This is a genomic window from Cycloclasticus sp. (genome assembly GCF_019090545.1).
Classification (GTDB): Bacteria; Pseudomonadota; Gammaproteobacteria; order Methylococcales; family Cycloclasticaceae; genus Cycloclasticus; species Cycloclasticus pugetii.
Genome location: NZ_JAHRVT010000041.1, coordinates 1 through 57,671 on the forward strand (window position 1 = coordinate 1; position 57,671 = coordinate 57,671).

At 42.5% G+C, this 57,671-nt stretch carries 54 protein-coding genes (1 of these 54 running past the window's edge); 38 read left to right on the plus strand and 16 right to left on the minus strand.

The genetic code is table 11. The features are described 5' to 3' along the window. Positions 1–116: 116 nt before the first annotated feature. Positions 117–875, plus strand: coding sequence for an NUDIX hydrolase (locus KUG63_RS10195; RefSeq protein ID WP_277642474.1), 759 nt, complete (start codon positions 117–119; stop codon positions 873–875). 427 nt (positions 876–1,302) lie between these two features. Beyond that, a complete protein-coding gene (locus KUG63_RS10200; protein WP_162789637.1) occupies positions 1,303–2,013 on the plus strand; it encodes a fatty acid desaturase in 711 nt (236 codons plus the stop codon). Positions 2,014–2,095: 82 nt separating this feature from the next. Here the strand turns inward: KUG63_RS10200 and KUG63_RS10205 are convergent, their stop codons facing one another. From KUG63_RS10205 to KUG63_RS10235, 7 genes are read right to left on the minus strand one after another with little or no spacing between them, the layout of a single operon-like run. Next, positions 2,096–2,752 carry a 3-oxoacid CoA-transferase subunit B gene (locus KUG63_RS10205; protein WP_277642476.1) on the minus strand — a complete coding sequence of 219 codons (657 nt, stop codon included), beginning with the start codon at positions 2,750–2,752 and terminating at the stop codon, positions 2,096–2,098. Positions 2,753–2,762: 10 nt separating this feature from the next. Next, positions 2,763–3,464, minus strand: coding sequence for a CoA transferase subunit A (locus tag KUG63_RS10210; protein ID WP_277642477.1), 702 nt, complete (start codon positions 3,462–3,464; stop codon positions 2,763–2,765). Between the two features lie 36 nt (positions 3,465–3,500). Further along, complete coding sequence (locus KUG63_RS10215) at positions 3,501–4,400, minus strand: hydroxymethylglutaryl-CoA lyase (RefSeq protein ID WP_287555187.1); 900 nt, start codon at positions 4,398–4,400, stop codon at positions 3,501–3,503. Positions 4,401–4,403: 3 nt separating this feature from the next. Beyond that, positions 4,404–6,407: an acetyl/propionyl/methylcrotonyl-CoA carboxylase subunit alpha gene (locus KUG63_RS10220; protein ID WP_287555189.1), complete on the minus strand. Its 2,004-nt coding sequence runs from the start codon at positions 6,405–6,407 to the stop codon at positions 4,404–4,406. A 12-nt stretch (positions 6,408–6,419) separates the two neighbouring features. Then, positions 6,420–8,027 carry a carboxyl transferase domain-containing protein gene (locus KUG63_RS10225; RefSeq protein ID WP_287555192.1) on the minus strand — a complete coding sequence of 536 codons (1,608 nt, stop codon included), beginning with the start codon at positions 8,025–8,027 and terminating at the stop codon, positions 6,420–6,422. A gap of 32 nt (positions 8,028–8,059) precedes the next feature. Further along, complete coding sequence (locus KUG63_RS10230) at positions 8,060–9,241, minus strand: thiolase family protein (RefSeq protein WP_287555195.1); 1,182 nt, start codon at positions 9,239–9,241, stop codon at positions 8,060–8,062. A 2-nt stretch (positions 9,242–9,243) separates the two neighbouring features. Further along, positions 9,244–10,404, minus strand: coding sequence for an isovaleryl-CoA dehydrogenase (locus tag KUG63_RS10235; RefSeq protein ID WP_016390185.1), 1,161 nt, complete (start codon positions 10,402–10,404; stop codon positions 9,244–9,246). 133 nt (positions 10,405–10,537) lie between these two features. Between KUG63_RS10235 and KUG63_RS10240 the strand changes: the two genes are divergently transcribed. From KUG63_RS10240 to KUG63_RS10275, 8 genes are all read left to right on the plus strand, one after another. Beyond that, positions 10,538–11,155, plus strand: coding sequence for a TetR/AcrR family transcriptional regulator (locus KUG63_RS10240; protein ID WP_020932404.1), 618 nt, complete (start codon positions 10,538–10,540; stop codon positions 11,153–11,155). Then, complete coding sequence (locus KUG63_RS10245; protein ID WP_287555199.1) at positions 11,145–11,927, plus strand: crotonase/enoyl-CoA hydratase family protein; 783 nt, start codon at positions 11,145–11,147, stop codon at positions 11,925–11,927. Before KUG63_RS10240 ends, KUG63_RS10245 begins: the two co-directional genes overlap by 11 nt. Positions 11,928–11,953: 26 nt before the next feature. Then, complete coding sequence (locus KUG63_RS10250) at positions 11,954–13,102, plus strand: acyl-CoA dehydrogenase family protein (RefSeq protein WP_287555201.1); 1,149 nt, start codon at positions 11,954–11,956, stop codon at positions 13,100–13,102. A gap of 15 nt (positions 13,103–13,117) precedes the next feature. After that, complete coding sequence (locus KUG63_RS10255; RefSeq protein WP_020162220.1) at positions 13,118–13,531, plus strand: MaoC family dehydratase; 414 nt, start codon at positions 13,118–13,120, stop codon at positions 13,529–13,531. 73 nt (positions 13,532–13,604) lie between these two features. Further along, the gene (locus KUG63_RS10260; RefSeq protein ID WP_016390189.1) at positions 13,605–14,936 is read left to right on the plus strand and encodes an acetyl-CoA hydrolase/transferase family protein; all 1,332 of its coding nucleotides are present in this window, start codon (positions 13,605–13,607) and stop codon (positions 14,934–14,936) included. Positions 14,937–14,962: 26 nt separating this feature from the next. Further along, positions 14,963–15,754, plus strand: a complete 792-nt coding sequence (locus KUG63_RS10265; RefSeq protein ID WP_287555205.1) for an enoyl-CoA hydratase-related protein — start codon at positions 14,963–14,965, stop codon at positions 15,752–15,754. 140 nt (positions 15,755–15,894) lie between these two features. Next, on the plus strand, positions 15,895–17,991 hold the full coding sequence (locus KUG63_RS10270; protein WP_287555207.1) for an acetate--CoA ligase family protein: 2,097 nt from the start codon (positions 15,895–15,897) through the stop codon (positions 17,989–17,991). Between the two features lie 38 nt (positions 17,992–18,029). After that, positions 18,030–19,472: an NAD-dependent succinate-semialdehyde dehydrogenase gene (locus KUG63_RS10275; protein WP_015006031.1), complete on the plus strand. Its 1,443-nt coding sequence runs from the start codon at positions 18,030–18,032 to the stop codon at positions 19,470–19,472. 10 nt (positions 19,473–19,482) lie between these two features. Here the strand turns inward: KUG63_RS10275 and KUG63_RS10280 are convergent, their stop codons facing one another. Continuing rightward, positions 19,483–19,677: a hypothetical protein gene (locus KUG63_RS10280; protein ID WP_015006030.1), complete on the minus strand. Its 195-nt coding sequence runs from the start codon at positions 19,675–19,677 to the stop codon at positions 19,483–19,485. A gap of 163 nt (positions 19,678–19,840) precedes the next feature. Between KUG63_RS10280 and KUG63_RS10285 the strand changes: the two genes are divergently transcribed. The 5 genes from KUG63_RS10285 to KUG63_RS10305 are packed head-to-tail and all read left to right on the plus strand — an operon-like array spanning position 19,841 to position 27,204. Continuing rightward, the gene (locus KUG63_RS10285) at positions 19,841–21,001 is read left to right on the plus strand and encodes an acyl-CoA dehydrogenase family protein (RefSeq protein WP_287555213.1); all 1,161 of its coding nucleotides are present in this window, start codon (positions 19,841–19,843) and stop codon (positions 20,999–21,001) included. 9 nt (positions 21,002–21,010) lie between these two features. Continuing rightward, positions 21,011–22,630: an acyl-CoA carboxylase subunit beta gene (locus tag KUG63_RS10290; protein ID WP_015006028.1), complete on the plus strand. Its 1,620-nt coding sequence runs from the start codon at positions 21,011–21,013 to the stop codon at positions 22,628–22,630. A gap of 1 nt (position 22,631) precedes the next feature. Then, a complete protein-coding gene (locus KUG63_RS10295; protein ID WP_287555216.1) occupies positions 22,632–23,438 on the plus strand; it encodes an enoyl-CoA hydratase/isomerase family protein in 807 nt (268 codons plus the stop codon). 3 nt (positions 23,439–23,441) lie between these two features. Next, positions 23,442–25,412 (plus strand): acetyl/propionyl/methylcrotonyl-CoA carboxylase subunit alpha, encoded by a 1,971-nt coding sequence (locus KUG63_RS10300; RefSeq protein ID WP_287555218.1) that lies wholly within the window; start codon positions 23,442–23,444, stop codon positions 25,410–25,412. Continuing rightward, positions 25,405–27,204, plus strand: a complete 1,800-nt coding sequence (locus tag KUG63_RS10305) for an acyclic terpene utilization AtuA family protein (RefSeq protein ID WP_287555221.1) — start codon at positions 25,405–25,407, stop codon at positions 27,202–27,204. Before KUG63_RS10300 ends, KUG63_RS10305 begins: the two co-directional genes overlap by 8 nt. Before the next feature lie 118 nt (positions 27,205–27,322). Here the strand turns inward: KUG63_RS10305 and KUG63_RS10310 are convergent, their stop codons facing one another. Both KUG63_RS10310 and KUG63_RS10315 read right to left on the minus strand, forming a co-directional pair. After that, positions 27,323–28,525 (minus strand): acetyl-CoA C-acyltransferase, encoded by a 1,203-nt coding sequence (locus KUG63_RS10310; protein WP_015006024.1) that lies wholly within the window; start codon positions 28,523–28,525, stop codon positions 27,323–27,325. A gap of 37 nt (positions 28,526–28,562) precedes the next feature. After that, on the minus strand, positions 28,563–30,590 hold the full coding sequence (locus KUG63_RS10315; protein ID WP_287555224.1) for an FAD-dependent oxidoreductase: 2,028 nt from the start codon (positions 30,588–30,590) through the stop codon (positions 28,563–28,565). A gap of 452 nt (positions 30,591–31,042) precedes the next feature. Here KUG63_RS10315 and KUG63_RS10320 point away from each other — a divergent pair, with 452 nt between their 5' ends. The 5 genes from KUG63_RS10320 to KUG63_RS10340 all read left to right on the plus strand — a co-directional run bounded on the left by KUG63_RS10320 (position 31,043) and on the right by KUG63_RS10340 (position 34,897). Then, positions 31,043–31,897, plus strand: a complete 855-nt coding sequence (locus KUG63_RS10320; RefSeq protein WP_287555227.1) for an HpcH/HpaI aldolase/citrate lyase family protein — start codon at positions 31,043–31,045, stop codon at positions 31,895–31,897. Between the two features lie 16 nt (positions 31,898–31,913). Next, positions 31,914–32,939 carry a MaoC family dehydratase gene (locus KUG63_RS10325; RefSeq protein ID WP_020162206.1) on the plus strand — a complete coding sequence of 342 codons (1,026 nt, stop codon included), beginning with the start codon at positions 31,914–31,916 and terminating at the stop codon, positions 32,937–32,939. A gap of 178 nt (positions 32,940–33,117) precedes the next feature. Continuing rightward, on the plus strand, positions 33,118–33,639 hold the full coding sequence (locus tag KUG63_RS10330) for a hypothetical protein (protein ID WP_287555232.1): 522 nt from the start codon (positions 33,118–33,120) through the stop codon (positions 33,637–33,639). Positions 33,640–33,710: 71 nt separating this feature from the next. Beyond that, positions 33,711–34,238 (plus strand): hypothetical protein, encoded by a 528-nt coding sequence (locus KUG63_RS10335; RefSeq protein ID WP_287555234.1) that lies wholly within the window; start codon positions 33,711–33,713, stop codon positions 34,236–34,238. Positions 34,239–34,408: 170 nt separating this feature from the next. Continuing rightward, positions 34,409–34,897, plus strand: a complete 489-nt coding sequence (locus tag KUG63_RS10340) for a hypothetical protein (protein WP_287555237.1) — start codon at positions 34,409–34,411, stop codon at positions 34,895–34,897. A gap of 61 nt (positions 34,898–34,958) precedes the next feature. Here the strand turns inward: KUG63_RS10340 and KUG63_RS10345 are convergent, their stop codons facing one another. Then, positions 34,959–35,519, minus strand: coding sequence for a DUF2889 domain-containing protein (locus KUG63_RS10345; protein ID WP_020932425.1), 561 nt, complete (start codon positions 35,517–35,519; stop codon positions 34,959–34,961). A gap of 296 nt (positions 35,520–35,815) precedes the next feature. On the opposite strand from KUG63_RS10345, the gene KUG63_RS10350 reads away from it, so the two are divergent. The 8 genes from KUG63_RS10350 to KUG63_RS10385 all read left to right on the plus strand — a co-directional run bounded on the left by KUG63_RS10350 (position 35,816) and on the right by KUG63_RS10385 (position 43,754). Continuing rightward, positions 35,816–37,441, plus strand: coding sequence for a long-chain fatty acid--CoA ligase (locus KUG63_RS10350; RefSeq protein WP_287555240.1), 1,626 nt, complete (start codon positions 35,816–35,818; stop codon positions 37,439–37,441). A gap of 39 nt (positions 37,442–37,480) precedes the next feature. After that, positions 37,481–38,653 (plus strand): thiolase family protein, encoded by a 1,173-nt coding sequence (locus KUG63_RS10355; RefSeq protein ID WP_015006012.1) that lies wholly within the window; start codon positions 37,481–37,483, stop codon positions 38,651–38,653. An 11-nt stretch (positions 38,654–38,664) separates the two neighbouring features. Beyond that, the gene (locus KUG63_RS10360; protein WP_277642332.1) at positions 38,665–39,435 is read left to right on the plus strand and encodes a 3-hydroxyacyl-CoA dehydrogenase; all 771 of its coding nucleotides are present in this window, start codon (positions 38,665–38,667) and stop codon (positions 39,433–39,435) included. 5 nt (positions 39,436–39,440) lie between these two features. Then, positions 39,441–40,205: an enoyl-CoA hydratase-related protein gene (locus KUG63_RS10365; protein ID WP_236610524.1), complete on the plus strand. Its 765-nt coding sequence runs from the start codon at positions 39,441–39,443 to the stop codon at positions 40,203–40,205. A 29-nt stretch (positions 40,206–40,234) separates the two neighbouring features. Then, positions 40,235–41,098 carry an SDR family oxidoreductase gene (locus tag KUG63_RS10370; protein ID WP_016390211.1) on the plus strand — a complete coding sequence of 288 codons (864 nt, stop codon included), beginning with the start codon at positions 40,235–40,237 and terminating at the stop codon, positions 41,096–41,098. A gap of 15 nt (positions 41,099–41,113) precedes the next feature. After that, entirely contained in the window at positions 41,114–41,950 is an 837-nt protein-coding gene (locus KUG63_RS10375; protein WP_020932429.1) for a CoA transferase, read from the plus strand. An 85-nt stretch (positions 41,951–42,035) separates the two neighbouring features. Further along, positions 42,036–42,437 carry an MAPEG family protein gene (locus KUG63_RS10380; protein WP_016390213.1) on the plus strand — a complete coding sequence of 134 codons (402 nt, stop codon included), beginning with the start codon at positions 42,036–42,038 and terminating at the stop codon, positions 42,435–42,437. Between the two features lie 114 nt (positions 42,438–42,551). Continuing rightward, positions 42,552–43,754: an NnrS family protein gene (locus tag KUG63_RS10385; RefSeq protein ID WP_277642331.1), complete on the plus strand. Its 1,203-nt coding sequence runs from the start codon at positions 42,552–42,554 to the stop codon at positions 43,752–43,754. Between the two features lie 61 nt (positions 43,755–43,815). On the opposite strand, the gene KUG63_RS10390 is transcribed toward KUG63_RS10385, so the two are convergent. Further along, positions 43,816–44,481: a nitroreductase gene (locus KUG63_RS10390; protein WP_287555247.1), complete on the minus strand. Its 666-nt coding sequence runs from the start codon at positions 44,479–44,481 to the stop codon at positions 43,816–43,818. A 249-nt stretch (positions 44,482–44,730) separates the two neighbouring features. Between KUG63_RS10390 and KUG63_RS10395 the strand changes: the two genes are divergently transcribed. The 4 genes from KUG63_RS10395 to KUG63_RS10410 all read left to right on the plus strand — a co-directional run bounded on the left by KUG63_RS10395 (position 44,731) and on the right by KUG63_RS10410 (position 48,805). Then, positions 44,731–45,477, plus strand: a complete 747-nt coding sequence (locus KUG63_RS10395; protein ID WP_020162191.1) for an electron transfer flavoprotein subunit beta/FixA family protein — start codon at positions 44,731–44,733, stop codon at positions 45,475–45,477. Further along, positions 45,477–46,415, plus strand: coding sequence for an electron transfer flavoprotein subunit alpha/FixB family protein (locus KUG63_RS10400; RefSeq protein WP_015006003.1), 939 nt, complete (start codon positions 45,477–45,479; stop codon positions 46,413–46,415). The genes KUG63_RS10395 and KUG63_RS10400 overlap by 1 nt, the downstream gene beginning before the upstream one ends. Positions 46,416–46,495: 80 nt before the next feature. Beyond that, complete coding sequence (locus tag KUG63_RS10405) at positions 46,496–48,148, plus strand: electron transfer flavoprotein-ubiquinone oxidoreductase (RefSeq protein WP_353885269.1); 1,653 nt, start codon at positions 46,496–46,498, stop codon at positions 48,146–48,148. A gap of 42 nt (positions 48,149–48,190) precedes the next feature. Next, complete coding sequence (locus KUG63_RS10410; protein WP_015006001.1) at positions 48,191–48,805, plus strand: TetR/AcrR family transcriptional regulator; 615 nt, start codon at positions 48,191–48,193, stop codon at positions 48,803–48,805. A 58-nt stretch (positions 48,806–48,863) separates the two neighbouring features. On the opposite strand, the gene KUG63_RS10415 is transcribed toward KUG63_RS10410, so the two are convergent. Next, entirely contained in the window at positions 48,864–50,252 is a 1,389-nt protein-coding gene (locus KUG63_RS10415) for an MmgE/PrpD family protein (protein ID WP_020932434.1), read from the minus strand. Between the two features lie 528 nt (positions 50,253–50,780). Here KUG63_RS10415 and KUG63_RS10420 point away from each other — a divergent pair. From KUG63_RS10420 to KUG63_RS10445, 6 genes are read left to right on the plus strand one after another with little or no spacing between them, the layout of a single operon-like run. After that, complete coding sequence (locus KUG63_RS10420) at positions 50,781–51,980, plus strand: acyl-CoA dehydrogenase family protein (RefSeq protein WP_015005999.1); 1,200 nt, start codon at positions 50,781–50,783, stop codon at positions 51,978–51,980. Positions 51,981–51,997: 17 nt separating this feature from the next. After that, on the plus strand, positions 51,998–53,128 hold the full coding sequence (locus tag KUG63_RS10425; RefSeq protein ID WP_020932435.1) for an acyl-CoA dehydrogenase family protein: 1,131 nt from the start codon (positions 51,998–52,000) through the stop codon (positions 53,126–53,128). Positions 53,129–53,143: 15 nt separating this feature from the next. Continuing rightward, positions 53,144–54,160 carry an MBL fold metallo-hydrolase gene (locus KUG63_RS10430; RefSeq protein WP_015005997.1) on the plus strand — a complete coding sequence of 339 codons (1,017 nt, stop codon included), beginning with the start codon at positions 53,144–53,146 and terminating at the stop codon, positions 54,158–54,160. An 11-nt stretch (positions 54,161–54,171) separates the two neighbouring features. Continuing rightward, complete coding sequence (locus tag KUG63_RS10435; protein WP_015005996.1) at positions 54,172–54,600, plus strand: MaoC family dehydratase; 429 nt, start codon at positions 54,172–54,174, stop codon at positions 54,598–54,600. After that, entirely contained in the window at positions 54,597–55,022 is a 426-nt protein-coding gene (locus KUG63_RS10440; protein WP_015005995.1) for a MaoC family dehydratase, read from the plus strand. Before KUG63_RS10435 ends, KUG63_RS10440 begins: the two co-directional genes overlap by 4 nt. Positions 55,023–55,071: 49 nt before the next feature. Continuing rightward, the gene (locus KUG63_RS10445; protein ID WP_015005994.1) at positions 55,072–55,851 is read left to right on the plus strand and encodes a citryl-CoA lyase; all 780 of its coding nucleotides are present in this window, start codon (positions 55,072–55,074) and stop codon (positions 55,849–55,851) included. Between the two features lie 19 nt (positions 55,852–55,870). Here KUG63_RS10445 and KUG63_RS10450 read toward each other — a convergent pair whose 3' ends face one another. The 3 genes in view from KUG63_RS10450 to KUG63_RS10460 are tightly spaced (at most 28 nt apart) and all read right to left on the minus strand, a layout consistent with a single transcriptional unit that may run on beyond the window. Further along, complete coding sequence (locus KUG63_RS10450; RefSeq protein WP_015005993.1) at positions 55,871–57,037, minus strand: acyl-CoA dehydrogenase family protein; 1,167 nt, start codon at positions 57,035–57,037, stop codon at positions 55,871–55,873. Between the two features lie 13 nt (positions 57,038–57,050). Beyond that, positions 57,051–57,512 carry a flavodoxin family protein gene (locus tag KUG63_RS10455; RefSeq protein ID WP_015005992.1) on the minus strand — a complete coding sequence of 154 codons (462 nt, stop codon included), beginning with the start codon at positions 57,510–57,512 and terminating at the stop codon, positions 57,051–57,053. A gap of 28 nt (positions 57,513–57,540) precedes the next feature. Further along, positions 57,541–57,671, minus strand: partial view of a CaiB/BaiF CoA transferase family protein gene (locus tag KUG63_RS10460; RefSeq protein WP_015005991.1) — the end only. 1,063 nt of this gene lie beyond the right edge of the window; only the last 131 of its 1,194 coding nucleotides appear in the window; its start codon lies beyond the right edge, outside the window; it ends in the stop codon at positions 57,541–57,543.

Below are 57,671 nucleotides of genomic sequence, written 5' to 3' on the forward strand. Positions count from 1 at the left end.
CATCTTCTGTGTCCTCTATTTAAATAATAATACAGAAAATAACTCCTTAACTAACGGCTTTTACTGTCCTAATGAGCGGAACCGCTTCAATTAACCATTGAAAATAATAGGCTGAAATGATCAGAGAAGCTGCTGTACTAATCCTGTTAAGGGATACAAAAAAAGGCCCAGAAGTTTGTATGTTACGCCGGGTCGAAACAACAGGTTTTGCAGCAGGGGCTTATGTTTTTCCCGGCGGTGTCGTTGATGAGCAAGATAAACAGCTTAGGTTAAATAATAACCTTTGTTTTTATACAAATGACACTGATTTATCGATACACGCTTATAAAATAGCGGCTATTCGTGAAACCTTAGAGGAGGCGGGCATCCTTGCCGCTACGAGAAATGATGATATTCAGGTTAACGCAGCATTACGTCAAAAACTGCATAAAGGTTATGTGAGTTTTGAGAGCCTGTTAAGGGAGCACCGTGCATCGCTAGATTTAGACAGGGTTATTTTTTATGACCATTGGATAGCTCCCGATGGTACACCTAAGCGTTTTGATACACGTTTTTTTATAGCCAAAGGCTCAATGGGTCACCAAGTTAGTCATGACAATATAGAAACTGACTCGTCTTGCTGGGCGTTGCCTGAAGAGATTTTATCGCTTTATGAGCAAGGCGAGGTTAAGTTAATGCCAGTAACACATGTTCAACTTAAGCGCTTATCGACCTTTGAAAAAGTAAGTGATATTTTAGCGTTTTCTAAAAAACAGAATAATGTTCCAATCATTGAGCCGCTTCTAAACGTTGACGAAGCAGGCAAGCCAGTCTCCGTCACTATTCATTTGCCAGAAGGGGTTGTTGAATACTCTCTTTATAAGGCCAAAGCTTGAGGTTTAATTTGGAATAAAAATATATATTAGTTTTTGACTCGTCGTCACAAAACCTATATAGGGCATGGACCCAAACGATCATGCGCCGATAAGGAGTAGGCGAATAAGTGAAAAATTCTTAATAGAGTCTAACTAAGGCTTTGAAAATTTTGTTTTCTGCTGAAAAACTAAAGCCCATAGGGAAGTATTACTGAAGAAGTGAGGGGGGTAATATTTTTTGTTTATCCATTTCGTTAGGATACAATCTCTAATCTTTAGAGTTCATAGTGGGGACAGCATGTTTCAAAGTTTTTTCGATAAGCCTTATTTTATGTTGCAGTATTTTGCTGTTTGGGCAGCCTTATTAGGGGTTGCGATTTTCATACTTCTACCTTCGTATTCGGGGGGCTGGTTGATGCCCTTACTGGTGATAGGCTTAACATTAACGATGCGCTTTGATACTATGTTATTGGCTATTGTTCCTGCTGTTTTATTATCTCCAGAGCCATTAGAAACAACAGTTTTTCTGATAAGTTTATTGCCAATTACAGTTTCAATTGGTATTGCGGCTGCGGCTTTAGTACATAATACTAGTCACTCAATTCTTAAACCACGTTGGTTAAATACTTGTATAGGCGAATTAGCTAGTTTACTAGTGAGAACGAATTTTTTTGGTTGGAAAATGGTGCATTATTATCATCATAAACATGCGGATGATGTTGAGAATGACCCGCATTGTCCTAAAGGTAGAGCTTTTTGGCCATACGCAAATACTATGCAAAAAGCTACAGTTGATTACCTTGATGCAAAACATCTTGAATTGCATCACTTACCCAAACCAATTTATATTTTAACGATGGTTCTTGGGGCTCTTATATTTGTAGGTACTCCATTGTTTTGGTTACTTGTATTTGGGCCAACGCTATTTGCAGCAATCTGGATGCCTGTTTTTATTTCAGGGTGGTGGTTGTTCTTTGTCATTAATTATTACAATCACCCGTTTGATGAAAAGGGCGTTAGCACGCCAGTAAATCTTAATACCAAGGTCTGGCACAAATTAACCAATGTTGTGAGTTTTGGCACCCTTTATCACAAGAACCATCATGAGGATGCTAGTTTTTTTAACCCAAGTAAAAAGCCTGCTTCTGAATCAAATTAAAAGACGGCTAATACCTTATTTATTAACCCTTTCTAAACTAGTGTCATGTGAATTGTTTTAACTATTTTGCAGCTGATGTTTCTTAAAATGACATCTCTGGAACATAAGCCGGCACGACTAATCTACCGGCAGTTTTTTGCTTAATTTCTTCAACGCTGATACCCGGTGCTCGTTCTATTAAGTGAAAAGCGCCTTCTTTAATATCCATGACTGCTAAATCGGTCACGACGCGCTTAACACAAGCAGCGCCTGTTAAGGGTAATGTACAGTTTTCCAATAATTTGGAATTATCGCGTTTGTCTGCATGGCTCATGGTAACGATAATATTCTCGGCACCAGCGACTAAATCCATCGCACCGCCCATTCCTTTAACGAGTTTGCCTGGAATCATATAAGAGGCAATATTACCTTGTTGATCAACTTCAAAAGCCCCCAGTACGGTTAGATCCACATGGCCGCCTCGAATCATTGCAAAACTTTCTGCCGATGAGAAAATTGAGGCGCCTAAAGCCGCTGTCACGGTTTCTTTACCGGCATTGATTATATCAGCATCCACTTGCTCTTCGGTCGGGTAGGGGCCAATTCCCAGCAAGCCGTTTTCTGATTGTAGCATCACTTCAATATCACTAGGCACATAGTTAGCCACTAGGGTTGGAATACCAATACCAAGATTAACGTAGTAGCCATCTTTTAACTCTTGAGCCACACGCATGGCAATTTGGTCACGATTTAATGACATTTGAGGCTCCTTAATTTTTAGCTAGAGTGATTTTTTCAATACGTTTTTCGAAACGTCCTTGGATGATTCGGTCAACGTAAATACCGGGAGTATGAATATGGTTTGGGTCAAGCTCACCCACCTCAACAATTTCCTCAACTTCAACAACGGATATTTTGCCTGCGGTAGCCGCCATTGGGTTGAAATTCATTGCGGTATTACGGTAAATGAGGTTCCCCGTTTTGTCTGCTTTCCATGCTTTTACAATGGCAAAATCACCGCTAATACTTTCTTCTAAAATATAGTCTCGGCCATTAAACTGCTTAAGCTCTTTGCCTTCAGCAACAAGGGTTCCAACACCAGTCGCCGTATAAAAAGCAGGTATGCCAGCACCACCGGCACGCATTTTTTCAGCTAAGGTGCCTTGTGGGGTGAGTTCCACCTCAAGTTCACCAGATAGATATTGGCGTTCAAATTCTGCATTTTCACCTACATACGAGGAAACCATTTTTTTAATCTGCTTGTCTTCTAATAACATGCCTAGGCCAAAGTGATCGGTACCGCAGTTATTGGAGACGATAGTTAAACCCTTAACGCCGCTATGTTTAATTTCGCTGATCAAGCCCTCAGGAATGCCACAAAGCCCAAAACCACCGGCAATAATGGTCATATTATCTGCTAGTCCAGCCATTGCTTCTTGGTAGTTTGATACCACTTTGTTAAAACCACTCATGGTTTTACTCCTGTTTAATTTTTTTATGTATAAGGCTTATTGGTAGACTGCGCCAACTTTACTAAGATTAGGTCCAGCAATTTGCTCGCTAATGTAATGTCCAGCGGCGACTAATTTTTTTAAATCAATACCAGTTTCAATGCCCATGCCATGTAACATGTAAACAACATCTTCAGTTGAAACATTACCCGATGCGCCCGCGGCATAAGGGCAGCCACCTAGGCCAGCGACTGAGGCATCAATATTTGCCACTCCATACTCTAAACAGGCCAAAATGTTAGCTAATGCTTGCCCCCGCGTATCGTGGAAGTGCAGCGCTAGTTTTTCTGCTGGCACTGCTTTAATAACAGCCGCGATCATTTCACGTGCTTTGATGGGTGTTCCAATGCCTATGGTGTCGCCTAACGATACTTCATAACAACCCATATCAATCAGTGCTTTGGATACTCGAACAACCTCAGCAACAGCTACATCGCCTTCATAGGGACAGCCTAAAACGCAGGAGGTATAACCGCGAACGCGAACTCCCAAAGTAGCTGCTTTGAGCATGATGGGTTCGAAGCGTTCAAGCGATTGGGCAATACTACAATTGGTGTTTTTTTGGCTGAAGGTTTCTGAGGCGGCAGCAAAAATTGCGACCTCTTTAGCACCACTGTCAATCGCACGTTCAAACCCACGAAGGTTAGGAGTTAATGCGATATACGAAGTACCTTCTCTAGGCGGTAATTGTTGTAGAACAGCTTCTGCATCTGCCATTTGTGGCACCCATTTAGGGCTAACAAAGCTGGCTACTTCTATATGTTGAATGCCGGAATCACACAGTTTGTTTATTAAGGTAGTTTTAACCTCAGTGGGGACAGAGTTTTTAATATTTTGCAGGCCATCACGTGGTGAGACGTCTACAATTCTTACCTGGCTTGGATAATTGCGAAGCATGCTTTACGCCTGTTCCTTAAAAGTAATTAAGGTGGCATCTGCTTCTACAAAATCGTCCTCGCTATAAAATACTTGATCAATCTCACCATCAAAGGGTGCGTTTAAGGTATGTTCCATTTTCATCGCTTCAATAATGGCTAAGGGCTGACCTTCAAAAACGGCATCACCATTAGCTACTAAGACTTTCAATAACTTACCAGGCATTGGCGCAATAATGTTTGAATTAGCGCTCATTGTTGACAGGTCGGGTTCGAAAGGGTTCATTTCAGTTAGGGCGTACCAACGGTTTTTCCAAGAAATAAGCAGGCTTGTCTCGTGCCTTAAAACTATAAATCGCTCCCAGCTGTCATTAATTTGTAATCGGATGGCATCGTTAGCCAAGGATTCAGCAATAACATCTAGATCATCGTCTAGATGGAAAATAAAGTGTTCATCATTCTCGGTCACTTTAATTTCTATCTCATCGGTTTCCTCATAGTTAAAAAATAGGCTGCGCTGGCTTTGCCCATTGGGTCGCCAACCAGTGGTATCAAACCAAGGCGAATTACCATCAACTGATGTGGCTGCCATTTCCTTAACTAATTGCTTACCCTCAAGAAGACGCTTTACTGTTGCGGCAAGTAAGACATTGTCTGGTAGTTCCACCTCGCTATCTGCAAGAAGCCTGTTTAACTTTTTATCAATGTATTGAGTATCAATCTTGTTTTCAATAAAGTCTGGGTGTGTTGCCAATGTTCCTAAGAAGGCAATATTGTTTTCAACACCAATAATGCCGGTTTCGCCTAAGGCATTTAATAAACGTTTACGTGCTGTTTCGCGGTCTTCTCCCCAAACCACTAATTTTGCGATCATTGGGTCATAAAACACACTGATGCTGTCGCCTTGTTCTACCCCGGTTTCAATGCGCAGATTTTTATCGCTTGTGGGGAAACGTAAATGCTGAAGTTTGCCGGTGGATGGTAGAAATTGATTGTTAGGGTTTTCAGCATAGAGGCGTGCCTCAAACGAATGGCCTGTACGCGGGATTTGCTCTTGTTTTAAGGGAAGGGCTTGACCAGCGGCAACACGAATTTGCCATTCAACCAAGTCTTGCCCGCTGACCATTTCGGTCACAGGGTGTTCTACTTGAAGGCGTGTGTTCATTTCCATAAAGTAAAAAGAACGGTCTTCACCGACGATGAACTCGATAGTGCCAGCGCCCGAATAACGAATAGCACGTGCCGCATTAACTGCAGCAATACCCATGGCTTGACGTGTTTTTTCGTCTAAGAAGGGCGAGGGAGTTTCTTCAATAATTTTTTGATGACGACGTTGTAAGGAACATTCGCGTTCATGTAAATGTACGTAGTTTTCATGGCAGTCACCAAATATTTGGAACTCTATATGACGAGGCTTGCTGATATAGCGTTCGAGTAAGACACGGTCATCAGCAAAGGCATTCATCGCTTCACGTTTTACTGAGTCTAGCAATTTAGCAAACTCAGCGGCTTTGTTAACAACACGCATGCCTTTACCACCACCGCCAGACACCGCTTTTATTAATAAGGGGAAGCCTACTTTTTCAGCTTGTTTTTGCAAGTGTTCTGGTGCTTGATTTTCACCATGATAACCAGGCACAACCGGCACATTGGCAGCTTCCATAAGCACTTTTGCTGCATCTTTAGCGCCCATTTTTTCAATACAGTCAGCGGAGGGGCCAATAAAGGTAATTTTCGCCTCTAGGCAGGCACGTGCAAAGTGGCTGTTTTCAGATAAAAAACCATAGCCAGGATGAATCGCATCAATGTTTTTCTTTTTAGCGAGTGCCAGTAAGTCATCCGCTTTTAGGTAAGATTCATCTGGCCTTGAAGCACCAATATAATAAGCCTCATCAGATAGCGTTACATGGCGTGCATGACGGTCGGCGTCTGAATAAACAGCCACACTGGTGATGCCCATTTTTTTAAGTGTGGAGATCACCCGACAAGCGATTTCACCACGGTTTGCTATGAGTATTTTTTTAAACATTCGATCAACTCTCTACATTCTAAAAACGCCGAAATTGGCTTTTTCTATTGGCGTTTTAGCGGCTACAGCGAGTGATAGGCCGAGAATTCGGCGAGTATCTCGTGGGTCGATTAAGCCATCGTCCCAAAGTCTAGCGGTAGCAAAATAGGGGTTACCTTGCTCTTCAAATTGAGCCAAGATAGGTGCTTTGAAGTTTTCTTCCTCTTCATCAGCCCAGCTCTCGCCAGCAGCTTCAAGTGCATCACGTTTAACTGTTGCCAGTACCGCGGCTGCTTGCTCGCCACCCATGGTTGAAATACGAGAATTTGGCCAACTCCAAAGCATACGTGCGCCAAACGCACGGCCACACATGCCGTAGTTACCGGCGCCATAGGAGCCACCAATTAACACGGTGAACTTTGGCACACTAGCGCAAGACACAGCGGTGACCATTTTGGCACCATTTTTTGCGATACCTTCTTCTTCGTATTTTTTACCGACCATAAAGCCAGTAATATTTTGTAAAAATAGAAGTGGAATGCCACGTTGATTGCACAACTCAATAAAATGCGTGCCTTTCAGTGCTGAGGGTGAAAATAAAATACCATTATTGGCGATAATGCCAACAGGGTAGCCGTGGATATGGGCAAAACCACACACTAGCGTTGGGCCATACAGCGGTTTAAATTCTTGGAATTCAGAACCATCTACTAAGCGGGCAATAATTTCGCGTATGTCGTACGGTTGTTTTGGGTCTTTAGGAATAATGCCTAAAATATCGTCACTTGGATATAAGGGCTCGCGAGACTGACGAACTTTTACCTGCAGCTCTTTGGTTTCGTTGAGGTGCTCAATAACGTTACGTGCAATAGAAAGGGCATGTGAGTCATCTTCAGCAATATGGTCGGTAACGCCCGATTGCTTACAGTGTAGCTCTGCGCCGCCTAGCTCTTCAGAAGACACTTGTTCACCGGTAGCGGCTTTCACTAAAGGTGGCCCACCTAAAAAGATAGTGCCTTGTTCGCGAACAATAATAGACTCGTCACACAGTGATGGGATATAAGCACCGCCAGCGGTACAGGAGCCCATTACCACGGCAATTTGCGGAATGCCATCAGCAGACATTCGTGTTTGGTTATAAAAGAAACGGCCAAAATGTTCTTTGCCGGGGAATACTTCGTGCTGTAGAGGTAAAAAGGCACCACCAGAGTCAACCAAGTAAATACAGGGTAGGTGGTTTTCAGCGGCAATTTCTTGTGCTCGTAGGTGCTTGGTGACGGTCAGTGGGTAATAAGTACCACCTTTAACCGTGGCGTCATTCGCAATAATCATTACTTCGCCACCGTGGATGCGGCCAATACCGGTAATGATGCCTGCTGCCGGTGCGGCATTATCATACATGCTATAAGCGGCTAACTGCGATAGCTCTAAAAAAGCACTGCCTGGGTCCAGTAAGGCTTTAATCCGATCCCTTGGTAGCAGTTTATTGCGAGCTAAATGTTTTTTACGTGCACGTTCGCCGCCACCTTTGGCAGCGCTAGTGATGCGTTCGTTAAGTTCATCAACCAGCGATTCCATTTGAATCGTGTTTGCTTTGAAATCAGCAGATGCTGGTTCAATTTTTGATTTAATGACCGGCATTGTTTACCTTAATAATTTTTAAGTGCTCAGGGTTAAATTATTTCAATCGCCATTGCAGTGGCTTCGCCGCCGCCAATACATAACGTGGCGACCCCTTTAGTCAGTTGCCTAGCTTTTAATGCGTGAATTAATGTGACTAGAACGCGCGCGCCTGATGCACCAATCGGGTGACCTAAGGCGCATGCACCACCATTAACATTCACTTTTTCAGGGTCTAAATTAAGCGTTTCAATGGCTGCCATGGTGACTACAGCAAAGGCTTCATTTATTTCAAATAAATCAACATCGTTAATAGCCCAACCAGTTTTTTCTAATACTTTTTGAATAGCAACAATAGGCGCGGTGCTGAACCAATCAGGATCTTGTGCATGTACTGCTTGCGCGGTGATGGTTGCTAGTGCTTGCAGGCCTTGTTTGCGCGCTTCATCTGCATCCATTAATACCAAGGCAGCCGCACCATCAGAAATAGACGAGGCATTGGCGGCGGTAACCGTGCCATCTTTTTTAAAAGCAGGACGTAGTGTTTTGATTTTGTTAAGGTCGGCCTTAGCCGGTTGTTCATCAGTTGCATAGCGCGTTTCAGCTTTGCGATTTTTAACGACAACCGGTGTTATTTCAGACTCAAAAGCCGTTGATTGAGTCGCTGCATTAGCTCGCTGTAATGAGGTAATGGCAAAATCATCTTGTTGTTCACGCGTGAAGCCGTATTTTTCTGCGGACAGTTCAGCAAATGAACCCATTAATTTGCCATGTTTAACATCTTGCAGGCCATCGTGAAACATATGATCAATCATTTCGCTGTGGCCCATTTTAAGGCCCCCACGTAGTTTGGTTGAAAGGTAGGGGGCGTTAGTCATCGATTCCATGCCACCTGCGACCACGCAGTTAGCATCGCCCGCTAATATTTGGTTGTAGCCGTACATCACCGCTTGCATGCCAGATCCACACATTTTGTTAACAGTATTACAAGGCACCGATAGCGGTAGACCTGCTTTTAATGAGGCTTGCCGCGCGGGTGCTTGGCCTTGTCCAGCAGGTAATACGCAGCCCATATGTACGCTGTCTACTTGAGTGGGTTCAATATGGTTATCTTCGATAGCGGCGCTTATTGCGTAACTGCCAAGGTCTGATGCGCTAAGCGAGGAAAATTGGCCTTGAAAACTACCTAAAGCCGTTCGTTTGGCGGCAACAATAACAACGCTTTTTTTATTCATATCTATTTTGTATCTTCAAATAATTCACGGCCAATTAACATCCGACGAATTTCGTTGGTACCGGCGCCAATATCATAAAGTTTGGCGTCTCGTAGTAAACGGCCAGTAGGGAACTCATTAATATAACCATTACCGCCTAACGTTTGGATGCCTTCTAATGCAACTTTTACAGCATTTTCTGAAGCAAATAGTAAAAGCCCAGCAGCATCTTTACGTGAATCATTGCCTTTGTCATATTGTTCAGCCACACGATAAGCAAAAGCTCGCGTTGATTGAAGAGCAACGTACATATCGGCCATTTTTCCTTGCATTAGCTCAAACAGGCCAATAGGTTTACCAAATTGCTTCCGTTCATGAATATACGGTAAGCAAATATCCATGGTGGCTTGCATAATGCCGATAGGGCCACCGGATAACACCATGCGCTCGGTATTAAGGCCGCTCATTAGAACTTTAACCCCTTCGTTAACGTTGCCAAGTACATTTTCTTCAGGAATTTCGCAGTTTTCAAAAACCAATTCACAGGTATTAGAGCCACGCATACCAAGCTTATCTAGTTTTTGTGCGGTTGAAAAACCAGGCATGCTCTTTTCTACAATAAAAGCAGTCATGCAGCGTGAACCGGCTTCTGGCCCAGCAGTGCGCATATAAACAATTAATACGTCAGCATCGGGGCCATTGGTAATCCACATTTTGTTACCGTTGGCGACCCATTTATCACCCTTTTTTTCGGCTTTACAACTCATTGAACCGACGACATCTGAACCTGCCCCGGGTTCAGACATAGCTAAAGCGCCAATATATTCACCCGTACAGAGTTTAGGTAAATATTTATATCGTTGTTCCTCACTACCATTTAGGTAAAGGTTGTTTAAGCAAAGGTTTGAATTAGCGCCGTAAGATAAACCGATAGAGGCAGAGGCTCTTGATATTTCTTCCATGACGACAAGGTGTGATAGGTAATTTAGCCCAGTTCCACCGTATTCTTCAGGAATAGTCATGCCTAATAAACCCATGTCCCCAAAGGCACGCCAAAGTTGATTTGGAAATTCATTGTCTTTATCAACAGATTCAGCGAGTGGGGCGATTTCACCGTCTGCAAACTTACGTACAGCCTCACGTAACGCATCCACTTCATCATTAATTTGAACATTAAAAGTCATTGGATTTCCTTGTGTTTATTTGAGTTATTGTATATTGCGTTTGCCGGATCATATCACTATACTCATTCTAACGCTAATTAGAATCTAATCTACATTAGATTTAAATTATGGCTTCATCAAAGGGGTGGATTCAGTGACAAATACAATAAAAAAAAGCTCCGTTACCCGTCAGTTAATTTTAGATGCAGCGGCTAAAAAATTAAGTCAGCATGGCTATCATGGAACTTATTTAAAAGATATTGCAGAATCAATAAACATGCAGGCAGGGAGTTTGTATTATCACTTCAACTCAAAAGAAGCCTTAGTGCAGGAAGTACTTAATAAAAGTGTCCATCTGATCCGAGATATTGTTGAATACGAAGTAGAACAGTTGGCTAAGGCGCCTTCTTTTCCTGACTTGTTACGGGCTGCTATTCGGGGGCATTTAATCGCTATCTTGCGGCACTCGGACTATACCTTAGCCAGTATTAGAAATTATGGGCAAGTGCCAGAAACCGTTCATAATGCGGCACAACCTGACCGTGATGCTTATGAGAATTTTTGGCGTGATTTATTCGAGCAAGCTGAAAAAGATGGTGTTATACGTACAGGGGTAGATAAGCATTTATTGCGTCTTGCCATTTTCGGGAGTATGAATTGGGCAAGTATTTGGTATGTTGATAGTGGCGCAAGCGTGGAAGCAATTGCACAATCACAAGCTGATTTGTTTCTTAATGGTTGTTATGTAGATGGAGAGCACCGTGCAGTATAAAAATATAATTATGGATATTGATGATAGAGGGGTGGCTTATGTGACCTTCAATCGACCAATCGTACACAATGCTATGAGTGCTGATTTTATCCAAGAGATGCAACATATTTGTGCCACTGTGGACTTGGATGCTGCTGTTCGTGTGGTTGTTTTAACGGGAGCAGGTAAAACATTTTGTGCCGGCGGTGATTTAAAGTGGATGGAAAGCAATATCAGTAAAACAAGAGCGCAACGTGTAGAAGAAACTAGCAAACTTGCAAAAATGTTAGCGGCTTTAAACAACTTAAGTAAACCTATAATAGGCCGTATTCAGGGCCCTGCTTATGGTGGTGGTGTTGGTATGGTGTCGGTGTGCGATATTAGTATCGGCGTTGAGACAGCAAAATTTGCCTTAACAGAAGTGAAATTGGGGCTGACCCCCGCGACTATTTCACCGTATGTCGTTAAACGAATTGGTGCAGCAAATGCACGCAGAAACTTTTTAAACGCAAGAGTGTTTGGTGCGACGGAAGCAAAAACAATCGGCCTTTTAACAGATGTTGTAACAGTTGCTGAACTAGATCAAGCGATAGAAACAGAAGTAAAAATGATTTTAAAGTGCGCGCCTGGAGCGATTGCCTCGACTAAAAAACTCATTGACTATGTAGATACCCATACAGCAGAAGAAAATGCTATTTACACGGCCGATAATTTGGCGGATGCCTGGGAAACAGAAGAAGGTAAAGAAGGCATAGAAGCCTTTTTAAATAAACGCAAAGCAAGCTGGGCTTAAGTTTTTAGTCTTAGGAGTGGTATTGAATGAATTCTATTTATTTTTCTGAAGAACATACGATTTTACGCGATCAGATTCGACGATTTGTTGAACAAAAGGTAGTGCCTGTTGCTGATGAATGGGAAGAAAAAGGCTATATCCCGAGAGAAATTTTACAGCAAATGGGTGATTTAGGCTTTCTGGGTATTCGTTATTCAACTGACTATGGTGGTAGTGAAATGGATGCTTTGGGGTCTGTTATTTTGGCTGAAGAACTTGGTCGCTCAACCTTTGGCGGTTTAGCAGTGACGGTGTTAGTACATACAGATATGGCGTCCCCTCATTTAGATAATTTTGGTAATAAACAGCAATTAAATAAATACATGAGCGAGATTATCTCTGGACAAAAAATTACCGGTGTTGCGGTAACAGAACCGGATGTTGGCTCTGATGTTGCTGCGATGAAAACCCGTGCAGTAAAAGACGGTAATGACTATGTGATAAACGGTTCAAAAATGTTTATTACCAATGGCGTACACGGTGATTTGTTTTTTGTTGCTGCTAAAACAGATATGGATGTCAAACCGTCGCGCGGCATTACTATATTTGCGGTTGAAAAAGGCACCCCGGGGTTTAGTGTTGGTAAAAACCTTAAAAAAATGGGTTGGTTATCGTCAGATACTGCGGAGTTAATTTTTGATAATTGTCGCGTGCCAGCAGACAATATAATCGGCGAGCTTAATAAAGGCTTTTATTCCATTATGCGTAATTTCCAAAACGAACGCCTTGTGTTAGGTGCCCAGTCAATGGGCGAGGCTTCTAAAGCGCTTGAGCTAACAATGGACTATGTGACAACACGTAAAGCATTCGGTGGTGTGCTATTTGATAAACAAGCGATACGTCAGCGCTTAGCCGCATTGGCGGCGCGTGTTGAGGCGGGTAAGCAACTTGTTTATCATTCTGCTTGGTTAGATGCACAAGGGCTTGATTGCATAAAAGAAGTCTCTATGGTGAAAGCCTACTGCGGTGAACTGGTGAATGAAGTCATGTATGACTGTCTTCAATTTCATGGTGGCTTTGGCTATGTTCGTGAAAGTGCAATAGAAAGAATGTATCGTGATGCTCGTATTCAAGCCATTGCCGGCGGTGCTACTGAGGTAATGCTCGAAGAAGTTTCAAAAAGAATGATTAATTAAATAAAAGGAATAAAAATGTCAGAAGGGTTTAGTGTTGAAGAAATGAAGGTGGGGCAGTCTGCCTCTATGAGCAAAACAGTGACGGAAGCAGATATTATTTTATTTGCCGGTATTACGGGTGATTTTAACCCCGCTCATATTGATGAAGAATATGCCAAACAAAGCATGTTTAAAGGACGAATTGCTCATGGCATGCTGTCAGCAGGTTTTATTAGTGCAACATTAGCGATGAAATTGCCTGGGCCGGGCAGTATTTATTTAGGCCAAAATATGAAGTTTAAAGCACCGGTTAAAATTGGCGATACGGTTAAAACGAAGGTCACCATTACTGATATTAATATCGATAAGAAAATTGTTAAATTAGATACGGTATGTATGGTTGGAGAGACAAAAGTAGTTATTGGTGATTGTGCAATGATGAAACCATAGTTTTTTGAGTACGAAGCGTACTCGGTAAAACATTATAAAAATAATATAGAGATAGTTAGGCTTGGGGGGATACATGCCAGTACAACAAATGCTTCAGGAAAAAATGGTGAGCGTTAGCGAAGCGGTAGCGTTAGTTAACAGTGGCGACACCATTGATTATGGGTTTAGTGTTACGCAATCAGATATATTTGATACTGAGTTAGCCAAACAGAAAGATCGATTAAAAGATGTGATTGTTAGAGGTACATTGTCGGTCGCTGCTAGGCAAATTATTGAACAGGACCCAGATCAACAGCACTTTGAATATCAAAATTGGCATTTTTCTGGCTACGATAGAAAAAAATCTGAGCAAGGAGTGGTTAGTTATATCCCCTTTAATTTTGGAGAAGGCCCTCATATCTATCGCGAATATTTAAAAACAGATGTGTTGGTATTAAAAACATCGCCGATGGATCAGCATGGTTATTTTAATTTTGGTGTTTCCAACACATTTGCACGAGCGTGTTGTGATATAGCGAAAAAAATTATCATAGAAACATCTAGCGCCATTCCTGTTTGTTACGGTAATGAAAACACCGTTCATATCAGCGAGGTAGCGGCTGTTTTTCAAGGTGATAGTGCGCCATTATTTGAGTTACCAAGCGCACCTATTAGCGATATTGACCGTCAAGTCGCTGATTATATTGTGCCACTGATAAAGGATAGAAGTTGCTTGCAAATTGGCATTGGTGGAATGCCAAATGCGGTATGTTCTGCTTTAGCACATTCAACTATCAAAGACCTCGGGATTCATACGGAGATGTTTGTTGATGGGATGGTAGATCTGGTTGAAAAAGGAAAAGTAACAGGGAACTACAAGCAAACTTATCGTGGTCAAATTGTCTATACCTTTGCGTTGGGTTCCAAAAGAACGTATGACTTTATTCATAAAAATGCATTGTGTGTCAGCATTCCTGTGGATGAAACAAACCTGACGAACAAAATTGCACAAAATGACAATGTGATTTCTATTAACAACTGTTTGCAAGTGGATTTAACCGGTCAAGTGGCCTCAGAGAGTAATGGTCATCGGCAAATTTCAGGTACTGGGGGGCAGTTGCAATTTGTTCGAGGGGCAGTGGCTTCTAAAGGCGGGAAGTCGTTTATCTGCCTTTCATCTAGGTTTATGGATAAAGAAGGCCGACCTCGCTCTAGAATTGTGCCCGGGCTAGAAGAGGGGACCGTCGTGACGACACCTAGGTCGGATACGATGTATGTTGTGACCGAATTTGGTATTGTTAATTTGAAAGGTAAAAGCATCAGTGAAAGAGCATTAGCACTGATCAGCATTGCGCACCCCGATGACCGTGAAAGCTTGTTACAGCAAGCCCGTGACAGTGGCATTGTGTCACGTCGTTATTGCTAGCCTGCAGCCATCAAGTGGATAAAAAATTGAGCTATAAAACAGTTAAATTAGAAATAAATAATAAAATTGCAACGGTGACGTTAAATGACCCTGCCTCACGTAACGCGATTACGGACCCTACGTTATTAGAAGAAGTTAAAACGGTTTTTATGGGTATTCAAGATAACCCAGCTGTATCGGTTTGTATTTTGACCGGTGAAGGTAAAGGGTTTTCCTCGGGTGGTAATGTTAAAGACATGCTCAATCGAGAAAAAATGTTTGCAGGTGATCAGTTGGCGGTGCAAAACAATTATCGCAAAGGCATTCATAGTTTATCTAAATTACTGTACTCCATTGAAATACCGATTATTGCAGCTGTTAATGGTGCGGCGGCCGGGGCAGGTTTTGATATGGCCTTATTATGCGACATTAGAATTGCCTCGGAACGAGCCAGTTTTTGCTCTTCATTTTTAAATTTAGCCGTTATTCCTGGCGATGGTGCCTGCTGGTTGTTACGTAAAACCGTAGGTGCACAAAAGGCAGCAGAATTAATTTTGACGGGCAAAACAGTGGCTGCCCAAGAGGCCTTGGAAATGGGGCTTTTATTAAAGCTAGTTGAACATGACCAACTGATGACAGCCGCAACAGAACTGGCAAGCAATATTGCAGAAAAATCACGCGAAACACTCGTGGTCACTAAACGATTACTAAGATCAACCGATAGCTTAAGTTATGCCGATCACTTGGATCTTTGTTCAGCAAATCAAGCGATGTTTCACCATACCGCTGAGCACCAAGCAGCGTTAGAAAATTTTTTCAATAAAAAATCTAATAAATAACAATAAATAGTTTATTTAACTTACTGTTTATATTGGTTTAATTTAAATAAATTTTTGTCGTAATTTTTAAATGAGACGGTTAGTTTTTTTTAAAGAGCGCGCGATAAATTGTGGTGTTGAATACATTAAGGAGCAGGTTTATGAGTTTAAAAGCACTATTTGAACCGAAATCAGTGGCGGTTATTGGCGCCTCATCTAACCCTGCGCGAATCGGTGGGCGACCGCTAGACTATTATTTAAAGGCTGGTTTTAAAGGACGTATTTATCCTGTCAACCCGAAAAGAACGGAGATTCAAGGCTTAAAAGCATACCCTAATATCACATCGATTCCCGACCAGGTTGATTTAGCGGTACTAGCTATTTCAGCTAATTTGGTGGCCGAGGCTTTAACAGCGTGTGGCGATAAGGGCGTTAAGGCAGTGGTGCTTTTTTCCGCTGGCTTTTCTGAACAAGGTGAGGCGGGTGATTTATTACAAGTTCAACTGGACCACATTGTGCAGCGTTATGGTATGCGCATTCTTGGACCTAATTGTTTAGGTTTATACAATGGAGATGCCGGAAACTGTCCTACCTTTACCTCTGGTTTGGAAGGGGGCTTTCCAATCAACGGACGCGTTGGCCTGATTACTCAATCGGGCGCATACGGCACACATTTGTTGACGATGGCCAAAACTTGGCGTTTAGGGGTTTCAAAATGGGTATCCACCGGTAATGAATCAGATTTGACGGTGGCCGAGTGTCTGGAATATTTGATCGATTCAGAGACAGTTGATGTCGTTGGTTGTTATATGGAAGGGGTTAAAAAGCCAAAAGTATTGATTCGCGCGCTTGAAAAAGCGCGTGTTAAAGGTAAAGCGATTGTTATTATGAAGGTCGGCGTATCCGAGGTTGGTTCAAAGGCGGTTCAATCGCATACAGCATCGTTAACAGGCTCCGATGCAAGCTTCCAAGCACTAATTGATCAATACGGTGCGCAACGTGCGAAAACAACCGAGCAAATGTTTGATATCCTCTACGCCTTCAGTATTTCGCCACCTGCCTATGGTAATAAATTAGGTATTTTAACGGTATCAGGTGGTGCAGGGGTACTAATGGCAGACGCCGCCGAGGAAGTCGGTCTTCCTGTGCCGCCAATGCCTATAGAGGCACAAAAAAAGCTTATTGCGAGAAATCCGTTATGTGCACCGCGCAACCCAATTGATGTCACCGGTAGTGCGCTTAATGACTTTTCCTTAGTGGGTGAAAGTTTAGCGGCCATGTGCGAAGAAGGCCATTATGACTTGTTGGTTGCATTTTTTACCTCATGGGTCGGCTCACCAGCACATGGAGATAAGCTTTTTGATGCCCTAGATACGGGTATGAAAACGCATAAAAAACCATTTGCTGTGATTGGTCAGTCAAGCGAAAGCATTAAAGAAAAATATGAATCTGCGGGGATGATGTTCTTTGAAGACCCCTCAAGAGCAATTGCGGCCTTATCAGTATTAGCCAAGTTTAATACGGCCTTTCAAACAGTTAATGAAGATCAAAGTGTATTACCCTCTATTCCAATAACCGAGTGGCCGGCAGGAAAAATTAGTGAAGCGCAGGCCAAACGATTGATACAACAAGCGGGTATCCCTGTATTAAAAGAAAAGGTTGCTAGCACTGCAGAAGAGGCAGTTCTATGTGCTAAAGAGCTTGGCTTTCCTGTCGCCATTAAAATTCTTTCAGCCGATATTGCACATAAATCCGAAGCCGGAGGTGTCGCACTTGATCTGCTAAACGAGCAATCTGTGCGCACAGCTGCACATTCAATGTTTAAAACGGTGGCTGAACGTGAACCGACGGCCAATATCGAAGGACTTCTGGTGAGCCCAATGATTAAAGAGGGCGTTGATTTTATTGTTGGTACGCAACAGGATCCTACAATTGGGCCGATTATCATGGTTGGCCTCGGGGGTATTTATACAGAAGTTTTAAAAGACCTTAGTTTGTCGTTAGCACCGGTTACGCCAAACAAAGCTTTATCAATGTTGACATCATTACGTGGTGCGGCCATTTTTCAAGGAGCCCGTGGCCAAGCTGTGATCAATATACAAGCAGTTGCTGAGGTGGTGAGTCGATTGTCTGTATTGGCGGTGCAAAAAACTGAGACGGTCGCAAGTATTGAGATTAACCCCCTACGTGCGATGGCTGATAAAGTAGTCGCTTTAGATGCGCTCGTCCTTCGTATGGATGAGGCAAGGCATTATTAAAGTTATTGAACACTAAAATAATTATTTGGAGAACAAACATGCAAGACAATGACTATACACAACCTGCTTTGTTTATTGATGGTGAGTGGGTAACACAAACCAGTCGCTATGGTGAGGTACTAAACCCAGCGACAGATGAAGTATTAGCTAAATTTCCTATCGCAGATGAAGAGCAGATTGAGCGTGCACTTGCTTCGTCTGAAGCCGCTTTTGAACAATGGCGTAAAACAAGTTATGACGAACGAATTGAAATTATGCACCGTGCCGCAGCGATTCTTCGTGAAAATGCTGAGCACACCGCACGTTGTATGACGATGGAGCATGGAAAACCGCTTGCAGATTCAAAAGGCGAGGTAGAAAATTGCGCATGTCTATTGGAATGGTGTTCTACGGCAGCTGCGGACCATGATGACCGCACCTTGCCTGAGTTAAATGGTTTTGTAGACAGAACCGTGCGTAAAGAGCCAATAGGTCCTGTGGCGGCGTTTCCTGCATGGAATTTTCCAGCCTCATTAGCAACGCGTAAAATGGCCTCAGCGATAGCTGTCGGTTGTTCGGTTATTGTTAAACCCGCAAAAGAAACCCCAGTTTCATTTATGGCGGTAGTTGATGCACTTGATAAGGCAGGTTTACCGAAAGGTGTGGTTAACATACTTATGGGTGATTCTTCGCTGATTAGCAAAAAACTAATTGAATCACCGGTTATTAAAAAAATATCGTTCACCGGTTCAACACCTGTCGGTCAAAAACTGGCTGCGTTAGCCGGAGATCAGGCAAAACCCTGTGTGATGGAACTGGGTGGTCATGCGCCCGTATTGGTTTTTGATGATGCGAAGTTAGACAAAGCAATTGATTTATCAGTAACGACTAAAAGCCGTAACTCAGGACAAGTGTGCATTTCTCCGACACGGTTTTTTGTGCAAGAGGCTGTATACGATAAATTTTTAACAGGTTTTACAGAAAAATTTGCAGCACTTCGGATTGGTAATGGTTTGGATAACGATACTCAAATGGGGCCTTTGGCAAACCCACGTAGAATTGCTGAAATAGATGATTTGGTTCAAGATGCCGTGAGTAAAGGTGCGCGCTTAATGACGGGTGGTAAACGTCTTGATCGTCCAGGAAATTTTTATGAAGCGACGGTATTGGCCGATGTGCCAGCAACAGCAAGAATAATGCAAGAAGAGCCTTTTGGCCCGATTGCAATTATTAATAAATTTAGCAGCTATGATGAAGCGATTGAAAAAGCCAACAATACTGATTTTGCACTGGCTTCATATGCATTTAGTGGCTCGCAAGAAACCATTGATAAGCTGGGTAACGATTTAGATTCGGGCAAAGTGGGTATTAATGGTTACCCAGTTGTTTTTCTAGACTCACCACTCGGCGGACGGCGTCAATCAGGCTATGGAAGTGAAGGTGGCTATGAGGGATTGGATGCCTATAGAATTGTAAAATTTGTTAGTCAAAGTGCTATTTAGCTGAATGTTGCTAAGCATACCGTTCGACGGCGTTTAAAACCTCTAGTGCTTGCGCGAGTCCCTGTGTTTTTACACAGGGACTCGCGCTTAATAAAAAACCGCTGTCATAAACGTCGATAATCTGTGTAATCATCAATGGATTAGTGGTGTGTTGCGCTATTAACTCATAACGTATATCTGCAAATTTAATTGTTTCGTTTGGCATCGAAGTCTTTCTGCAATAGAAGGTTATCCCTTCGACCCTGCCAAAAATAAGTATTGATCTAACTCACTAATATCTAAAATGTATTGCAGTATTTAACCTAACTGTTGTTAGTTTGATATTTTTCTGTTTATACTGAACAACCCAATAATAAAAATAATTAACTATGTTGTTTAACCATGAACATGCCATGTTACGTGACTCGGTATCAACTTTTGTTGAGCGTCAAATTGCCCCGTTTGTTGATGAATGGGAAGAAGCCGGTATTTTTCCTGCTCATGAGTTATTTAAAAAGATGGGAGACGCAGGACTTCTCGGCATTAATAAGGCAGAAAAATGGGGAGGCTTAGGATTAGATTATTCCTATTCCTTAGTGTTTGCCGAAGAAATAGGGCGAATTAACTGCTCGGGAATTTCAACAGCCATTGGTGTACAAACAGATATGAGCACACCTGCATTGGCAAATTATGGCAGTGATGAATTAAGACGTAATTTTCTGGTTCCAGCAATCAAAGGGGAATCAGTTGGCTGTATTGGTGTGAGTGAAGAAGGTGCGGGTTCAGATGTGGCCTCAATTAAAACGCAAGCACGCCGTATTGGTAACGAATACGTTATTAATGGCAGTAAGATGTGGATTACCACTTCAACGCAAGCTGATTGGGTCTGTTTGTTATGTAATACCGGTGGCGATAAGGGGCCCCATAAAAATAAATCGCTAATCATTGTGCCACTGGATGCTAAAGGCGTAACGCGTGGTAAACGCCTAAAAAAACTAGGTGCGCATAGCTCGGACACCGCACCATTATTCTTTGATGATGTACGAGTGCCGGTTACTAACCGTATCGGTGAGGAGGGGCGCGGCTTCATATATCAAATGAAACAGTTTCAAGAAGAACGTTTTTTTGCGATGTCTAAATACCTGAGTCAAGTTCAAGATGCGGTAGATATTACGATTGAATATACAAAGCAGCGTAAAGCATTTGGTAAACCGTTAATTGCTAATCAAGATATTTATTTTAAATTAGCAGAAATGCAAACCGATATTCAGGCTGTTCGCGCGCTTATCTACCATGCTTGTGAAAAGTATATCAACGGCGAAGATGTCGATATGCTCACCTCAATGGCTAAATTTAAAGTTGGCCAATTAGGACAAACCATACCCTCGGCCTGCCTGCAATACTGGGGTGGGCAAGGTTTTATGTGGGATAACTTAATTAGCCGTATTTTTCGTGATACGCGCTTTTGTTCAATCGGTGGGGGAGCAAACGAAGTGATGCTTGAAATTGTTTCAAAGCGGATGGGTATTCACCCATCATCACTAAGCTAAGTAAACGTTATGGCTGTTATACAAAGTAAGGTAAATACCCGAAGCGATGGCTTTAAAAACAATAGGAAAGAGTTATTAAAGCTGATCGATCAGTTAAATAAGCTCGAAAATAAGGTGCATCTAGCCTCACAAAGAAAGCAAGCAGTCTTTGAGCAAAGAGGGCAGTTATTACCGAGAAGGCGTTTAGACATGTTGTTAGACCCAGGTGCCAGTTTTATTGAGCTTAGTACGCTAGCTGGCCTAGGCCAACATGACGATGATGGCGAAGAAAATGTTTATGGTGCGGGCATTATTGTTGGTATCGGTTTTGTAGAAAACACAAGGTGTATGGTGTATGTCAATGATGCGGCGATTAAAGGGGGGACAAACATGCCCCATGCGTATAAAAAATTACGTCGCGCGCAAGAGATTGCCAGTACCTCTAGGTTGCCTTTTATTTGTTTAGTGCAAAGCGGGGGAGGAAATTTATTTCTACAACACCTTGGGTTTAACTTGGCCGGACACCGGTTTATGTCACAAGCACAGGCGTCTGCCGCGGGTATTCCGCAAATTACGGTAGTGCATGGCGCATCTACCGCAGGAGGTGCGTATATACCTGGCATGTCAGACTACGTGGTGATGGTCAAAAATAAAGCCCGAGCTTATCTTGCTGGCCCACCATTATTAAAAGCAGCAACCGGTGAAATAGCTGAGGAAGAAGAGCTTGGTGGCGCTGAGATGCATGCTAGTGAATCGGGGCTTGCCGAGTACCTAGCTGAAGATGATGCGCATGCGCTTGAAATGACCCGAGAAATTGTAAAAAGTTTAAATTGGAATAACCGCCTAACCACAACGGCAAAAAAAACTTATAAAGAACCGCGATACGATATTGATGAATTATGCGGCATTGTGCCGGCTGATTATCATAAACCCTACGACAGCCGTGAAGTGATTGCACGCTTGGTTGATGATTCTGACTTTGTTGAATTTAAGGCGAATTACGATCCGTTTACTATCTGCGGTTTTGCAGAAATCGAAGGTCAACATTGCGGCATTATTGCAAATAATGGCCCTATTACTAATAAGGGAGCCGGTAAGTCGACACAGTTTATTCAACTCTGTTGCCAATCAAATAAACCGTTGATTTTTTTACAAAATACTACGGGTTTTATCGTTGGTATTGAGCATGAACAAAATGGCATGATAAAAAATGGTGCCAAGCTTATTCAAGCGGTGGCGAATGCCACTGTGCCTAAAATAACACTCAATATTGGTGGCGCCTTTGGTGCAGGAAATTATGCTATGTCGGGCCGCTCATTTGAGCCAGACTTTCTATTTGCCTGGCCCACTAATACATTGGCCGTAATGGGGGGCGAGCAAGCCGCAACGGTGATGTCCATTGTTTATGAAAATAAACAAAAAGCGAATAATAAGCCGATTGATGAAGCGTTTTTAGCCAAGCAAACAGAAGATATTTTAGACTACTACTCAAGTGTTTCGTCTGCATTTTATTGCACCTCACAGGTTTGGGATGAAGGCATAATTGACCCACGTAAAAGTCGTCGTTTGCTTGCCGAGCTGATTGATATTGTTGTTCAAGGGCGTGAAACCAAATTAGATGCCAATACCTTTGGCGTGGCGAGGATTTAAAATGATTAATCTACCCAAGGTGGACACGTTATTACTAAAGCATGTGAACGGGCGTCTATACATTACGTTAAATAGGCCTGAACGGCGTAATGCAATGAACGATCAGATGAATGACGAGTTACATCAAATGGCCGATTTTTTAGCTAAGTCGGCAGCAATTCGTCTGGTTGTATTGCAAGGTGCCGGTGGTCATTTTTGCGCCGGTGGCGATATTAAAGAACGTAAAAACCAAACCGATCATGCGGCTCAACACCTAGACCCTGCGCGTGACAGAAATATTAGATCGGGGCAGCTATTTAAAAAATTTTTTGGCTTACCGCAAACCTTAATCGTAGTTGTGGAAGGCTCGGCAATGGGCGGTGGTTTTGGCTTGGCGTGTTTGGCAGACCTTACGTTGGTTCATCGTGATGCAACACTGGGCATGCCAGAAACAACATTAGGAATTGCACCTGCGCAAATTGCTCCCTATGTCGTTCAGCGAATTGGCTTAACACCTGCTAAGCAAATGGCATTAACCGGTGAAAGGATTAATGGCGACAAAGCATATCGCTTAGGCATAGCGCAATACCTTGCCGATTCTAACGAAGCCCTCAGCGATAAATTAGAGTCTGTGATCCAACAAGTAGAACGTTGTGGACCTAAGGCATGTGCCGCAACAAAAGACATTATGCATAAGGTGGCTAATCAAATTGATGATGAGATGATTGAGTTTTCGGCAGATGTTTTTTCCAGACTAAACAAGCAAGATGAAGGTCGCGAAGGACATCGCGCCTTTGTTGCAAAAAGAAAACCGCACTGGATGGACTGACTAATGAATCATTTTGATACTATCTTGATTGCGAATCGTGGAGAGATAGCCGTTAGGGTCATTAAAACGGCTAAACAGATGGGCTATGAAACGGTTGCTGTTTTTAGCGAGGCAGATCGTGAAGCACTGCATGTTTCACTCGCTGATAAAGCGATAGGTATTGGTGAGTCAGAGGTTGAAAAATCCTACCTAAATATTGACAAAATAATAGCCGCAGCGCTGAAAACTAATGCTCAGGCTATCCATCCGGGGTATGGTTTTTTATCCGAATCAGCTGAATTTGCACAGCGTTGTGAAGAAGCTAACTTAGTGTTTATTGGGCCGGATTCGAAGGCAATGGCCATTATGGGAAACAAAACGGTTGCCCGACATAAAATGCTTGAGGCAAATGTACCCCTAGTGCCAGGCTATGATGGACCTTCGCAAGACAACCCAACGTTACAAAAAGAAGCTAACCGTGTCGGTTACCCGTTGATGGTTAAAGCAGCTGCCGGTGGTGGTGGGCGTGGTATACGCATTGTTAAAGACCCACAACGCTTAATAACAGAACTTGAAGCGGCTAGAGCAGAGGCACTTAGCAGTTTTGGCTCTGATGAATTACTGCTTGAAAAATATATTGAAAAGGCCCGACATATTGAAATTCAAGTATTTGCAGATCAACTTGGTAACACGGTTTATTTGGGTGAACGAGACTGCTCGATGCAGCGACGGCATCAAAAAGTTATTGAGGAAGCACCTGCGCCGAATATGGATGCCACCTTACGAAAAAAAATGGGTGATGCCGCAGTAAAAGCGGCTGAGGCGGTTAATTATATTGGTGCCGGTACCGTTGAATTCTTATTATGTGAGGATCAATCATTTTACTTTTTGGAAATGAATACGCGCCTACAAGTTGAACACCCAGTAACAGAATTGATAACAGGCTTAGATTTAGTTGAATGGCAGTTATCAGTAGCGGCTGGTGAACCATTAGCGCTACAACAAAATGAGATTGAGCTAAAGGGGCATGCCATTGAGGTGCGTTTATATGCTGAAGATTGTGAGTGCGATTTTATGCCGCAAACAGGGCGTATAAGGCAGTGGAAAATGCCAGTCGCTAAGGGTATTAGAGTTGATAATGGAATTGTCAATGAGCAAATTATTAGTCCTTATTATGACTCAATGCTGGCAAAAATTATTGCCTATGGTGCTACGCGCGAACTAGCGATTAGGCGCTTAACACGGGCCTTAAAAGACACAGTTTTATTAGGTTTGCCTAGTAATAAAACTTTCTTACTGGGCTTGTTAGAAACCCCTGCGTTCATGAATGCTGAGGCAACCACGCGGTATATTGAAGAGCAATACCTACCCGCGCAACAAAAACAGGCGGCTCAGGTGCCGGGTGACTCAATGTGGGCAATAGCCGCCATTTTGTTATCGCGAATGCCCGGCACAACAGGTTGGCGAAGTACTGGCACCCTCAGCTGGCCGGTCAGGTTGAAATACCAGCAACAACAACGTGACGTTACGGTTTTCCAAGACGGTTCTGCATACCGTGTTGAATACGGCGATGATGAAATACAAAATATCCTTATTTTAGCGGAGTCTGATGGCGAGCTATTGCTTCAGATTAATGGTATTTGCTGCAAGCTTAATGTTGCGCTAGATGAGCGACACACTGTTTATATTGATAATCGTTCACAGGTCGCGATGTTTGAAAAATTATCATTTTCAGAAAAACAAAACCAAGACACTCTCGGTGCAAACCTTATCGCACCGATGAGTGGAAAAATTGCCGAGGTTAAGGTGATAAAAGGTGACACGGTTAACAAGGGTGATGTGCTGTTAGTGCTTGAGTCAATGAAAATGTACCAAGAGCTTATGGCCCAACAAGACGGCCTGGTAACGGGCGTTTATATAAAGCCTAATCAGCAAGTAGAAGTGAATATGCCGTTGATAGATATCGTCACCAATGAGCTGGCTAACGATGAATAAAATCAAAATTGGTGGTGCTTCTGGCTATTGGGGTGATAGCGCCTATGCAACAGAACAATTACTGACAAAAGGTAATGTTGATTATTTGGTTTATGATTATTTGGCCGAGGTCACCATGTCACTGTTGGCGAATGCAAAGTCAAAATCTGAACAGCTTGGCTATGCAACTGATTTTGTGCAACAAATACTGAAACCTAATTTACAACAGATCGCCGAAGGTGGGGTAAAAGTCGTTGCCAATGCAGGGGGTGTCAATTTACCTGCGTGTAAAGAGGCGATCCAAGCCATTTTAGATGAGCAAGGCTTAGCACTGAAAATTGGCACCGTTGATGGTGATAATTTAATGCCAAAAGAAGCTGCATTACGCGTATCTGGCATAACTGAAATGGAAACTGGCGAACCGTTTCCCAACAAACTAGCCAGCATTAATGCCTATTTAGGCGCTTTCCCCATAGCGGCGGCACTCAATGCGGGTGCAGATATTGTCATTACCGGTCGTGTTGTTGATTCAGCCACCACATTAGGGGTCTTGATTCATGAATATAACTGGTCGGTTGATGACTTAGATAAACTGCCGATGGGGGCATTAGCAGGGCATTTAATCGAATGTGGCTGTCAGGTAACAGGAGGTAACTTTACCGACTGGCATGACAGCTGTGATGGCTGGGCTGACATGGGCTACCCCATTATTGAATGTGATGAAAGTGGTGATTTTGTTGTTACAAAAGCTGCCGGAACGGGGGGCTTGGTTTCTAAGCTGACTGTTGCAGAACAATTGGTGTATGAAATAGGCGATCCGCAAACCTATTTCTTACCCGATGTTGTTTGTGATTTTTCGCAGGTTAAATTAACCGAACAAAGCATTGATCGGGTATTAGTTACGGGCGCTATTGGCTATCCGCCAAGCGCTCAATATAAAGTCTCGGCGACTTATTTAGATGGTTATCGCGCCGTTTATACGCAGCTATTAACGGGCTTTGATGTATTAAAAAAAGCCGAGTTAACGGCCAATGCAATTTTAGAGCGTTGCGAAAAACTGTTGGCTAACGCCGGTTACGCAAACTTTAAACAACATTCAATTAACTACTTAGGCGCTAATGCGTTATGGAATAAAGAACACTTTTTTATACCGCAAGAGATACAAGAAATAGTATTAAGAATAGTGGTTCATCATGATAAGCGTGATGCGGTTGCTTTATTTTCAAGAGAAGTAATGGGCGTTATTTTAAATATGACGACGGGGCGTTGTGCAGCTGGTCAGGCAGGCCGGCCTAAGGTGTCGCCAGTGATTAGTTTATATTCATTTCTAATTGATAAAAATTTAGTAAACGCCGTGGTTGAGGTAGAGGGTAAGCCGTTAACCTACCCACAAGCGTCTGGTAATACGTTTAATGACAATATGGTTCACCGTAAGCCTGACCCAATAGTAAGGCAAAGTGATAAAAATGCGATACAAGTACCTTTGGTTAAACTGGCGGTCGCGCGAAGTGGTGATAAAGGACGTTTTGCCAATATAGGGGTGATTGCACGTCGGCCTGAATATATGCCGTATATTGCTCAAGCCTTAACCGAGCAGACAGTATCTGATTGGTTTTCTCATGTAGTAAAAGGCCGCGTAGAACGTTTTTATTTGCCGGGTATCGATGCGTTTAATTTCCTCTTGCATGATGCACTAGGGGGAGGAGGGGTCAGTTCCATGAATATAGATACACAGGGTAAAACTTACGCACAGCAAATTTTAAAAATGCCAGTTAAGGTCCCAGCTGGCTTGTTAAAAAATGAAAGGCGTTAAGGTGTCTAGAGTTCTTCTATGCTAGTCAATAGGGTATTCAAGCGCAGCATAAAAAAGGGTGTGTTTAATACACCCCCTTTTTAACTAAACGTTTTAAATAAACGTAGCGGAGCGCCCGTTAAGAACGTTCAATAACCATTGCTATCCCTTGCCCAACACCAATACACATTGTAATAAGAGCATAACGACCTTGTGTGCGTTGTAGTTGATGGCTGGCAGTTATCGCAAGCCTTGCACCAGACGCACCTAGTGGATGACCAACAGAAATAGCGCCACCGTTGGGATTAATACGGGGGTCATCTTCGGCAATACCCAGTTGTTTTAAACCACCAAGCACTTGCGCAGAAAACGCTTCATTCACTTCGATAATATCCATTTGTTGAAGTGTTAAACCCAGTCGTTTTAATAATTTTTGGCAGGCAGGCACGGGGCCTAATCCCATCATCGATGGTTCAACACCCGCTGATGCGCCGCCTAGAATACGGGCCATAGGTTTAAGCTCATGTTGTTCACCATAAGCACGTGAGCCAATAACTAAAGCCGCTGCGCCATCATTAATACCAGATGCATTGGCGGCAGTAACAACGCCATCTTCATAAAGCGTGCGCATGCTGGCCATTTTATCTAAGCTTGTATCGGCCCGTGGGTGCTCATCTTTATCGACAATAATGTCAGGTTTGCCACGTTTTTGTGGAATGTTAACGGGAATTATTTCTTTATCAAAATAGCCTTTCGCTGTTGCGTCAGCCCATTTTTGTTGTGATTGATAAGCAAAAACATCACATTGCTCACGCGTAATACCCAGAGCTTTAGCGACGTTATCAGCAGTTTCTGGCATGGCTTCGTGACCATATAGTTTTCCAATTATTGGGTTTGGAAAACGCACACCAATGGCGCTGTCGTAAACCGTAATGTCTTTACTAAATGCGGTGTTGCTTTTGTTAAAGGTTAAAGGGGCACGTGTCATGCTTTCAACACCACCGGCAATAAATAAACTACCCTCATCACAGGAGATAGCACGAGCGGCGTCAATAATTGCGGCTAAGCTGCTGCCACAAAGCCTATTAACGGTTTGCCCGCTTACCTCGACAGGTAAGCCTGCGGCTAATGTCGCATAACGTGCTACGTTTCGGCTATCTTCACCGGATTGACAAGCGCAGCCCAAAATAACATCGTCAATTAATAATGGGTCAATATTGTTTCGTGTAACCAGCGCCTTAATAACGCTAGCGGCTAAATCGTCCGGTCGGACGTGTGCCAGTGAGCTGCAATATTTTCCAAAAGCAGTTCTTGCTCCATCGTAAATGTAGGCATCTAACATGGATGTCTCCTTAAGTTAAGTTGTGGTTGAATGTTGATTAAGTGCTTAATGTGTAGGCGAGTTTAATGCCATCGCTAATGGCTTGTGCTGCATCAAGTTCTCGTACTTCTTTAGCGCCGCCTATTTTGTATACATTGGGAGCTAAATCGCCAAGTTGTTGGGCAAGTTCATCGCGTGATTCTTGGCCTGCGCAAATAACAATGCTGTCAGCGTGTAATAACTGAGTGGTTCCTTCTTTTTCTATGTGTAAGCCTGTTTCATCAATTTTTATATAATTAAGTTCACCAAGCAATTTAACACCACGTTTTTGCAATTCTGCTTGATGAATCCAGCCGGTTGTTTTTCCAAGCGTACGCCCAAACTTTCCAGCCTTACGTTGTAAAATCGTGACAGTACGGTTGCTTTTTATTATCGGTTTAACTGACGCGTTTAGCCCACCAGACTGAAGACCTGTTGGATCAATTCCCCAATGTTTGTTAAACGAGTCAATGGGCTCTAGGCCGTCATCTTGATGGGTTAAAAATTCAGCCATATCATAACCAATGCCACCGGCACCCATTATAAGCACGGTTTGACCTATTTTCTCTGGTGAATTAAAGGCCTCTTCGTAGCTAAAGACATTAGGGCGATGAATGCCTGGAATATTTGGTTTGCGTGGCTTAATACCAGCAGCGATGACAATTGAGTCATACTTTGCATCGTTTAGCTGCGCTAAGGTGACCGTCGTATTTAGCTGAGTATTAACGTGGTATTTTTTAAGCATAACGTTGAAATACCGAAGTAATTCATCAAACTCTTCTTTACCCGGTACCTTACGTGCGTAAGCCATTTGTCCACCAATATCAGCAGAAGCGTCAAACAACGTAATGTTGTGACCAAGTTTTTTAGCTTCAATAGCAAAAGATAAACCAGCCGCCCCAGCACCAATAACGGCAATATTTTGTGGGTTAGGGGCTGGTGGTAATTTGGGCATTTTTGTTTCGTGGCAGGCACGCGGGTTTACCAAACAGCTAACAGTTTTAAAATTAAATAAATTATCTAGGCAAGACTGATTACAGGCAATGCAGCTATTTATTTCATCACTTCGTTGTTGCTGGGCTTTAATAACAAAATCAGGGTCAGCCAAAAAAGGCCTAGATAAATAGACTAGGTCGGCATCTCCTTGTTGTATAAGCGTGTTGGCCACCTCGGTGGTGTTAATCCGGTTGGCAGCGGCAACAGGGATATTGACCACTTGTTTAATCATACGGGTAGCCCAGCTAAAGGCAGCTCGTGGAACTTGCATCGCAATGGTTGGTATAGATGACTCATGCCAACCAATACCCGTGTTGATCAAGTCGACACCGTTAGCCTCTAAGAGCTGGGCAAATTGTTGCGCTTCATGAATAGTCCAACCATCTTCAACCAGATCGAGCATTGACATGCGGTATTGAATAAAAAATTGAGAACCTACTTTTTCTCGAATCGATTGCAATACTGTTAATGAAAAACGAGCACGGTTTTCGAAACTGCCGCCCCATTGATCGGTTCGCTGATTTGTACGTGAGGCGGTAAATTCATTAAGGAAATAACCCTCGGAACCCAATAATTCAATGCCGTCAAAACCAGCTTGTTGCGCAAGAGAGGCACAATTTACGTAATCGTCAATGGTACTTAGAATGTCCTTCTCAGACATTTCTTTGGGTTCAAATTTATTAATAGGTGAACGAATAGGGCTGGGCGCAACTAGGTTCTTTTGCTTTGCGTAACGCCCAGCATGAAGAATTTGTAAAATAATATGACTACCTGATTCATGTACAGCATCTGTAATGATTTTATAATCGGCAACTTGCTCAGGGTCTGTTAGTTTCATTGAACCTGGGCTGAGTAAGCCTTGCTCATTAGGCGAAACACCACCGGTAACAATAAGGCCAACGCCGCCGTCTGCACGTTCTTTATAAAAAACAGCTAAGCGGCCAAAAGGATCGTCACTATGATCTAGCCCAGTATGCATAGAGCCCATTATGAAACGGTTAGCTAAGCTTAAAGAACCGATTTTAATGGGTGAAAATAAGTGATTTGGCATACGTTTCCTTTTTTGCATGAGTGTATTGTTGCGTCTTTGCTTTTAAGATTTTGAAGCAGATTAAAGCGCTTCACAAACTAACGATTGTTTGATAGATTGTTAAGCAATTATACCGCTCAAACAGAACAAATACAGCATAGCGCCACGATGATAACGATGGGTTAATCTATCAATTTGGCAATGGTGTTGTGAATATTACGTTAAATGGACGAAAAGAAAAGTGTGTGACCCAGATGCCGGATGAAGAAATAATAAAGATTAACTTCAATAACAACGGTTAATGCTGCACGATGGTATTTATAGGCTAATAGTTTATTAAAAGTGTTGATAGCAACGCTATGTATCAGCTAGCCAATTAAAAAACAAACCTAATGACTGATGAAATGCTATTAAACTATAGCGCTTGAAAAGCCTTGGTTTGCTGCGTTTTTAATAATAAATATATAAATAATATGACTAACACTATACAACTATGCCGCTCGATTTTATTTGTTCCAGGGGCGATTCAAAAACGCATAGATAAAGCGGCGAACATTCCTGCAGATGCGATTGTTTTTGATCTGGAAGATGCCGTATCGCCCGATGAAAAACTGCGTGCAAGGCAACAGGTGGTAGAGGCCTTAAAGTCGTCTGCTTTTAAAGGCAAACAATTGATTGTGCGAATCAATGGCATTTCTACACCTTGGTTTGAAGAAGACATTAAGGCAGTTGTCGCGGCTGGTAATAGTGCAGTGATGTTGCCAAAATGCGAAACGTCAGAAGACGTTAATGCGGTAAAAAAATATTTTAATAAAGCCGATATTGCGCTGTTTGTTATTATTGAAACAGCAAAAGGCGTGTTGGATGTAGCGGCTATTTCAAAGGCAGTAACACCGCAAGACTCTATTTGTTTTGGTCATGTGGATTTTGCTGCCGATATGGCGCTTAATGAAGCCGATGCCAGTGAAGGGGTTATTTACCAGTCACGCTGTCAAGTTGCTTTAGCGGCAAGAGCGTTTGGCGCATCGCCTATTGATAATGTTTGCTTAGAAATTGCCGATGAAAAAGCAATACACGATGACACCTTAAAAGGCTTAAAACTTGGGTATGCTGGAAAGCTATGCATACACCCCAACCAAGTGCCCATTGTTAACAAAGTGTATACCCCAACACTGGATGAAGTAGACAAAGCAAAAGCTATTTTAGCGGCTTGGGATGTTGCTCAAAAAGAAGGCCACGGGGTATTTACCTTCCAAAATAAAATGATTGACCTGCCTGTTATTCGCGCCCAACAGAGTATTTTAAGGCGCTATCAAATGGCGCAATAATAAGAGACTTATACGCATGAAAGAGATTTTAATTGATGGCCCTTATTTTGAAGACTTTACAATTGGCGAGTTCCTAGAAGAACCGCCATCCATAACCATTACCGATGGCCATGCAACCTTGCATCAAATGTTGTTTGGTGATCGTTTAAGGCTGCCGTTAGATCGTCATTTAACACACGAAATAACCGGTTCAGATCGTCCGTTAGCAAACGCTATTATGGCAATGGGTTTTGCGATAGGGCAAACAACCTATGCCACGCAAAATGTAATGGGTAATTTGTTTTATAGAGGCTTGGTTCTTAAAAAACCGGTCTATATTGGCGATACTTTAAGCACAACGACAAAAATTGTTGCCTTACGGCAAAATAAAGTCAAAGGCGGGCGTCCCTCAACAGGTATGGTGGGGCTTGAAATTACCACCACAAACCAACGGGGTGAAGAAATTTTGCATTTTTGGCGCTGCCCAATGGTGCCGTGTCGTGATCCAAAAGTACAAACCACCCATGCAGATGACTTAGATATTATGCCGTCTGATATTTCTACGCAAAGCTTGGTAGAGGCAGTACCAACAGACTGGGACTTGGCAACGTATAAAAAGCGTTTTGCGGGCATCCATTTTGACCAAGTAGAAACAGACGTTTTATTTAAAATTAAAGCAAGGGACACAGTAACCTCCGCGCCAGAACTAACCAGAACAACGCTTAACCTAGCTATGACACATACAGACGCTGGCGCCAGCGTTTATGGCAAACGCTTGGTATATGGTGGGCATACTATCTCGATGGCAGCAGCCCAACTAATAAGAGCCCTGCCAAACACCTTGTCAATATTAGCTTGGCGGCACTGTAATCACCTAGCCCCCGTGTTTGAAGACGATATTTTACGTAGCGAAATATCAGTATTGAAAAAAACACCGTTAGCATCGGGTGGTGGGCTAGTAGATTTACAAATCAACGTATGGGCTGACCGCGGAGAAAATGCACCTAAAGAATGCAAAAATGACCACGTACTAGACTGGGGATTAGTTATTTTTATGGCATAAGCCCTAAGGCCATTGCCAAGGTGCTACCTTTTAAAGAAAGTAGGGCGGCTAAAAGGGTTTTATCCATGTTTGATGTGCTAATATCAAAATACATGGAAGTACTATCCACCTATATACAACTAATACGTGGACATTGGCTTTCCGCTTATTAATACTGTTATGTTACTAAAGGAGCTTCATGAGTAATCACAACTTAATGCACATTGTTGTTGACTCAATACCAGAAAACACCCATAGCTGGGTAGACATTTTGTCAGCCCTTCTAGTGCCCACTATAGCTGTTGTTGGCCTTTATATAGCTTATCAGCAATTTCAAATTAATAAGCAGCGGCTACGCCATGAAACTTATGAGAGAAGACTCATGGTTTATAAAACTGTTCAGCGATATTTATCTGAGATTATTCGTGACGCTAAAACAGACTATGATCGGGCATTAAAGTTTAACTCCGAAGCTTCTGAGGCTGCATTTCTCTTTGATGCTTCGGTTCAGGAGAAGATTGACGAAATATATAAGAAATCTATTGATATGGTTTTTAACCATCAAAAATTGTACCCGGCAGATGGTTCTCCGGGGTTATCTGTCGGCACTGAGCGCAGTGAATCGGCAGAATTAAATTCAGAATATTTACTATGGTTTACCAATGAACTTACATCAAGCAGGCAGTTTTTTGCTGAGAAGCTTGGGCTTACCGTCACGTAACAAAAATTTCAAAGCGGATGCGCAAAAAGTCGCGCGCCCTTTAAATTAAGGTTAGGCAATAGGAGAACGATATGCACAAACTATTTACGTGGTTATTTCTAGCCATATCTTTCTCTGCGTTCGCAGATTCAGGGAAATCTGCTGCACAATACAACGCTGAGATTCTAGATTCTTTCTGCATTCAAAATCAGGATAATTTTGGCAATATTGTTTTCATGGCAAAGTCTGCTGGCGGTAAAGTACTCCCCGATCAGCAGGCTGACCCAGCTATGAGAGAGCTGGGAGGTAAAACGGTATTTGTTCCATATGAAGGTAAAAATTATATGGTTGCTTTTGCAAATGGTGGTGGGTGTACGGTCATTACCAAAAATATTGATCACGTAAACTTGGCTAAGTTACTAAAGCATCACTTTCAAGTGGTCTTGGTAGACAGGCAAGCATCATTGTCGCAAATCAACGAGTTGTACAAGGTTAAATTAAAAGGGATCTATAAAGGGGCTGTTATATCCCTTGTTTACGCACAATCTGAAACGGGTTACACAGAGGGTTCAATCTCTTTTCTACCTGCTTCAATAGTAAAGCGCACTCTGGAACAATAAAATGCCTAACAAGGCAATTAAAAATCGCCCACAAAAAGCGTGGGCTGGACTCGCTAAAGCTCGCCTTTTATTGCGGCGTTAGGTGCACCTATTATGAATCAATAGGGTCAGACTCGATTGATTTATCGCCTTAATATTTAGCATATAGCTTTATTTGGAAGGGCCCAACTATGCGTAAGCTTTTTTTGTTTTTGCTGCTTTTATCCGTCTCATCATACGTTTATGCGTTTTGGAGCAGTTATGCTTATGTGTCTTCTGTAACAGAAAGTGAATTTGATCTAAGAGTTTATGTAGCGCCTGTAAGTGAAGGCAATGGGTCGTATTTGGTAAGGCTAAATGCGGTTGCATACCCGTATAAACAAGCGTGGGTTATAACAACACTACAGTCTATACCGCCTAATGAACAGAATCAGCGATCGCGTTTTTGGGGTAAAGAATTAAGCCTGTCTGGCGTTGAATCGATTATTCCACTGCGCCCAACAGAAAGGTCTTTTTTGAACCGGCTTGATGATATAGAAGAAGGAAAATTCTATGAATTGCTTATTCCAGCAGAGCGGATTCACCGTGCCTACATTTATATAGATTTTCCTGAGCCAGTAGAAGATGGTGGCTATTTTTATTCAATAGATATTGGTTCGTACGTTAAAGCCAGACAATAAAGCCGACCATTGCCGTATTTGAAAGCCTTAGTTTCTGCGCCTTTTTATACCTTTGCTGCGCTTATTCGGGTGTGCTTTTTTTTCCGGTGTAATACTCTGGGTGATAAGTAAGAACTTGTTCGCCATCACTGCTCCATGCATGGCAACCATCTATATAGAAGGGTTTTGATGTTTCGTTCTCAGTTTTGCCTTTTGCGATTCCCGCCATTGTTTGGTAAATCGTTGTCGTGGCAGGCCCTACAAGATCGGCTAGGTGCGTACAACCTTGAATACCGGCTACTAAAGACTTTACTAAACGTGTCCACCCCGGGGCGATTTGTTTACCAATTAGTTTGTTGAATATAGGCGTGATCTCGCCACAACAACCGTAGGGTGAATGGTCTGTTACTGCAATGCAATCGTGAACCAACAGATTGGTATCGACTGTTAAGCGAATCCACATTTCATGAATGGGTTCACCCGGTTCAATGGTGCCACGGTAAGAGTTCTCAAGAGGGTAGGTTTTAATATCTGTAATCTGTGCATCGACATCCCATAAACCGTCAGGCCTTTTAAAGCCGTTACAAGTAATTTGGCGAGTATGAATGTTTTCTCGTGGATAGGTACTTTCAGGTAAAGGCATAAGATTTTTTGCGTTTAGTTACAGTGGGGAGTTGCTTCTTGCTTGAAATTATAATCGTTTCTAGTCGTTTGTTGTGCGAGCGAGTGCAATATTTGGATATGTTTTTTTGTATTTGCAAACGTAGCGAGGTTGCTGAGGTGTTGCCTGGCCTGTGTTTGGTTGTAGTTAGCTTGAATGGCTGTTCGTTACAGAACCAAGCGGTTGTAACGATAAGCTCGTTGCGCCTGAGGGATGGCTTGGGTATAGTCATATTTTACCTAGCGCTAGTTTGAATTTAAGTATACGTTCGAGGAAATATGATGTCTATTAAAAGCACAATGATGGATTACCCATTAACATTAAGCACCTTAGTCGAGCGCTTAAAGACGTATTATCCGCGTGTGGAGGTGGTGTCAAGACTGCCAGATAAAACCCTGCATAGAACACACTATTTAGATATTCATAAACGAACTAAGCGCTTAGCTTCGGCGTTAACAAAGCGGGGTGTTAAAAAAGGAGAAGGCGTAGCGACCCTAATGTGGAATCATTACGGGCACCTTGAGGCTTACCTTGGAGTGCCTATTATGGGCGGTGTTCTCCATACTGTGAATTTACGATTATCGCCCAAAGATATTGCTTATATTATTAACCATGCTGGCGATAAGGTACTTATTATTGACGATATTTTACTGCCTTTATATGAGCAGTTTAAAGATGATGTGGCGTTAGATGAAGTGATTGTTGTTCCGCTAACAGGCGAAAAGGTTAACAGCGAATATACCGATTACGAGGATTATTTAAAGCTTGGTGATGATGACTTTAGCTACCCTATTATTGATGAAAATGATGCAGCGGGGATGTGCTATACCTCGGGCACAACAGGCCGCCCTAAAGGGGTTGTGTATAGCCATCGCTCAACGGTTCTACATGCAATGGCAGAGGCTATGGTTGATACATTGGGCGTTAGTCAGTCTGATGTGGTGACGCCTGTGGTGCCAATGTTTCATGCCAACGCTTGGGGGCTAAGCTATACATCGGTGCTAGTCGGTGCAAAACAAGCGTTACCGGGCCCACATTTAGATGCTGAGAGTTTGATGGATTTATACCAAAGCGAACAAGTAACGTTGAGCGCTGGTGTGCCCACCATTTGGATGGCAATAAAAACAGCCAGAGAAGCAGAGCCGAATCGCTGGAAGACAGCGCCTAATATGCGAATGGTGGTTGGCGGAGCGGCTGTTCCAGAGTCTTTATTTCGGGCGTTTGATAAGTTTGATATGACTATTATTCAAGCATGGGGAATGACAGAAACTGGGCCGTTAGCCACCGTAGGTATCGTTAAAGAAAGCCTATCTGACCTTGATGAAGATGCAAAATATGCCTGCCGAATTAAACAAGGGTTAACGTTGCCCTTTATTGATATACGAATTGTCGATGAAGAGGGTGTTGAATTACCTTGGGATGGTAAAACATCTGGTAATGCCGAGTTGAAAGGGCCGTGGGTAACCGCTACATACCATAAGAATGAAGGTGCTGAGGATAGTTTTAGCGAAGATGGTTGGCTAAAAACTGGGGATGTTTGCCAGATAGATCAAGAGGGTTATGTCAAACTGACCGATAGAACGAAAGACCTTGTTAAATCTGGCGGCGAATGGATTAGTTCGGTGGATCTTGAAAACGCAATTATGGGGCACCCTGATGTATTAGAAGCGGCTGTCATTGCTGTTGCACACCCTAAATGGGATGAGCGGCCTTTAGCGGTTGTTGTGGTTAAGGAAGATAAGCAAATAACAACGGACGATATACGTCAATTTCTAGACGGTAAGTTTACTAAAATGTGGTTGCCTGATGCGGTGGAGGTGATTGCTGAAATTCCTAAAACATCAACGGGTAAATTTATGAAAATGGCACTGCGAGAACAGTATAAAAACTGGGTTTGGGAATAAATTAGAAACGTTAATTAACAATTAAATAGGACGAATAATATGAAAGATGCGGTCATTATCGAAGCAGTACGCACACCTTTTGCTAAATATAATGGCGCATTTAGAGACATACCTGCCAATAAATTACTAGCTAATGCGTTACAAAGCGTGGTGTCTAGGTCGGGTATTGATAAAGAAAAAATCGAAGATGTTATCGCAGGCTCTGTAACTCAAATTGGTGAACAAGCCGCAGATATTGCCAGACAATCCTCTTTAATGGCCGGGTTTCCGGTGGAAGTGGCCGGTGTTACGTTGAATCGTTTTTGTGGCTCGGGTCAGCAAGCGGTGCATTTTGGCTCACAAGTTATTGATGCTGGAGATGCCAATTATATTATTGCTTGTGGTGCGGAAAGCATGACGCGTGTTGCGATGTTAACAGATATGACTCTGGGAGAACCGTATAAAGACTTTGCGCCAATGGGGGCAGAATTACTTAAACAATACCCGCTAGTGCATCAGGGTGTTAGTGCTGAATTAATAGCGGATAAATGGGGTATTAGCCGTGCTGACGTGGATGCCTTTGCTATTGATAGCCATGCTAAAGCTCAAGCGGCTATTAATACCGGCGCGAACAAGGAAATAAGCCCAATGCAAGGGTTAGACAAGGAAGGAAATAGCATTATTTTAGAGGCCGATGAAGGTGTTCGCGCGGTTATAGATTCTGATAAATTAAGTTCGCTAAAAACCATTTTTCGCCCGAAAGGTGACGGTGTAGTAACAGCAGGTAATGCCAGTCAAATTTCAGATGGTGCTGCTGCAGTTCTGATCGCTAATAAAAAGATAGCCGTGGCGGATGGTTTTAAGCCAAGGGCTAGGTTCCGTGCTCGTGTCGTTGTAGGTAGTGACCCTGTTTTACAATTAGACGGGCCAATTGCTGCCACTAAATTAGCGTTAAAAAAGGCTGGTTTAACGGTAGATGATATAGATTGGTTTGAAATAAACGAAGCCTTTGCAACGGTTTCATTGGCGTGGATGAAAGCAATAAACCCAGCGCCAGAAAAAGTTAATCCGTGGGGCGGCGCGATTGCACATGGGCACCCATTAGGCGCAACCGGCGCAGGCCTGATGGCAAAAATGCTGGCAGGTTTAGAAGCGACAGATGGACAGTTTGCGCTTCAGACCATGTGTATTGGTTTAGGTATGGCAACAGCCACAATTATTGAACGAATTTAAGGAGTTAGAGAGTGGATTATAAAGATAGAACATTTTTGGTAACCGGTGCAGGCTCTGGTTTAGGTGGTGCAACGGCGTCTATGCTAATTGAGCAAGGGGCTTATGTTGTTATATTGGATATTAATGAGCAAGCCGGTAAAGAGAAAGAAGCTGAATTAGGGGTAAATAGCCGGTTTATAAAAACAGATGTGACCAGTGAAGAAGAAGTGATGGCAGCGATAGAGCTGGCAAAGACTACATTTACAGGTGTGCATGGTGTCATTAATGCAGCGGGCGTAGCCATTGTTGGTAAGGTGCTAGATAGAGACGGTAACCCACACTCGTTAGAGCTATTTACTAAAGGGGTTACTATTAACCTTATTGGCACCTTTAATGTTATTCGCCTAGCGGCGCAGGTGATGGCTAAAAATGACCCAACAGAAGGCGGTGAGCGGGGAGTTATTATCAACACAGCATCCATCGCTGCGTATGAGGGGCAAATTGGCCAAGCCAGTTATTCTGCATCTAAATCAGGCGTGGTGGGAATGACCTTACCCATTGCGCGTGAATTAGCTCGATATGGCATAAGAGTTTGTACTATTGCACCGGGCATTTTTGAAACGCCAATGTTGTCAGAACTTTCAGATGAAGCACGTGAATCTTTAGGTCAAATTGTTCCTTTCCCGCCACGTTTAGGGCAGCCGAATGAGTTTGCTTCACTTGCAGGGCATATTATTGAAAATGTCATGTTAAATGGTGAGGTGATTCGATTGGACGGAGCTGTTCGGTTAACAGCTAAGTAGGCGATATGATGCAATACGAAACATTATTAATAGAAACCCCGGCTAAAGGTGTTGCTTTAATTCGCCTAAATAGACCTCGTCAATATAATGCCCTTAATTCAACTTTATTGGTTGAGTTAGGTGATGCACTAAACCATTTTGAAACCGATGATGCGGTTGGCGCGGTGATTATTACCGGCTCTGATAAAGCCTTTGCTGCCGGAGCAGATATTGCAGAAATGGTCGGTATTAGTGGTCAACAGATGCTTGAAATGGTTGAAGCCTCAACCGGTTGGAGGGCTTTATCGACATTTACCAAACCGACTGTTTGTGCTGTTTCCGGTATGGCATTAGGAGGTGGTTTTGAACTCGCATTACAGTGCGATATTTTATTGGCGACGAAAGGGGCAAAATTTGCCTTACCTGAAGTGAATTTAGGCGTTATTCCTGGGGCGGGTGGTACCCAACGTGTTGCTCGAATTATTGGTAAATCGTTAGCAATGGAAATGATTATGAATGGGCGAGCCCTATTTGCTGAAGAAGCACACCAACGAGGTATTGTTAGCCGCGTAATCGAGCCTACTGAGATAGAAGCCGAAGCCGTTCAATTGGCTTCAGAACTGGCTTCCAGAGCACCCTTGGCAGTACGTGCAGGTAAAGCTTGTGTCAATAAGGCGATGAGTTCTACATTAGAAGAGGGCTTATTGTTTGAACGAAACGCATTTATTCCATTGTTTGATACAGAAGATGCTAAACAGATGATGACGGCATTTTTAAATAAATCGAACTAGTTTCTAATCATTGAAATAAGGGGTTAACAATGGGGTATCAATCAGATTTTCGTGCTGGCTTATTTAACAATAGAAATATTATTGTGACAGGGGCAGGCAGTGGTCTTGGGCGATGTAATGCGCATGAGTTAGCGTCTTTAGGTGCCCGTGTTTTGTTAGTGGGCCGTAAAATTGAAAAACTTGAAATGGTTCGCGATGAAATTATCGAAGATGGTGGGGTTTGTGACCTTGGCAGCTGTGATATACGTGATGAACAAGCGGTTACAGAACGGGTGGCAACATTCATTAAAAACCATGGGCAAATTTATGGTTTGGTGAATAATGCGGGCGGGCAATTTCCATCGCCATTGGAAAAAATCAGTAAGAACGGTTGGAATGCTGTGGTTAACACGAATTTAACGGGCGGTTTTTTAATGGCGCGTGAAGTTTATAAGCAGTCCATGTCAATTCATGGAGGGGCTATTGTTAATATCGTGGCAGACATGTGGGGCGGTATGCCAGGTATGGGGCATTCAGGGGCTGCACGTGCAGGCATGGCTAATTTTACACAGACAGCTGCTTATGAATGGGGGCATGCAAATGTACGAGTGAATGCGGTGGCTCCAGGCTGGATTATGTCGAGCGGAATGGATACCTATGACGCTGAATTTAAGGAGAGGCTTAAAACACTAAAAGATGCCGTGCCATTAGGCCGTTTAGGTAATGAAGCTGAAATTAGCGCAGCTATTTGTTTCTTGTTAAGCGATTCAGCCAGTTATATCAGTGGCACAACTATTCGAGTGGATGGTGCTGCATCACAGGGTAATACGGCTATTTACCCATTAGCTCAGGTGAAAAATTCAACCCCATTTAATGGTTTTCATCGTCAAATAACAGCGGACGTTTTTAAATAAATTGCTTTAAAAATAATGTTTAAACCATTAAAAAATATAACGATTGTTACAATAGCTTTAAACCTTCCGGGGCCTTTGGCAGCAAAACGTTTTTGCGAGCTAGGCGCAAACGTTGTAAAAGTTGAACCACCTCAAGGCGATCCGTTTGAGCAGTATTGCCCAGAATGGTATGCGCAACTAAATGAGGGGCAGCAACGTGAAGTTATCGATATAAAGTCAACTGAAGGGCGTGCACAATTAAATACATTGCTGTCATCAGCCACCTTATTATTGACCGCTCAACGGCCAGCGGCATTAGAGCGATTAGGGCTTGGTTGGAATGAATTGCACGAAAAATTTCCATTGTTAAACCATCTTGCGGTAGTAGGTTATCCGCCGCCGAATGATAATCACGCTGGTCATGACTTAACGTATCAAGCCGCACTGGGCTTATTGAATCCACCTCATATGCCTAAAACATTAACTGCCGATTTAGCCGGTGCAGAACGTGCTGCATTTGAAGGCTTGGCAATGATAATGGCTACTAGAGAAGGTGCAAAAGCTAGTCAGACTTTAGTCGCCTTGTCGGATGCAGCTGATTACATGGCTCAACCGTTTAATTATGGTTTAACAAGCGACGGTGGTTTATTAAGCGGTGCTTTAGCTGAGTATGATTTATACGAAACACTGGATGGTTGGGTTGCTGTGGCAGCTCTTGAATCACATTTTAAAACTAAATTTAAACAGCAGTTAGCGCTTAAGTCATTTAATAAACAAGAAGTTGCGATTAGGTTAAAACAAAAATCATCGAGTGAATGGGTGGCGTGGGCTAATCAGCAAGATATTCCGTTAGTGGCAGTAAAAAAAGATTAAAACGAGCATACTGTGTTTGCTGATTAGTGTGCGATATTTAAAATATTTTGTAGAAAATAATAAATAACTAAGGGGAGAACAACACATGCTAACTATTATCATTTGCTTAAGCTGCATCGCTTTTATGCCGTATGTGGCATCGACTATTGGTGGTTATTATCGCGTATCACAAAAGGGTACGTATGATCTTGTTAACCCTCGTGCGCAAGCTCTGCAATTAGTCGGCGCTGGCGCTCGATCACAATACCTTCAAGCCAACTGCTGGGAGGCATTAATACTTTTCTCTGTAGCGATATTGGCTGTGTTTCTTGCTGGTGCGAATATTGAAACTGTTGGTATGCTCTCGGTTGCTTTTGTGGTTATTCGGTGTGTTTATTTTTTTGCTTATTTAGCGAATATGGCTATGTTACGTTTCACGGCATTTACACTTGGTTTTTTTTGCTGTGCGGGTTTGTTTTATATGGCGGTTAACGCAGCTATTCTTTAGTTACTGTGAGATACCCATCGCTGTGAGTTTTTAAAGTGCTTGACTATGATGCAGGTCATATAAGCGGCAAAGGCATTTGTTATAGGGTTAGCATCTTTATATGATGCTAACTGTATGAATACGTTAAACGAAAATCCTTCGCAAGCAGAAATAAAATTCAATATATTTGTTTTAGGCTTTCGCCCATTTTTCCTTGCAGCCGGTGTGTTTTCAATAGTCAGTATGTCGGCCTGGATGGCGATATATGGTGCTGGGTTACAAATTCCTATGGCTGGTTTGCCTAGCTCGTACTGGCATGCGCATGAAATGTTGTACGGCTATACGATGGCGGTGGTGGCTGGTTTTTTATTAACGGCTATTAAGAATTGGACTGGCCAGCAAACTATTCAGTACACGGCTTTATTAATGCTGTGCTTAATGTGGCTGGGTGCTCGAGCTTGTATGTTGCTTGGGGCGAATTTTTTCATTCCTGCGGCGATGTTAGATTTAGGTTTTAACTTCTGTTTATTGTTGGCCGTGTTAGTGCCTGTTTTTAAGGTGAAACAGTGGCGGCAAGCAGGCATTGTGTTAGTGGTTTTTTTAATGGCGTTGTTCAATACGTTGTTTTATCTTGGCGTGTTTGGGGTCGTTGATGCCGGTACCTATTGGGGTATTTATGGCGCTTTATTTTTGTTGTTAGCGCTAGTGATGATAATGCTGAGACGTGTGATGCCTTTTTTTATTGAAAAAGGTCTCGATGAAACGGTTCAGTTGAAAAACTCCTTGTTTTTGGATAGCGCAAGCATTGTGCTGTTTTTGCTATTTGGGATAAATGAAGTATTTATTCTGGATGTGATGACAAGTAGTTATTTGGCGTTATTGTTATTTATTGTTTCTTCCGCCCGTTTATATAATTGGTATGCAAAGGGCATATGGCGTAAACCGCTTTTATGGGGAATTTATAGCGCTTTTATGGTTATAGCCTTGGGCTTTTTATTGTTTGCTTTAGTGCCTTATGTGGATGTAGTAACACGTTCGCTTTCAATTCATGCTTTTACTTTAGGCGGGTTTGGCTTGTTGACGCTTTCTATGATGTCACGTGTTACCTTGGGTCACACAGGAAGAGGGGTTAAGCAACCTTCTTCGTGGATTACGGTGGCGCAATGGTTATTAGTAATGGGGGTTATTAGTCGAGTTGTCGTACCATTGTTTTTTCAGCGTTTTTATCTCGAGTCGGTTTTTATGTCGCAACTGCTTTGGATAATAGGTTTTGCCATTTTCCTTGTTGTTAATGTGCCTTTTTTAACAAAAGCAAGAGCCGATGCTGCTGAAGGTTAAACGTGTCCCTTAGCAGCATGGTTCTTTATAAAAACAATGGATAACACGATTAAGCGAGGTGTTAATCTGCCCATGTTGTGAAGCTGTCCACGTCTTCACGTTGTGTTCGATATTGATTTACAGGTTTATCATTATCGGGGTAACCGACAGATAAGCTACAGATGAAGGAGTATTGATCAGAGACATTTAAACGCTCACGTACCAGGTCAGGGTAATCACTGGTTGAGGCCTGCGGGCAACTTCCTAGACCATGGCCGCGGAGGGCTAACATAACACTTTGTACAAACATCCCCATGTCAAACCATGAACCTTGGGCCATTATTTTATCGATAAAGAAAAACATGCTGACGGGCGCATCAAAAAATCGATAATTAGCCAATGCTGCCTCGGTTCGTTTTTCCTTGTCTTCACGGCCAATATCTAAGGCTTGGTAGAGGTCCATTCCACATTGGAAGCGTCTGCCTTTGAACGGCTCGACCCATTCTTTTGGGTAGTATTGATAATCGGGGTTTGCTTTAACGCCATTTTTGGCGGCGTTTAATAAGGCATCTGAAATAGTTTGTTTTGTTTTACCTTGGGCAACAACGACTTTCCAAGGTTGTGTGTTGGTACCAGATGGAGCCCAACGCGCAGTATCTAGTACATCATAAATTACTTCTTTCGCTACGGGTTTATCTTGAAAGGCACGTACCGAGATTCGTCCTTTAATTGCTTCTTTTATATCCATGGAATTAAGACCGATTCATTTTAAAAAATATATATTATCAGCTTTGTGAGCGTCTAATAAAATAAAACGGGGTTAAAGGTCGATGTGTCTTTACTCAGTTTTTAGAAAGATTAAAGCTTTCAATTTGTTGTACAATTTAAATTCAAATATCTATTAGATTTTATCGTAGGTCAACTCAATATTATCTTTAAAAGAAACCTAATGATTGTTAGAATGTCCTTTAAAGTAACGAAAATGAAGGTAAAGTAAATGAAAGTTTTAGTGGGTGTTAAACGAGTTGTTGATTACAACGTTCGGATACAGGTTAAGGCCGATGGTTCAGGCGTTGCCACTGATGGCGTTAAAATGAGCATGAATCCGTTTGATGAAATTGCTGTTGAAGAGGCGTTACGTCTCAAAGAATCAGGAACAGCAGAAGAAGTGATCGCTGTAACGATAGGCCCTAAAGTTTGTCAGGAGCAATTAAGAACTGCGCTAGCGATGGGTGCAGACCGTGCAATTCATGTTGAAACAGATGATGAAATTCAACCGTTAACAGGGGCACGTATTTTAAAAGCACTGGCTGATAAAGAGCAGCCTAAGATTGTGTTGTTAGGTAAACAAGCGATTGATGACGATAATAATCAAACAGCTCAAATGCTGGGTGCGTTATCACATTGGCCACAAGCAACATTCGCATCAGAAGTAAAAATTGAGGGTGACACAGCACAAGTGACTCGTGAAATTGATGCTGGACTTGAAACGTTATCAGTTGATTTGCCAGCTGTTATTAGTGTGGATTTACGATTAAACGAGCCGCGCTATGTCAAACTTCCCGATATTATGAAAGCAAAGCGTAAACCGATTGAAACAGTAACCGTTGCGGAACTAAATGTTGAAGCAGCAGCACCAGTCAAGGTTTTAAAAACATCTGCACCGGCAAAACGCCAAGCAGGTATTAAAGTAGAGTCTGTTGATGAACTGGTTAGCGTATTAAAAGAAAAAGGGTTGGTCTAATGAGCAAAGTACTGGTTATTGCAGAACATAATGGTAGTGAATTAAATGGTTCTACAGCACGTGCTGTAGCTTGTGCAAGTGAACTTGGTTTAGAGGCTGTCGATGTGGCTGTGTTAGCTTCCGATGGACAATCGGTGGCAGAACAAGCGGCTAAGCTAACGGGTGTTGCAACAGTCATTTTGGTTCAAAACGAGGTTAATGAGCACGCTGTGGCAGCATTGCTAGCTCCGCAAATTGAGGTGTTAGCATCAGAGTACAGTCACGTGTTCGCGCCAAGCACAACATTTGGTAAAGATTTAATGCCGCGCGTTGCTGCACACTTGGGTGTGCCGCAAATCAGCGATATTATGCGTGTTGAAAGTGCAACTGTTTTTGATCGCCCAGTTTACGCTGGGAATGCGGTTGTAACGGTTGAAGCGCCAGAAGGATTAGTGGTTGGGACGGTTAGAACGGCATCATACTCAGCAGTCTCAACAGAAGGTTCTGCTGTGATCGAAACACGCGAAGTAGCGGCTAACTTGCCTTCACACACGCGTTATGTAGGCCTTACCACCAGTGGCGGCGGCGATCGCCCTGATCTTCAAGCGGCTACAAAAGTTGTTTCTGGTGGACGTGGTGTTGGTAGCGAAGAAAACTTCAGTGTTATTTATAGTTTGGCTGATAAGTTAGGGGCGGGTGTTGGTGCATCGAGAGCAGCCGTTGACGCGGGCTTTATTCCTAATGATCATCAAGTTGGTCAGACGGGTAAAATTATTGCACCGGAACTTTACATGGCCTTTGGTATCTCAGGCGCTATTCAACACCTAGCGGGTATTAAAGATGCTGGAACTATCGTTGCTGTTAACAAAGATGCGGATGCGCCCATTTTTGAAGTGGCTGACTATGGTTTGGTTGGTGATTTATTTGAAGTGATTGAAGAGCTTGAAAAAGCCTTATAAGTACTTTATAAAATAATGAAGGTGCCAGGGCTACTGATAAGCGCTGGTACCTTTTTTTCGTATTAATGTTAGGGGGTAATATGGAACGTGAGTCAATGGAGTTTGATGTAGTGATCGTTGGTGCTGGGCCTGCTGGCTTATCAGCGGCCTGCAAACTGATGCAGTTAGCGCAAGAAAAAAACCAAGAATTAATGGTTTGTGTTATTGAAAAGGGCTCGGAAGTTGGCGCACATATTCTATCGGGTGCGGTGATTGAACCCACAGCGATGGATGAGCTGTTTCCTGATTGGAAAGAAAAAGGCGCACCATTAAAAACAAAGGTCAAAGGAGATGATGTTTATTATTTAACTGGCCAAGAAAAAGGTATCAAAACCCCTAACTTTTTAATTCCTAAACCGATGCATAATGAAGGTAATTATATTGTTAGCATGGCTAATGTGTGTCGTTGGTTGGCTGAGCAGGCAGAAGGGATGGGTGTTGAAATTTTCCCTGGGTTCACGGCATCAGAGGTTTTATATAATGATGATGGCAGTGTTAAGGGTATTTTAACCGGCGACATGGGCGTTGCTGAAGATGGTTCAGAAAAAGATGGCTACATGCCAGGTATGGAATTGTTGGCTAAACAGACGATTTTTGCTGAAGGCTGCCGCGGTCACCTTGGTAAGCAGTTAATGGAAACCTTTAACCTGCGTGAAAATGTTGACCCCCAGCATTATGGCTTAGGAATTAAAGAAATTTGGACAATTGAGCCGGAAAAACACGAAGAAGGGCTTGTCGTGCACACGGCTGGCTGGCCGCTTGATAACCACACTGAAGGCGGCGGCTTTTTGTACCATATGGAAAATAATCAAGTCGCACTTGGGTTTATCGTTGCATTAAATTATGACAACCCACATTTGAGCCCGTTTGATGAAATGCAACGTTGGAAGCTTAACCCTAAAATTTCTCAGTTCCTTGAAGGTGGAAAACGGATCGCATACGGTGCACGTGCAGTTAACAAAGGAGGAATGCAGTCAGTTCCTAAGCTTAGTTTCCCTGGTGGGCTGTTAGTGGGTTGTGATGCTGGTTTCCTAAATGGTGCAAAAATTAAAGGCAATCATACGGCCATGAAAACCGGAATGTTAGCTGCTGAAGCAATTATGGAGTCGATGTTAGCCGGTGATATTGCAAATAAGGCATTAACCGTAATGGACGATAAATACAAATCATCTTGGGTATTTGATGAATTGTATAAAACCCGTAATTTCGGCCCAGCGTTACATAAATTTGGTACGTTACTGGGTGGCTCATTTGCTTGGTTAGACCAAAATATTTTTGCAGGGAAGATGCCTTTTACTTGGCATAACACCACACCCGATCATGAAACTTTAAAACAAGCTTCACAGTGCGAGGCGCCAGACTATCCAAAACCTGATGGAAAGCTTACGTTTGATAAATTGTCATCTGTTTTTTTATCTAGCACGAATCATGAAGAAGATCAGCCTTGCCATTTAAAATTAATAGATCCTTCTGTTCCAATTAAACATAATTTGCCGCTGTATGATGAGCCAGCTCAACGTTATTGCCCAGCTGGGGTTTATGAAGTGATTGAAGATGCTGAGGGCCAGCCAACGTTTCAGATTAATGGCCAAAACTGTGTGCATTGCAAGACATGTGATATTAAAGACCCTACACAAAATATCACCTGGGTGACGCCTGAAGGGGGCGGTGGGCCGAACTATGCCAATATGTAGTTATGTTATAATCATTCAATTTAGTTAATCGTAAATTTAGCCATGTCGACAATACCAGCAGCTGCTCCAAAAAATAAAGTGAAGAAAACCAGAGAGAGAATTTTAGATGCTTCAGCAGCTTTGTTTAGTAAGCAAGGTTATAACGGTACAGCATTAAGAGATATAGCCAAGTCATTAGATATGAAGGCGGGTAGTCTTTATTATCATTTTGATTCGAAAGAACAGCTAGTTCTTGAGATTTTAAAGATTGGTCTTGAAAATATAATTAATACCGTGCTTGCTCGTGTTAATGCGTTGCCAGAAGACGCGTCGACTCAAGAGGTCTTGATGGAGGCTGCAAAGGGACATTTAACTGCTTTGCTTGAAAAAGGAGACTATACCTCAACGAGTATTCGTAACTATGGGCAAATGCCAACTGCAGTCCAAGAAGAAGGGCGTGTAGGACGAGATAGGTACGAAAATATTTGGCGAAAATGGCTAGTTGCCGCACAGGAAAAAGGTGACATTAAAGCCGATGTCGATTTAAAAATATTAAGGCTGTCTTTACTAGGCTCACTTAATAGAACACTCGCTTGGTATTCACCTGGTGGTAAAACAATTGATGAAATTGCAGAAATTCAAATTGGTTTTTTCTGGGATGGTATTAAAGGGTCATAGTATTAAAGTGAATAACGTCAGCCAACTGTTACGTTATTCACTTTAAATTTAGTGGTCGTTATAAATGACTTGTTAATTCTGTCACGCTAGAAAATGAGGCCAAATTTAAAATAGCTTGTTGAATCTCAGTTGCTTTGTTTTTTGAGATTGCCAATTGGCAGTTAAGGAAAAATTTCTTAGCAATATCGTCAGCACTTAACGGCCTATCAAAACAACCTCGGTTTTTATGTTCGCGATGTTTCAGGACGCGCCCATCTTTTAAGGTGATATGTACTTCACCGGAGTAATAGGTTGGGAAACCAGAGTTTGGGTCTACCTGATAAATCACTTTTTTTGCTAATGCTGCAACGACAGGGTCTGCCAAGGGTGTAGGTTCTAGATCTGCTAAAGTAAAATCGTGGCGGACTAAAGCAACAGCAACTAAGTAAGGCACACTAAATTGAGCTTCATATGCACAGGTTGGTGCTTGTTTGTTCTCAAGCGGCTCGCACACTGTTTTAACAACTTCCTCGGGAACTAGTGCTGTAATGCTCTCAATTTGATCGACCGTTAATTGATGCTCTTTCGTTAAGTGTAAAGTAGCATCAATGCAAGCATGGGTGAAATGGCAAGAAGGGTAAGGCTTAACGCCTACATTCATAACCTCCCAAACAGAATTTAAGCCGGCGGTTGCTAAATCATAATCACAACCCGGTTCCAGCCCAATCAAGTGACTGTTGTATAAACCAAAACGCCCTTCATAAGGCAAACTCGGGCCAATATATCCGGCCTTAGCAAAGGTCGCTGCCATAATGCCAGATACGGCAGCCCAGCCTGGGTGATAACGCTTGGTCCATGCGCCATCTTCCAAAAATTCAAAATTACCTGAAGCCATACTTAAGGCAATACCTTGCGCCATCGTCTTCTGTTCTACGGGCAGCTTCATTAACATGGCAGCGACAAGGGAACAGGCAAATGCTCCTGCGATTCCGGTGGGGTGATGACCGACTTGGTGAAAGGCTCCTTTTGCAACCATTCCAAGTCGAGCCCCGACTTCCATGCCTGCTATATAGGCGGCTAACATCTCTTCACCGGTTGAATTACATTTTTCAGCAACTGCTAAAACACAGGGCCAAACTGCAGAGGTCATATGCACTACACCTGCGACATGAGTATCATCAAAATCTAGTCCATGTATGAGTAAGCCATTGGCCAGCGCAGCATCTCGGTAGGGCATTTTTTCACCTGTTCCGAGTACAATATGCTCACCGGGCTCCTTAAAGAGACGTAGTGCTTCGAGCCCTTTTTTGCTGAAATCATATTGAGTTGAAGCATAGGCGATACCTGTTCCATCTAGAATTAGTTGTAAGGCATATTGCTGAACATCAAGGGGGACGTTATTGAGATTGAAACCATGAACAAATTGAGACAGTTTAGTTGAGATGGTTTGAGAAGCTTGTTTATTCATTTAGCGTTATCCAATGTGAGTAAATGTTATTTTATTGTGAAAAATAACATAAAAAAGCTTAAATTACTTGCAAAATCTAACGATTGTTAGTATTTTATATGGTTGTGCTTTATGCCCTAAGGGTGAGGAGCAAATTGCCTTGAAGGCATTTTGTTTATTGATGCCGAATTTTTGAATTGGTAGCCACTGCCTATGAAAGCTTAGTAATTTAGGCAAAGTAAAACAATTGAAGGCTAGAAACGTGAGGGCGTAAATGAAGAGGTGTGCCTGTTTCTAGTGATCCAAAGCAAGATGATAACTAACAGTAGGTAATACTAAGACACTAACAAGAGTTAGGCAGACGCACTATTAACCGCCCGGGTGTCTATAATGGCTTCACGAATTAGTTGAAGACTATAAAACGAGAGTTAAGCGGCTATAGATCAACAATAAAACTATCAACCCATACCGTTTAGGGTGTAGAGAACCAATCAATAAAACTTATTTAAAAGATAAATTTAATAAACTAAGGCAATAAAGGAGTTATACGTGGATTTAAATTATACCCCCGAAGAAAAAGCCTTCCAGCAGGAAGTGCGTGAATTTATTAAGGAAAATTACCCTAAAGATATACAAGAAAAAGTAGCTAAAGGTATCGCCCTTAAAAAAGAAGACTACGTACGCTGGCAAAAAATTCTGGCGGCTAAAGATGGTTGGGTTGCTCCAGGTTGGCCTGCTGAATATGGTGGCCCAGGTTGGACGCCGGTGCAAAAATATATCTTCGAGGAAGAGTGCGGTGCAGCTAATTGCCTTAGGACAGTAGCTTTTGGTTTAGTGATGTTAGCACCGGTGTTGATGAAATATGGTACGCCTGAACAACGCGATAAATATCTAAATGATATTCTTCATAGTAATGTGTGGTGGTGCCAAGGTTATTCGGAACCTAATGCAGGTTCAGATTTAGCTTCATTACAAACAAAAGCTGAAAGACAGGGCGACCATTACATTGTCAATGGCTCAAAAACATGGACAACACACGGCCATTACGCCGACATGATGTTTACACTGGTAAGGACCAGCCAAGAAGATCGAAAACAAAAAGGCATTAGCTTTTTATTAATTGATATGAAATCGCCAGGTGTTTCAACCTCGCCGATTATTACGGTTGATGGCATGCATGTGGTTAACCAAGTATTTCTAGAAAACGTGAAAGTGCCGGTAGAGAACCTAGTGGGCGAAGAAGGTGAAGGCTGGACAATTGCTAAATCATTATTGATGCATGAGCGAACATATATTGCGCAAGTACCTCGTTCAAAAAGACAAATTAAACGTCTTAAAGAGCTCGCTTCAAAAGAAAAATATAATGGTAAGCCACTGATTGAAGATGCGATGTTTAAAGCGAAAATATCAGCGGTTGAAATTGAATTAATGGCCTTAGAAATGACTAATATGCGCGTGTTGTCCAAACTTGCATTGGGCGATGCGCCGGGTGCTGAGTCCTCGCTTTTAAAAGTTAAAGGGACAGAGGTTCAACAAGCGATCACTGCTTTATTAATGGAAGCAGTTGGTTATTTTGCCTTGCCTTATGTAAAAGAGTCTATGACCGAAGGTTGGCAAGAAGAACCTATTGGGCCGGAAGAAGCATCAGTACTGACGCCTCACTATTTAGATTGGCGTAAATCATCCATTTATGGTGGATCAAATGAAATTCAAAAGAACATCATGGCGAAGGCCGTGTTGGGCCTTTAAGCAGTAGGAGTAGTTAAATGAATTTAGAATTTACTGAAGAAATGATCATGTTGCAAGATGGGATACATAAGTTCTTGCAGAATGAATATGACTTTGAGACTCGCCAATCACTTAGTCGTAAAGGCATTGGTTACAGCGAAGAAAATTGGCAAAATTTTGCTGATATGGGTTTATTGGGCGTGCCATTTGATGAAGAGTTTGGCGGTTTTGGTTTTGGCCAAACAGGTTTGATTGTAATAATGGAGGCGATTGGTAAAGGTCTTGTTGTTGAACCGTATTTAGCCTCTATTGTATTGGGTGGTTTATTGATTCAACGAGCTGCAAATACTGAACAAAAAGAAGCCATTTTACCTGCTCTTATTGCAGGGGAAATGAAACTAGCATTTGCCTATGCTGAGCGTCAATCACGCTATAACTTAACTGACGTTGAATTTAGCGCACAGAAAAAAGCAGCTCAATACTGTTTGTCTGGTGCAAAATCGGTGGTATTTAATGCAGAAACGGCGGATAAAATAATCGTTTCAGCTAGAACCAGTGGTGATAATTTTACGCCAGAAGGGATTTCTTTATTCATTGTTGATAAAGATATAGAGGGCTTAACCTCGCGTGATTATGAAACAGTCGATGGCCTACGTGCTTCTGAATTAACATTTGATAATGTCATGGTAGATGAAAGCGCCCTTGTTGGTGACTTAGATGGTGCATTTTCCGACATTGAATATGTGATTGATGCTGCAACAGCTGCAGTTTGTGCCGAAGGGGTTGGTGTGGTGACTGAGTTGCGTGATAAAACTGTAGAATACCTTAAAACACGTAAACAATTTGATCAGCCCATTGGTAATTTTCAAGTACTTCAGCACCGCTGTGTTGATATGTTTATGACCGAAGAACAACTGCGTTCGTTGTCCTATCTGGCCGCTATCAAGGTGTCAGAAGATGATACGACTGAACGTGTAAAAAGTGTCTCTGCGGCTAAAGTTTATTTGGGAGACGCTCGATCAATTGTTGGTGAGCAAGCCGCTCAACTACACGGTGGTATCGGCGTAACCGATGAATTAGATGTTGCACATTATGTAAAACGTTTAACCATGATGAATGCAGTGTTTGGAGACCGTGATTATCATCTACAGCGTTTTAGTCAGGCTTAAAGGACGTATTAATATATGGGGATGTTGACCTTTCCGATAGCCAGCAAACCGGAGTTTGGTCTTCCAATGAAGGTAGAAGAAGGCATTTTCTTACTGAAAATGCCTATTCCCTATGCGTTAGATCATATCAATCTTTGGTTGTTGAGGGATGGGGAAGGCTGGACGATTATTGATTCTGGGTTTTATAGTGAAGAGGCAACCTTACTATGGAATAAGGTATTGGTAGATTTTTGTCATAATGAACCGATTCAGAAAATAATCATTACTCATTTTCACCCTGATCATGTAGGCATGGCTCAATGGTTAGCGCATAAAACAAATGCGCCCGTGCATATGAGTCAAATTGAATTTTTGACTACCCAGATGGCATGTCAAGAGTATTCTAAGCAGCAAAAAGCTAGACGTAGGGAATATTTTGAGCGTTTTGGTTTAGCTCAAGAAGACATTCAACAGCTACAAGATAAAGTCGGCGGTTATGTTACCGGTGTTCCGGAGGCACCTACCTCATATCAGCGTTTGGTTGATGGGCAGTCACTGTTGATTAATGGCGAGCAATGGCATTTATTACAATTTAATGGCCACAGCCCCGGGCATATTTGTCTGCATAATAAGCAACGAGACCTTCTTGTCTCCGGAGATCAAATATTGCCTAATATTTCGCCGAATGTCAGTGTTAATTTCTATGAAAGTGATGCAGATCCACTGGCTGATTATTTATCCAGTTTAGACACCTTGGCAACCTTAGGTGCCGATACGGTGGTATTGCCATCACACGGTCGAATTTTTAAGGGCATTAAGGAACGTGCAACAATGCTTAAAGAAGGGCATCGTAAATCATTAGATCAAATTTTAGCATTTTGCCAACAAGCTCGGTCAGGGTTGGAGGTATTGCATATGCTCTATGGCAAACGATTAAGTCTATTCAATTTATCGTTGGCAACGGGTGAAGCGATGGCGCATTTAAATTATTTAATTGGAACAGGTGAGGTGACACGTAGTGGCGACCTGGTTTATCAATACAAAACAAATTAAACAGAGAATTGATGATGAGCACTTATGTGAAGTATAGCAGTATGTCTGAAGGTGATGATTTTCTCGACCCAGTACCATCTTTTGAGGTGACAGCGGAGCGTGTGGATAAATACATTGAATCGACACAGGATGAAACACCTCAGCTAAGAGAAGAGGATCAACAAGGGCGCCGTATTGCACCACCCATGTTGGCGGCGGTATATGTGATTGAAGCACTACGAACACGCGTAGGCCCACCGGGCGGAATTCATGCAAAACAACAATTTAAATTTCATCGGCCTGCCTATATTGGTGAAACGCTCTATACCTCGGCAAAAGTTCTTAAGTTGTATGAAAGGAAAGGGCGTAACTACGTTGAAATGACAACGCAAACGCACAACCAAGAAGGGGAATTAGTGACCAGCGGGATGATTACACGGATCTGGGGGAAAGAGGCATGAGCGAACTAAAATCTTATGAAGGGTATTGTGTCGGTGCTTCAATAGGTGAATTGACTCAAGCTGTCGATCAAAGCATGATTAATGCTTATGCTGACGCGTCAGGCGATATCAATCCTTTACATATTGACCTTGAGTTTGCGAAAACCACTTTTTTTGGTCGGACGATTGCTCATGGTTTATTGACACTTGCATTTGTTTCGCGAGTTTTATCAGCTTGGAACTGGCAAGGATGGGCTTATGGTGGTGAATTGAATGTGTCATTTTTAGGCCCCGTTTACCCCGGTGATACTGTGCGCGTATCAGGTGATATTGAACAGATAGAGAAAAGAGAAGATGGCGTGTATGCTCGATGCCAACTGGTATGTTTCTGTGGTGAAAGAACCGTTTTAAAAGGCTTTGTCATTAGCAAAATATCAAAATAAGGACACAGGCAATCGGTTAACTATTTAGCGGTAAAAAGGGGGGGTATGTATGGCAAAGCACTTAACACCTGAAACGAAAATATCGACCACAAATGAGCAACAAATTCTGGTTCGAAACAAAGATCTGGTTAATGAGTTGATGGGGCATGTTAGTTTTACCGAGATGTTCTTTTTACATTTGATGCAACGCATGCCTAGCAAGGGAGAAATAGCTATTTTCGATGCTGTTTTGGTTACCTTAATGGAACACGGCTTAACGCCCAGCGCGATAGCCACTCGATTGACAATAATGGCAGCCCCAGAATCGGTTCAAGGAGCTATTTCGGCAGGTTTACAGGGAATTGGTAGTGGCTTAGTGGGCACAATGGAAGGCATGGCTAAGAATTTACAAGATATTATCACCGCAGAAGAAGGGTTAGAGGCCAGTTGTTTACGCATTGTGAACGGCTTCAAAGCAACACGCCAAGCAATCCCCGGGTTTGGTCACCCCTTTCACAAACCAGATGACCCGCGAACGCCGCGACTCTTTGAAATAGCTCGTCAAGCAGGTGTAGAGGGGCATTATATAGATATTGTTACTACACTATCTAAAACGGTTGATCAGGTATACGGCAAGCACTTAACCATTAATGCAACCGGTGCGATAGCGGTCGTGTTATCAGAAATTGGTGTGCCATGGGATGTGATGCGTGGTATAGCAGTAGTGACTCGCAGTGCTGGTCTGCTAGGCCATATAAGTGAAGAAAGGGAACACCCCATTGCACCATTTATTTACTCGCACATTGAAGACACAGTGCCGTATACCGGCAAACGTACATTAGATGACTAGGTTGATTACCTAATAATGGTTAATACGATTTAGCTAAACCTAATACGCGTTCTGCAATATAACATAAGGCAAGCTGAGGACTGACAGGGGCAATTCTTGGTATCATTGATTCACGAAGATAGCGTTCAACGTGATATTCTTTTGCGTAGCCAAAACCACCGTGAGTCATAACGGCTGTTTCACAAGCATGAAAACCTGCTTCTCCAGCCAAATATTTAGCTGCATTAGCCGCTGCACCACAGGGTTGATTATTATCATATTGCCAAGCAGCCGACATGGCCATCAGCCAAGCAGCTTCTAACTCAGACCAGCACACAGCTAATGGGTGTTGTATGCCTTGGTTTTGGCCAATGGGGCGATTAAAAACATTACGTTCTTTAGCGTAATCGGTTGCTTTTTTTAGCGCAACCCTTCCAAGGCCTATGGCTTCTCCTGCAATTAAAATACGTTCAGGGTTCATCCCATGAAGAATGTATTCAAAGCCTTTTCCTTCTTCGCCAATACGGTCTTCAAGCGGTATTTCTAGGCCATCAATAAATAATTCATTTGAATCAACCGCTTTGCGCCCCATTTTTTCAATTTCATGAACGCTAATTTTATTACGGTCGAAGTCGGTATAAAAAAGGCTTAAACCATGCGTAGGTTTTTTAACGTCTTCTAAAGGAGTTGTTCGTGCTAATAATAAGATTTTATCAGCCACTTGCGCAGTGGAAATCCATACTTTTTGCCCATTAACAATATAACGGTCGTCTTTACGGATAGCCAAGGTTTTAAGCTGCGTCGTATTCAATCCGGTGTTCGGTTCAGTAACAGCAAAACAAGCCTTTTCGCGACCTTCAGCCATGGGTCGTAGCATGCGATTTTTTTGCTCCTCGGTACCATACACGACAACGGGGTTTAAGCCAAAAATATTAATGTGAACGGCTGATGCGCCAGACATACCCGCTCCTGATTCAGCAATGGTACTCGCCATAATGGCAGCTTCGGTAATACCTAAACCTGAACCACCATAAGCTTCAGGAATACAAATTCCCATCCAGCCACCTTCTGCCATTGCTTGGTAAAAGTCATGCGGAAAACCACCTTGCTGATCGCGCTTTAACCAATAATCATCAGTAAATGGCTCGCAGACTTTTTTTATAGCGTCCCGAATGGCGTCTTGTTCATCAGTGTATGAGAAGTTCATGATCCATTATCTATTAAATAATTCCTGCTTCTAAGCTGGCAGCCATAAAAAGCCCGAGCTCCTCTGCCTGGTTTATAAACTCTTCTTTAAAATCACCACGACAAATAAGCGGTTGTTGAACAACTTTCCATCGTAGGCCGGTTAAAATAGATTCAATCGCTCGTTTTGTGCCAGTGCCATCATTGCCTGCACGAATAAGGACTGCACAGGGCATGGCTTCTGTCTTATCCATGCACGGATAATAGTTACGATCAAAAAAATCCTTTAAGCCACCACTCATATAACCTAAGTTTTCTGGGGTAGCTAAAATTAATGCATCTGCATTGATTACATCTTCTGCTTTTGCTTCTAGCGCGGGTATAAAAATAGCTTCGACGCCGTTTACCTCATCACTATTTGCACCCTTTAAGACGGCATTTATCATCCGTTTTATATTCGGCGAGGGTGCATGAGCAATAATAGCTAAGCTTTTCATTTTATATAAAAAAACAATTATTTATCAGTTATTTGCGTGGTTTTTCTAATGTTATTTGCATTTCTTTAAAGCGCTCTATTTCTTCTGGGCTGTAGCCGGCATCCGTTAATATTTCGGTATTGTTTTCACCATATTGGGGAGGGCGGCATTTAAATTTCC

Bases quoted from the DNA above. Each gene is read 5' to 3' on its own strand.
- KUG63_RS10195 (WP_277642474.1), top strand. From the start codon at position 117: ATGATCAGAGAAGCTGCTGTACTAATCCTGTTAAGGGATACAAAAAAA.
- KUG63_RS10380 (WP_016390213.1), top strand. From the start codon at position 42,036: ATGCTAACTATTATCATTTGCTTAAGCTGCATCGCTTTTATGCCGTAT.
- KUG63_RS10410 (WP_015006001.1), top strand. From the start codon at position 48,191: ATGTCGACAATACCAGCAGCTGCTCCAAAAAATAAAGTGAAGAAAACC.
- KUG63_RS10270 (WP_287555207.1), top strand. From the start codon at position 15,895: ATGAGTTTAAAAGCACTATTTGAACCGAAATCAGTGGCGGTTATTGGC.
- KUG63_RS10275 (WP_015006031.1), top strand. From the start codon at position 18,030: ATGCAAGACAATGACTATACACAACCTGCTTTGTTTATTGATGGTGAG.
- KUG63_RS10290 (WP_015006028.1), top strand. From the start codon at position 21,011: ATGGCTGTTATACAAAGTAAGGTAAATACCCGAAGCGATGGCTTTAAA.
- KUG63_RS10310 (WP_015006024.1), bottom strand. From the start codon at position 28,525: ATGTTAGATGCCTACATTTACGATGGAGCAAGAACTGCTTTTGGAAAA.
- KUG63_RS10205 (WP_277642476.1), bottom strand. From the start codon at position 2,752: ATGTCATTAAATCGTGACCAAATTGCCATGCGTGTGGCTCAAGAGTTA.
- KUG63_RS10450 (WP_015005993.1), bottom strand. From the start codon at position 57,037: ATGAACTTCTCATACACTGATGAACAAGACGCCATTCGGGACGCTATA.
- KUG63_RS10220 (WP_287555189.1), bottom strand. From the start codon at position 6,407: ATGTTTAAAAAAATACTCATAGCAAACCGTGGTGAAATCGCTTGTCGG.
- KUG63_RS10395 (WP_020162191.1), top strand. From the start codon at position 44,731: ATGAAAGTTTTAGTGGGTGTTAAACGAGTTGTTGATTACAACGTTCGG.
- KUG63_RS10370 (WP_016390211.1), top strand. From the start codon at position 40,235: ATGGGGTATCAATCAGATTTTCGTGCTGGCTTATTTAACAATAGAAAT.
- KUG63_RS10210 (WP_277642477.1), bottom strand. From the start codon at position 3,464: ATGAGTGGTTTTAACAAAGTGGTATCAAACTACCAAGAAGCAATGGCT.
- KUG63_RS10375 (WP_020932429.1), top strand. From the start codon at position 41,114: ATGTTTAAACCATTAAAAAATATAACGATTGTTACAATAGCTTTAAAC.
- KUG63_RS10255 (WP_020162220.1), top strand. From the start codon at position 13,118: ATGTCAGAAGGGTTTAGTGTTGAAGAAATGAAGGTGGGGCAGTCTGCC.
- KUG63_RS10445 (WP_015005994.1), top strand. From the start codon at position 55,072: ATGGCAAAGCACTTAACACCTGAAACGAAAATATCGACCACAAATGAG.
- KUG63_RS10225 (WP_287555192.1), bottom strand. From the start codon at position 8,027: ATGCCGGTCATTAAATCAAAAATTGAACCAGCATCTGCTGATTTCAAA.
- KUG63_RS10305 (WP_287555221.1), top strand. From the start codon at position 25,405: ATGAATAAAATCAAAATTGGTGGTGCTTCTGGCTATTGGGGTGATAGC.
- KUG63_RS10295 (WP_287555216.1), top strand. From the start codon at position 22,632: ATGATTAATCTACCCAAGGTGGACACGTTATTACTAAAGCATGTGAAC.
- KUG63_RS10385 (WP_277642331.1), top strand. From the start codon at position 42,552: ATGAATACGTTAAACGAAAATCCTTCGCAAGCAGAAATAAAATTCAAT.
- KUG63_RS10440 (WP_015005995.1), top strand. From the start codon at position 54,597: ATGAGCGAACTAAAATCTTATGAAGGGTATTGTGTCGGTGCTTCAATA.
- KUG63_RS10350 (WP_287555240.1), top strand. From the start codon at position 35,816: ATGATGTCTATTAAAAGCACAATGATGGATTACCCATTAACATTAAGC.
- KUG63_RS10365 (WP_236610524.1), top strand. From the start codon at position 39,441: ATGATGCAATACGAAACATTATTAATAGAAACCCCGGCTAAAGGTGTT.
- KUG63_RS10300 (WP_287555218.1), top strand. From the start codon at position 23,442: ATGAATCATTTTGATACTATCTTGATTGCGAATCGTGGAGAGATAGCC.
- KUG63_RS10260 (WP_016390189.1), top strand. From the start codon at position 13,605: ATGCCAGTACAACAAATGCTTCAGGAAAAAATGGTGAGCGTTAGCGAA.
- KUG63_RS10250 (WP_287555201.1), top strand. From the start codon at position 11,954: ATGAATTCTATTTATTTTTCTGAAGAACATACGATTTTACGCGATCAG.
- KUG63_RS10455 (WP_015005992.1), bottom strand. From the start codon at position 57,512: ATGAAAAGCTTAGCTATTATTGCTCATGCACCCTCGCCGAATATAAAA.
- KUG63_RS10330 (WP_287555232.1), top strand. From the start codon at position 33,118: ATGAGTAATCACAACTTAATGCACATTGTTGTTGACTCAATACCAGAA.
- KUG63_RS10215 (WP_287555187.1), bottom strand. From the start codon at position 4,400: ATGCTTCGCAATTATCCAAGCCAGGTAAGAATTGTAGACGTCTCACCA.
- KUG63_RS10325 (WP_020162206.1), top strand. From the start codon at position 31,914: ATGAAAGAGATTTTAATTGATGGCCCTTATTTTGAAGACTTTACAATT.
- KUG63_RS10235 (WP_016390185.1), bottom strand. From the start codon at position 10,404: ATGACTTTTAATGTTCAAATTAATGATGAAGTGGATGCGTTACGTGAG.
- KUG63_RS10425 (WP_020932435.1), top strand. From the start codon at position 51,998: ATGAATTTAGAATTTACTGAAGAAATGATCATGTTGCAAGATGGGATA.
- KUG63_RS10200 (WP_162789637.1), top strand. From the start codon at position 1,303: ATGCGCTTTGATACTATGTTATTGGCTATTGTTCCTGCTGTTTTATTA.
- KUG63_RS10390 (WP_287555247.1), bottom strand. From the start codon at position 44,481: ATGGATATAAAAGAAGCAATTAAAGGACGAATCTCGGTACGTGCCTTT.
- KUG63_RS10340 (WP_287555237.1), top strand. From the start codon at position 34,409: ATGCGTAAGCTTTTTTTGTTTTTGCTGCTTTTATCCGTCTCATCATAC.
- KUG63_RS10315 (WP_287555224.1), bottom strand. From the start codon at position 30,590: ATGCCAAATCACTTATTTTCACCCATTAAAATCGGTTCTTTAAGCTTA.
- KUG63_RS10435 (WP_015005996.1), top strand. From the start codon at position 54,172: ATGATGAGCACTTATGTGAAGTATAGCAGTATGTCTGAAGGTGATGAT.
- KUG63_RS10430 (WP_015005997.1), top strand. From the start codon at position 53,144: ATGGGGATGTTGACCTTTCCGATAGCCAGCAAACCGGAGTTTGGTCTT.
- KUG63_RS10405 (WP_353885269.1), top strand. From the start codon at position 46,496: ATGGAACGTGAGTCAATGGAGTTTGATGTAGTGATCGTTGGTGCTGGG.
- KUG63_RS10345 (WP_020932425.1), bottom strand. From the start codon at position 35,519: ATGCCTTTACCTGAAAGTACCTATCCACGAGAAAACATTCATACTCGC.
- KUG63_RS10355 (WP_015006012.1), top strand. From the start codon at position 37,481: ATGAAAGATGCGGTCATTATCGAAGCAGTACGCACACCTTTTGCTAAA.
- KUG63_RS10400 (WP_015006003.1), top strand. From the start codon at position 45,477: ATGAGCAAAGTACTGGTTATTGCAGAACATAATGGTAGTGAATTAAAT.
- KUG63_RS10415 (WP_020932434.1), bottom strand. From the start codon at position 50,252: ATGAATAAACAAGCTTCTCAAACCATCTCAACTAAACTGTCTCAATTT.
- KUG63_RS10335 (WP_287555234.1), top strand. From the start codon at position 33,711: ATGCACAAACTATTTACGTGGTTATTTCTAGCCATATCTTTCTCTGCG.
- KUG63_RS10320 (WP_287555227.1), top strand. From the start codon at position 31,043: ATGACTAACACTATACAACTATGCCGCTCGATTTTATTTGTTCCAGGG.
- KUG63_RS10285 (WP_287555213.1), top strand. From the start codon at position 19,841: ATGTTGTTTAACCATGAACATGCCATGTTACGTGACTCGGTATCAACT.
- KUG63_RS10230 (WP_287555195.1), bottom strand. From the start codon at position 9,241: ATGAATAAAAAAAGCGTTGTTATTGTTGCCGCCAAACGAACGGCTTTA.
- KUG63_RS10280 (WP_015006030.1), bottom strand. From the start codon at position 19,677: ATGCCAAACGAAACAATTAAATTTGCAGATATACGTTATGAGTTAATA.